Annotated in this window: 39 protein-coding genes; 13 read left to right on the top strand and 26 right to left on the bottom strand. The window is 59.9% G+C overall.

Features of this window, described 5'->3' with window-relative positions; genetic code table 11:
• The first annotated feature begins 262 nt into the window (after positions 1–262).
• Positions 263–1,726: a ribonuclease G gene (gene rng / locus ACIY1O_RS13900; protein ID WP_397475693.1), complete on the top strand. Its 1,464-nt coding sequence runs from the start codon at positions 263–265 to the stop codon at positions 1,724–1,726.
• Positions 1,727–1,772: 46 nt separating this feature from the next.
• Here the strand turns inward: rng and ACIY1O_RS13895 are convergent, their stop codons facing one another.
• Together ACIY1O_RS13895 and msbA are read right to left on the bottom strand one after the other, a co-directional pair.
• A complete protein-coding gene (locus ACIY1O_RS13895) occupies positions 1,773–2,273 on the bottom strand; it encodes a hypothetical protein (protein WP_397475692.1) in 501 nt (166 codons plus the stop codon).
• A gap of 71 nt (positions 2,274–2,344) precedes the next feature.
• Positions 2,345–4,069, bottom strand: coding sequence for a lipid A export permease/ATP-binding protein MsbA (gene msbA, locus ACIY1O_RS13890; RefSeq protein ID WP_397475695.1), 1,725 nt, complete (start codon positions 4,067–4,069; stop codon positions 2,345–2,347).
• A 159-nt stretch (positions 4,070–4,228) separates the two neighbouring features.
• Here msbA and ACIY1O_RS13885 point away from each other — a divergent pair, with 159 nt between their 5' ends.
• Together ACIY1O_RS13885 and ACIY1O_RS13880 are read left to right on the top strand one after the other, a co-directional pair.
• Positions 4,229–5,197, top strand: coding sequence for a glycosyltransferase family 9 protein (locus ACIY1O_RS13885; protein ID WP_397475691.1), 969 nt, complete (start codon positions 4,229–4,231; stop codon positions 5,195–5,197).
• 3 nt (positions 5,198–5,200) lie between these two features.
• Entirely contained in the window at positions 5,201–5,965 is a 765-nt protein-coding gene (locus ACIY1O_RS13880) for a YdcF family protein (protein ID WP_397475690.1), read from the top strand.
• Between the two features lie 17 nt (positions 5,966–5,982).
• Here the strand turns inward: ACIY1O_RS13880 and ACIY1O_RS13875 are convergent, their stop codons facing one another.
• The 8 genes from ACIY1O_RS13875 to hrpA all read right to left on the bottom strand — a co-directional run bounded on the left by ACIY1O_RS13875 (position 5,983) and on the right by hrpA (position 19,232).
• A complete protein-coding gene (locus tag ACIY1O_RS13875) occupies positions 5,983–7,119 on the bottom strand; it encodes a glycosyltransferase family 4 protein (protein WP_397475689.1) in 1,137 nt (378 codons plus the stop codon).
• A 130-nt stretch (positions 7,120–7,249) separates the two neighbouring features.
• Positions 7,250–8,398 (bottom strand): glycosyltransferase family 4 protein, encoded by a 1,149-nt coding sequence (locus ACIY1O_RS13870; protein WP_397475688.1) that lies wholly within the window; start codon positions 8,396–8,398, stop codon positions 7,250–7,252.
• Positions 8,391–9,128 (bottom strand): polysaccharide deacetylase family protein, encoded by a 738-nt coding sequence (locus ACIY1O_RS13865; RefSeq protein ID WP_397475687.1) that lies wholly within the window; start codon positions 9,126–9,128, stop codon positions 8,391–8,393. The genes ACIY1O_RS13870 and ACIY1O_RS13865 overlap by 8 nt, the downstream gene beginning before the upstream one ends.
• Complete coding sequence (locus ACIY1O_RS13860) at positions 9,125–9,871, bottom strand: glycosyltransferase family 2 protein (protein WP_397475686.1); 747 nt, start codon at positions 9,869–9,871, stop codon at positions 9,125–9,127. The genes ACIY1O_RS13865 and ACIY1O_RS13860 overlap by 4 nt, the downstream gene beginning before the upstream one ends.
• The gene (locus ACIY1O_RS13855) at positions 9,868–10,722 is read right to left on the bottom strand and encodes a polysaccharide deacetylase family protein (RefSeq protein ID WP_397475685.1); all 855 of its coding nucleotides are present in this window, start codon (positions 10,720–10,722) and stop codon (positions 9,868–9,870) included. The genes ACIY1O_RS13860 and ACIY1O_RS13855 overlap by 4 nt, the downstream gene beginning before the upstream one ends.
• Positions 10,719–11,816: a glycosyltransferase family 4 protein gene (locus ACIY1O_RS13850; protein WP_397475684.1), complete on the bottom strand. Its 1,098-nt coding sequence runs from the start codon at positions 11,814–11,816 to the stop codon at positions 10,719–10,721. The genes ACIY1O_RS13855 and ACIY1O_RS13850 overlap by 4 nt, the downstream gene beginning before the upstream one ends.
• On the bottom strand, positions 11,813–15,283 hold the full coding sequence (dnaE, locus tag ACIY1O_RS13845) for a DNA polymerase III subunit alpha (RefSeq protein ID WP_397475683.1): 3,471 nt from the start codon (positions 15,281–15,283) through the stop codon (positions 11,813–11,815). The genes ACIY1O_RS13850 and dnaE overlap by 4 nt, the downstream gene beginning before the upstream one ends.
• Positions 15,284–15,377: 94 nt before the next feature.
• Complete coding sequence (gene hrpA / locus ACIY1O_RS13840; protein WP_397475682.1) at positions 15,378–19,232, bottom strand: ATP-dependent RNA helicase HrpA; 3,855 nt, start codon at positions 19,230–19,232, stop codon at positions 15,378–15,380.
• Positions 19,233–19,287: 55 nt separating this feature from the next.
• Between hrpA and argA the strand changes: the two genes are divergently transcribed.
• The gene (gene argA / locus ACIY1O_RS13835) at positions 19,288–20,667 is read left to right on the top strand and encodes an amino-acid N-acetyltransferase (RefSeq protein ID WP_397475681.1); all 1,380 of its coding nucleotides are present in this window, start codon (positions 19,288–19,290) and stop codon (positions 20,665–20,667) included.
• 137 nt (positions 20,668–20,804) lie between these two features.
• The gene (locus ACIY1O_RS13830) at positions 20,805–21,077 is read left to right on the top strand and encodes an oxidative damage protection protein (RefSeq protein ID WP_397475680.1); all 273 of its coding nucleotides are present in this window, start codon (positions 20,805–20,807) and stop codon (positions 21,075–21,077) included.
• Between the two features lie 73 nt (positions 21,078–21,150).
• Here the strand turns inward: ACIY1O_RS13830 and phoU are convergent, their stop codons facing one another.
• From phoU to alr, 12 genes are all read right to left on the bottom strand, one after another.
• Positions 21,151–21,876 carry a phosphate signaling complex protein PhoU gene (gene phoU / locus ACIY1O_RS13825; protein WP_397475679.1) on the bottom strand — a complete coding sequence of 242 codons (726 nt, stop codon included), beginning with the start codon at positions 21,874–21,876 and terminating at the stop codon, positions 21,151–21,153.
• A 105-nt stretch (positions 21,877–21,981) separates the two neighbouring features.
• Positions 21,982–22,668, bottom strand: coding sequence for a ribose-5-phosphate isomerase RpiA (gene rpiA / locus ACIY1O_RS13820; RefSeq protein WP_397475678.1), 687 nt, complete (start codon positions 22,666–22,668; stop codon positions 21,982–21,984).
• A gap of 3 nt (positions 22,669–22,671) precedes the next feature.
• Positions 22,672–23,028: a Spx/MgsR family RNA polymerase-binding regulatory protein gene (locus ACIY1O_RS13815; RefSeq protein WP_397475677.1), complete on the bottom strand. Its 357-nt coding sequence runs from the start codon at positions 23,026–23,028 to the stop codon at positions 22,672–22,674.
• On the bottom strand, positions 23,025–23,828 hold the full coding sequence (locus tag ACIY1O_RS13810) for an ABC transporter permease subunit (RefSeq protein ID WP_397475676.1): 804 nt from the start codon (positions 23,826–23,828) through the stop codon (positions 23,025–23,027). The genes ACIY1O_RS13815 and ACIY1O_RS13810 overlap by 4 nt, the downstream gene beginning before the upstream one ends.
• The gene (locus tag ACIY1O_RS13805) at positions 23,815–24,738 is read right to left on the bottom strand and encodes an ABC transporter permease subunit (RefSeq protein ID WP_397475675.1); all 924 of its coding nucleotides are present in this window, start codon (positions 24,736–24,738) and stop codon (positions 23,815–23,817) included. The genes ACIY1O_RS13810 and ACIY1O_RS13805 overlap by 14 nt, the downstream gene beginning before the upstream one ends.
• The gene (locus tag ACIY1O_RS13800) at positions 24,735–25,862 is read right to left on the bottom strand and encodes an ABC transporter ATP-binding protein (protein ID WP_397475674.1); all 1,128 of its coding nucleotides are present in this window, start codon (positions 25,860–25,862) and stop codon (positions 24,735–24,737) included. The genes ACIY1O_RS13805 and ACIY1O_RS13800 overlap by 4 nt, the downstream gene beginning before the upstream one ends.
• 5 nt (positions 25,863–25,867) lie before the next feature.
• Entirely contained in the window at positions 25,868–26,929 is a 1,062-nt protein-coding gene (locus ACIY1O_RS13795) for a polyamine ABC transporter substrate-binding protein (RefSeq protein WP_397475694.1), read from the bottom strand.
• A gap of 114 nt (positions 26,930–27,043) precedes the next feature.
• The gene (locus ACIY1O_RS13790) at positions 27,044–27,754 is read right to left on the bottom strand and encodes a 3-deoxy-D-manno-octulosonic acid kinase (RefSeq protein WP_397475673.1); all 711 of its coding nucleotides are present in this window, start codon (positions 27,752–27,754) and stop codon (positions 27,044–27,046) included.
• The gene (locus ACIY1O_RS13785; protein ID WP_397475672.1) at positions 27,751–30,252 is read right to left on the bottom strand and encodes an ABC transporter permease; all 2,502 of its coding nucleotides are present in this window, start codon (positions 30,250–30,252) and stop codon (positions 27,751–27,753) included. The genes ACIY1O_RS13790 and ACIY1O_RS13785 overlap by 4 nt, the downstream gene beginning before the upstream one ends.
• A gap of 6 nt (positions 30,253–30,258) precedes the next feature.
• The gene (radA, locus tag ACIY1O_RS13780) at positions 30,259–31,614 is read right to left on the bottom strand and encodes a DNA repair protein RadA (protein ID WP_397475671.1); all 1,356 of its coding nucleotides are present in this window, start codon (positions 31,612–31,614) and stop codon (positions 30,259–30,261) included.
• Between the two features lies 1 nt (position 31,615).
• Positions 31,616–32,335, bottom strand: a complete 720-nt coding sequence (locus tag ACIY1O_RS13775) for an SDR family oxidoreductase (RefSeq protein WP_397475670.1) — start codon at positions 32,333–32,335, stop codon at positions 31,616–31,618.
• 22 nt (positions 32,336–32,357) lie between these two features.
• Positions 32,358–33,485: an alanine racemase gene (gene alr, locus ACIY1O_RS13770; RefSeq protein WP_397475669.1), complete on the bottom strand. Its 1,128-nt coding sequence runs from the start codon at positions 33,483–33,485 to the stop codon at positions 32,358–32,360.
• Positions 33,486–33,515: 30 nt separating this feature from the next.
• On the opposite strand from alr, the gene hpnC reads away from it, so the two are divergent.
• Genes hpnC through hpnE form a run of 3 tightly spaced genes read left to right on the top strand, consistent with a single transcriptional unit; the run spans position 33,516 to position 36,639 of the window.
• Positions 33,516–34,400 carry a squalene synthase HpnC gene (hpnC, locus tag ACIY1O_RS13765; RefSeq protein ID WP_397475668.1) on the top strand — a complete coding sequence of 295 codons (885 nt, stop codon included), beginning with the start codon at positions 33,516–33,518 and terminating at the stop codon, positions 34,398–34,400.
• Positions 34,397–35,260, top strand: a complete 864-nt coding sequence (gene hpnD / locus ACIY1O_RS13760) for a presqualene diphosphate synthase HpnD (protein ID WP_397475667.1) — start codon at positions 34,397–34,399, stop codon at positions 35,258–35,260. The genes hpnC and hpnD overlap by 4 nt, the downstream gene beginning before the upstream one ends.
• On the top strand, positions 35,257–36,639 hold the full coding sequence (gene hpnE / locus ACIY1O_RS13755; RefSeq protein WP_397475666.1) for a hydroxysqualene dehydroxylase HpnE: 1,383 nt from the start codon (positions 35,257–35,259) through the stop codon (positions 36,637–36,639). Before hpnD ends, hpnE begins: the two co-directional genes overlap by 4 nt.
• Positions 36,640–36,651: 12 nt before the next feature.
• On the opposite strand, the gene crcB is transcribed toward hpnE, so the two are convergent.
• Genes crcB through alaC form a run of 4 tightly spaced genes read right to left on the bottom strand, consistent with a single transcriptional unit; the run spans position 36,652 to position 40,973 of the window.
• Positions 36,652–37,035, bottom strand: a complete 384-nt coding sequence (gene crcB, locus ACIY1O_RS13750; RefSeq protein ID WP_397475665.1) for a fluoride efflux transporter CrcB — start codon at positions 37,033–37,035, stop codon at positions 36,652–36,654.
• Positions 37,036–37,078: 43 nt separating this feature from the next.
• Positions 37,079–38,488: a threonine synthase gene (gene thrC, locus ACIY1O_RS13745; protein ID WP_397475664.1), complete on the bottom strand. Its 1,410-nt coding sequence runs from the start codon at positions 38,486–38,488 to the stop codon at positions 37,079–37,081.
• Complete coding sequence (locus tag ACIY1O_RS13740) at positions 38,485–39,789, bottom strand: homoserine dehydrogenase (protein WP_397475663.1); 1,305 nt, start codon at positions 39,787–39,789, stop codon at positions 38,485–38,487. The genes thrC and ACIY1O_RS13740 overlap by 4 nt, the downstream gene beginning before the upstream one ends.
• Entirely contained in the window at positions 39,786–40,973 is a 1,188-nt protein-coding gene (gene alaC / locus ACIY1O_RS13735) for an alanine transaminase (RefSeq protein ID WP_397475662.1), read from the bottom strand. The genes ACIY1O_RS13740 and alaC overlap by 4 nt, the downstream gene beginning before the upstream one ends.
• Before the next feature lie 241 nt (positions 40,974–41,214).
• Here alaC and ACIY1O_RS13730 point away from each other — a divergent pair, with 241 nt between their 5' ends.
• Genes ACIY1O_RS13730 through ACIY1O_RS13710 form a run of 5 tightly spaced genes read left to right on the top strand, consistent with a single transcriptional unit; the run spans position 41,215 to position 45,897 of the window.
• On the top strand, positions 41,215–41,661 hold the full coding sequence (locus ACIY1O_RS13730) for an Mth938-like domain-containing protein (RefSeq protein ID WP_397475661.1): 447 nt from the start codon (positions 41,215–41,217) through the stop codon (positions 41,659–41,661).
• Positions 41,658–42,128, top strand: a complete 471-nt coding sequence (locus ACIY1O_RS13725) for a peroxiredoxin (RefSeq protein WP_397475660.1) — start codon at positions 41,658–41,660, stop codon at positions 42,126–42,128. Before ACIY1O_RS13730 ends, ACIY1O_RS13725 begins: the two co-directional genes overlap by 4 nt.
• A gap of 55 nt (positions 42,129–42,183) precedes the next feature.
• The gene (locus tag ACIY1O_RS13720) at positions 42,184–43,797 is read left to right on the top strand and encodes a PhoH family protein (RefSeq protein ID WP_397475659.1); all 1,614 of its coding nucleotides are present in this window, start codon (positions 42,184–42,186) and stop codon (positions 43,795–43,797) included.
• A gap of 48 nt (positions 43,798–43,845) precedes the next feature.
• Positions 43,846–44,865: a 4-hydroxythreonine-4-phosphate dehydrogenase PdxA gene (gene pdxA / locus ACIY1O_RS13715; RefSeq protein WP_397475658.1), complete on the top strand. Its 1,020-nt coding sequence runs from the start codon at positions 43,846–43,848 to the stop codon at positions 44,863–44,865.
• A 60-nt stretch (positions 44,866–44,925) separates the two neighbouring features.
• Positions 44,926–45,897: a bile acid:sodium symporter family protein gene (locus tag ACIY1O_RS13710; protein ID WP_397475657.1), complete on the top strand. Its 972-nt coding sequence runs from the start codon at positions 44,926–44,928 to the stop codon at positions 45,895–45,897.
• The last annotated feature ends 179 nt before the right edge of the window (positions 45,898–46,076 follow it).

The raw sequence follows: 46,076 nt of genomic DNA, 5'->3' as shown, positions 1-46,076 counted from the left end.
CTGCGAAAGAACGTAACTATAGCACAGCTTTTTTAACCCGCGCAAACCAAAAAACGGGAAATATGCCCGCCCACTCCCCCCAAAACACCCCCCTGGCCCTAAGCCATTGATCAACATCACGAAAAATTTTCTTAATGCCAAAGAAATTATTTTTTAACCTAAGGGAAAACCAGTTGCGAAGGAGAAAACGTCTATTTTTTACTGTATCTTGCTATTGAAGCCAAGCTCCAATGGCGAGGCCATCTGCAAGACGAGACGGTATATGACAGAAGACATTCTTATCAACGTAACTCCCTTTGAAACACGAGTGGCCATTGTCGAGCAAGGGGCGGTTCAAGAACTGCACGTCGAGCGCAGCATACAGCGCGGGCACGTGGGCAATCTTTATCTGGGCAAGGTGGTTCGCGTGCTGCCGGGCATGCAAAGCGCCTTTGTCGACATCGGGCTGGAAAGAGCCGCCTTCATCCACGTGGCCGACCTACGCCAGAACCGCAGCGAACGCGCTGCAGGCTTGGCCCATACGCCGATCGAAAAATTGCTGTTCGAAGGCCAGCCCTTGATGGTGCAGGTAATCAAGGACCCCCTGGGCACGAAAGGCGCGCGGCTATCCACACAGATCAGCATCGCGGGACGCATGCTGGTATACCTGCCTCACGATCCTCATATTGGCATTTCGCAAAAAATCGATACTGAAGAAGACCGAATCTCATTGCGTGAACGTGTGCAGCAATTGCGCCCGCCCGAGGAAAGCGGCGGTTTTATCGTGCGGACTCAGGCCGAAGGCGCATCAGACGAAGAGCTATCGACAGACATTTCTTATCTGCGCACCCTATGGGGCAGCATCCAGACCAAGGTCAAATCGCTACCCCCGCCCGCCTTACTGTATAGCGATCTGACACTCACACAGCGCGTGCTGCGCGATATGGTGGGCGCCGAAACCGGCACTATCTTTGTCGATTCACGCAGCACTGCGCAAAAGCTTGAAGAATGGGCCGGCGTATACACGCCCTCTGTGGTTGACCGCATCAAGCACTACAGCGGCGAAAGGCCTCTTTTCGATACGGCCAACGTCGACGAAGAAATCGCCCGGGCGCTATCGCGCAGGGTCGACCTGAAATCGGGCGGCTATCTCATTATCGATCAGACCGAGGCACTGACTACGGTCGACGTGAACACCGGCGGCTACGTGGGCGGACGCAACTTCGACGACACCATATTCAAAACCAACCTGGAAGCCGCGGTAGCGCTGGCACGCCAGCTTCGCTTGCGAAACCTGGGCGGCATCATCATCCTGGATTTCATTGACATGGACGACGCCGAACATCGCGAAGCTGTGCTCAACGAATTGAACAAGGCCCTGCGTAAAGATCGCACACGCATGACGGTAAGCGGCTTTAGCCAGTTGGGCCTGGTCGAAATGACACGCAAGCGTACGCGCGACTCGTTGGCGCACCAGCTGTGCGAAACCTGCCCCACCTGCGACTCGCGCGGCATCGTCAAAACGGCGCGTACCGTGTGCTATGAAATCTTGCGCGAAATCTTGCGCGAGTCTCGCCAGTTCAACCCGAAGGAGTTCCGGATTCTGGCCTCGCAAGCAATTATCGACCTCTTTCTTGAAGAAGAAAGCTCACACTTGGCGATGCTGGGCGATTTCGTAGGAAAACCTATTTCGCTTGGGCTGGAAAATTCTTACTCGCAAGAACAATACGACATCGTATTAATCTGAAAGCACGTCCGGCCCCGGCGGTTAATGTTCGCCATGGCCGTTCGCCCTAGCTTTTCTCGGAGGCATCGCCGCCGGTTTCCTGGGGCGGTGTTTCGCCGGGGCAAAGCTCGGGATTCAGGATGGCGTCGAAAACGGCACGAACCTGGCCCCTGCTTGGCGTGTAGTAGCTATAAAGCTGCGCCCGGGTTGCAGGGTCATCGCTTTCGCGCAATGTCACGCCCAATATCTTGGCCGCCTGCTGTTGCAGAAGCGTCAGGCCCAGCACCATGAATTTATCCCACTCGCCCGGCTGTGCGCCTTCGACCAATGGTTGGGTAATCCGCGCATAGCTGGGATGCATTTCATCTACTTTGAAATCAAGCGACGATCCGCATTGCGCCTGCTGTTTGAATACCGCCCGCTGGATCTGCACGAAATCCATCGGCAGCTTGCGCTCTTCCCGCATATATTGCGCGGTCTCGAGCTGATAAAGCCCTATGCCCCCGTCGGTACTGGCGCACCCGGCCAGCAGTGCTGCCGTGACAATCAATAGGGCGGCTTTATTCATGGCGGATTCCTTGTTGTCTACAAATGAGTATGAACGGAAAAATCAAATTGCGATTGTATCGGCGCAGCAACTTATTCGGCGTCCCGGAACTGCATCCGATACAACGAAGCATACAAGCCGCCCTGCTCAAGCAGTTCATCGTGGCGCCCCTGTTCAACGATGCGCCCGGCGTCCAGGACGAGGATCTTGTCCGCCTTTTGCACCGTAGACAGACGATGCGCAATCACAAGCGTGGTTCGCCCCGACATAAGAAGCTCTAGCGAGGACTGCACCTGGTGTTCGGATTCACTGTCAAGCGCCGATGTGGCCTCATCCAGAATAAGTATCGGCGCGTTCTTGATCAAGGCGCGCGCAATGGCCAGGCGTTGGCGCTGCCCACCGGACAAGGTATTGGCGTTCTCACCTACCTGCGTATTTATTCCCTGGGGCAGGCTGTCGACAAAATCAGTTAGATTCGCCGCCTGGATCGCCTGGCGGATTTCATCTTCGCTGGCCTCGTGCAACGCGCCGTAGCCCACATTCTCGGCTATGGTGCCGTCAAAGAGCACGACGTCCTGGCTGACCAGCGAAAGCTGGGCGCGCAAGCTGCGTAGCGTGCATTGCTCGACCGCAACGCCATCGACCAGCACCTGGCCGCTATTGGGCATGACGAAACGCGGCAGCATATTGACCAACGTCGTCTTGCCGCTGCCCGAGCGCCCTACCAGCGCCACGGTCTGGCCCGGTTCGGCCACAAAAGACACATCCGAGATCGTGTCGGCTTGCGCGTCCGGAAAACGGTGGACGACATTACGAAATTCGACCCTTCCCTGGACGGCATCGCTGAATTGGTGCCTGCCTTGGTCTTCTTCGGGTTCGTAGTCAATTAGGGCGAACACGCTCTCAGCCGAGACCAGCATGCGCTGCATGGCGCCGGCGATGTTGGTGAGCCGCTTGAGCGGATCGAAGATCTGGCCCAGGGCCGCCATGAAGGCGGCAAAACTGCCCACTGTCAGGCCTTCAGTATTGGCTTGATACAGGGCGACCGCGATCACGGCCGACACCGACAGGCCCACGAAAAACTGCGTTATCGGGGACATGGCGGCGTCTGACGAGACGGCTCGCATCGCGAACCGCCGCAAACGGCTGTTGACGTATTGGAAGCGGCCGGATTCGCGCTCGTAGCCATCGAACAGCTTGATGACCCGTTGTCCGTCGATGGCCTCGCCGACCACGCGAGTCAACTCGGCGTTCATATTGATGGTGTCGCGATTGATGCGCCGCAGCCGCTTGATGAAGATGCGCGATACATAAACGGACAACGGCAGCATGATCAGCACGATCAGGGTCAGTTGCCACGACATATACAGCAGCACCGCCAGCAAAGCCACCACGATCATGGTCTCGCGGATAATGACGGTGATCACCTCGGTAGCCAAGCCGGTGACGTTGCCGGCATCAATGGTGAAACGATTAAGCAAGCGGCCGGTGTCGCCACGCCTGAATTCCGAGTCGGGCAGGCCGAGCAGCCGCTCGAACATCTCGCGACGAATGCCCAGCAACATGTTGTTGGCAACCCACGCCAATACATAGTTGCTTGAGAAGGTGCACAGGCCCCGCACCAGCATCAGGCCGATGACGGCCAAGGGTATGGCCCAGATGTAGTAAGGCTTGTTTCCGCTGAAACCGTCATCCAGCAGGGGCTTCATGATGACCGCCAGGGCAGGCTGTGTGGCGGCGCTGATGCTCAACAGCAAGATCGCCACCGCCGCTGCCTTCCAGTAACGCCCCAGCCGGGAATAAATGCGTCGCCACATCTCGAAACGCACGGGCGCCGCATGCGACTGCGGAATGGAAGAGGCTGAACTCAAGGGTGGACTCGCTTCTGTGTCGGTGAATCAAGAGAATGTATCATTTTAACGTTCTTGAAAAACGGTTGATAATAGACGCCAAATCTCTTTGGACGGCCGACTCCCATGCCCAACTATTCCGCTCTCTATGTGCGCCTGCCAAATTGGATAGGTGATGTGTGCATGAGCCTGCCCTGCCTGAATGCGCTGCTTAACACAGGCGTGCCGGTCGTTGTGTGCGCACGACCCTGGGCGCGGGATCTGCTTTCAGCCTTTCAACTGGCGGGATTCGTCGAAATGAGCGGACGCGTGCGTGAAGACCGCGCACGTATTGCCAGCCACCGGAAAAAAGCTCGGCACGCGCATACGCGTGGTCTGATTCTGCCCGACTCGCTGTCCAGCGCCCTCGTTTTCAAGTTTGCGGGCATTCCAAGCGCGGGCTACCGCGACGACGGACGCAGCCTGCTATTGCGCTGGCCTGTGGCCAAGCCTCGTGCCGACGTCCATGCAGCGCAGTCGTGGTTCCATCTGACCACGCAGGCGCTAGCGCGCTGGAAGCTGCCCGTCATGCCCGCAGCCCTGCCGGCCACGCTGGGTCTTGAAACCACCCCGCAGCACGAAGAGCAAGCCCTGGAAGTCGTGCGCACTGCGGGAATGACACCCGGGGGCTTTGTACTGATCGCCCCAACCGCGACAGGACTGCATCGTGGAAAAGTGAAAGTATGGCCTCATTTTGACGCGCTGACACGCGAGCTTCAGCAACAAGGCCAGACCGTCGCCATGTGCCCGCCGGCGCCCGAGCGCGATGCGGCGCTTCAGGCCGCCCCCACAGCGCTTTGTTTACCATCGCTGGGCCTGGGGGCTTTTGCTACACTGACCAGGCTTTCGGCCCTGGTTGTTTGCAACGACTCAGGGGTTTCGCATCTGGCGGCCGCCGCCAACGCCCGCCAACTTACCTTGTTTGGGGTTACAGACCCTCAGCGCACAGGGCCTTGGTCGCCCAATGCCACTTGCCTGGGCACGCTTGGTCATTGGCCGACGCTTGCCGACGCGCTGGACCATACCTCTGAGCTCATCACAGAAACCGTCGTGTAACGCATGTCTCTATCGAGCTTTCTTGCCAACCTGGTCATTCCGCTTAACTTGTGTGTGACATTGCTGCTCATTGCGGTTGTGCTGCTGATGCTGCGTTGGCGGCGCACCGCGTTCACCTTGATCACCCTAAGTGTTGCCTGGGGTCTGTTCTGGTCATTGCCGGCCTCATCGCTGTGGGCGGGTGGCCGGCTTGAGCAGCTTTATCCGCATGCTCCGGCTGAAGCGCTGCCTGCAGCGCAAGCCATCGTCGTCCTGGGCGGCCACACGGCGGGGGGCCGCCAGAACTGGTTCCAGCCGTACCACAGGGACACCGCCTTTACGCGCACTGCGGCCGCCGCCCTGCTTTACCAGGCTGAACGTGCACCGTTAATCCTGTTATCCGGCGCCGCGCTCGAAGGGACGCAAAGCGAGGCCGAATACATGGCCGCCAACCTTCGCAAAAGCGGCGTGCCGCCAGAGGCCCTGATTGTCGAAAAAAACAGTTACAACACCTACGAGAACGCGCTTTACTCCGCTCGCATCCTGAAAGAGCGTGATATTTCCCGGGTATTGCTGGTGACATCCGCCCTGCATATGCCGCGAGCCATGGCCGTTTTCAACAAACAAGGGCTGACAGCCATCGCGGCGCCGCCCGCGCCTCAGATCGTGGTGCCCGATGACCCGGATTTTTCGTTCTGGCTGCCCGACGGACGCAGCTTCTTCGCCTCTCGATCCATTATCAAAGAGTACGTCGGAATGCTGATATATTGGCTGCGAGGCTGGATATAAGCGCGGCGTCAATCATTTTATCGGCCCGCCGAAGTGGCTGATGCAGCTCTACGATAGACATCGTTCGTATGTTTCAGGAAGGCCGATAGCGAAAAAACATCCTCGATTCTCGCTCTGGCATGGGATCCCATGCGCATCAACACGGCCGGGTCGGTTCCCAAGATGGTGTGCAGGCACTTTGTCAGAGCTTCCACATCACCTGCAGGCGTCACCCAACCAACCGAGTTTTCATGTACCCCTTCTGGTAATCCTCCAGCATCCGACACCAGCGCGGGCAAGCCTACCGACATTGCCTCATAAAGTGCATAAGACGCTGCCTCGTGGTACGACAAGACGAATCCTACGTCGCACGCCCCCAAAATGGGCCGCACGTCTTTTACAAGGCCCGGGAAGACGATCTGGTCGTCATCCAGACCAATGCCACGCAACCGTTCGATAATGCCCGGGGGAGGAAGGTCGCCCGCCACAACGATGCGGACACGTGTACGTAGGGCAACCGGCAAGGCCGTAACCGCCTCCGCCAAAAGCATCCACCCTTTGTCCAGATCAGTACCGCCTGTGCTTCCGAACACCAAGATGTCCTCCGGCAAGCCGCCGAACAATTGCGCTCGGTACGCTTTGCGCTGTTCAGCGGTCACTGGCAAGAAAAAATGAGGGTCGATTCCGTGATAAATAGAATGTACGTCGCATCGCTTGTAGCAGGAGTTCTCCAGTTGGCCGGTCACATACTTGCTGACACCAATGGCTGCGTCCGTACCGAAACGCGCTCGCAGGCGATGACCGAAACTATCAATACTTTTCGTGTTGTGCTTGGTCCAGACAATAGCGGGCTGCCGGCGCAATCCAAGCCGGGCCAGCATCATGTGACGATGGTCGGCGCTGCCATTGACGTGCACCACGTCAAAACTTTCACGCGCCAAAAAACGCCTCAAGCTTAGTACTTCATTCAATAAAGGCAAAGGACGGGATGTATACAAGCATGGAACCGTCCGGACACCCTGAATCTTCGATGCAAGATCAAACAGCCGTCCACTGGCAGGGGCCGCCAGGGTGAGGTTGCACTGATCTTTCAGGCCTCTGAGCAGATTCAATATGTAAGTAACATGGCCCCCGCCGTTGCCATGGTGTATGTCGGTGATCAATATTTTCATCATGGCGCAAACCGAAATCTCGCTTCGATAAAAAACGAGGTGCGTTGTGGATGGAAACACGCCTGGGAACCAGCACCATCATTCCAGAAACCGTTCTCAAACCAATTATTGGAACCGGATCGTCGGTCAAGTGTCATTTATATTGTTCGGCCAGAATGGAGCGATAGAGTACTTCAAATTGCTCCGCCACCCGAGGCCAGCTGTGTCGCGCCACCACCTGCGCCCCGCCCGCCTTCAAGCTTTGCCGCAGACCGGCGTCATCGAGCAAGCGTTGAATGCAGGCGGCCAGTTCAGCGGCGTCTTCAGGGTGGCCCAGAACAAGGGCTTCGCTGCCGGGGGCCACATATTGCGCAAAACCACACCAAGGCGACGGGCTTAGCACCACGGGCAAGCCAAAGGACATCGCTTCAAGAGGCGCCATGCCGAAACTGTCGTTCAAGGTGGGATGCACGTAAATGTCGGACGCCTGGTAGTAATGCGCAACATGCGGCGTTTCACCCACAACCCGGACGCGCGACACCAGATGATCGGGATCATGGCGAGCAATGTGCTCGCGCACCGAGGCATTTCCCCCCACGATCAGAAGCTTGATATTTTGCGGTAAATCGTCCAGCGCATTCAATACGGTCGGAAGACCCTTTCGAAGCGGGTTGCGCGCGACCAGAAGACAGACCAGGTCGTCATCTGAAAAACCCAGTGACTCGCGTGTGGCTTTGCGCTTGCTTTGCTCGCCCTGCACAGCAGCGGCCACACCGGGCGGGATGATGGGCGCATCGGCCACATCTGCATAAGCCTGACGCAACTGCTCGGCGATCAGGCCCGACACCGCGACAGTACGATGGCCGGCCCGAGGTTCTACCCGGCGGGCCTCCAGGGCAAGATAGGTTTGCACCCTGAGACTGATGTACGACATGATGCGCTTGACCCGCGGCAAGGGCCGAACGCGCCAATTGAAGCGCACGGGCGTAACATGCACCACCTCGACATCACCGCACCAGCCGTTCATATGAGAATGGACAATGTCGTAGCCGGTGCGAGTCAATCGGCGCGCACGGATGGCAAACAACAGAACCCGTACCCAGCTTGGCCAGTGCTTCCAGCTTCGCAGCGGCACAAACGGCAATTTCAAATCGCAAGCGTCATCGTACTCACGTGCGAAAACAGTAATATCATGCCGAGCCGACAGCTCGCGCATCAATTCAACGCCATAGGCTTCGGCGCCCCCAAAACGGCTGCCAAAACGGTCCACGACAAAAGCGATGGCAAGGCGGCGCTCAGGCATGGCGTCTTTTTTCCTCAAGCTGCGTCAGACATTTCTGTAAAAAACGCACAATGTGCGTGGAGCGGGCGACGGTCACGCGCGGCAGGCCGAAAATGTCGTCAGCCGGCCCCGCCAAGCCCCCGCTGGTAGTGGTGGCGCTGAAATAGCCCGCGTCGCGCACCATATTCCGCAAGTCGGGCGTTTCGTGGCCATAGGGATAGCAGAACGAGGTTACCTCGACATCCAATGCTTGCTCCAGGACACGACGCGATCGGTTGATTTGCTCGAAAGCTTCGGGCTGGGCCAGATCGGGCAGATTCGGATGGTCGAGGCTGTGCGAGCCGGCTTCCTGGCCGGCTGCCACCCAGGCTGCCGCTTGCTCGCGTGACATCAAGGCAGAAGGCGGCACACCGTTTTCGCGATCCCACTCGTTGCTGCCGCCGAAACGTTCGGCAACGAAGTAATTGGTCGACGTAAAGCCCAGCTCGCGCAGTATCGGCAAGGCGTTTTCAAGTACATTCACGTACCCGTCGTCAAAGGTAATGCCAAACACCTTGCCTTGTTTATGCCCTTGAAGATAGGGCAAGAGGTCGCGCATGGACAGGCCCGTATAACCCAGTCGCCGCATCCACGTCATTTGCCGGCGGAAGCTGGCCGGATGCACCGTCAGGCCCCGGTATGGCGTGCCACGCGGCGCAGGCCGGCCGACCTGGTGATACATGAGGATGGGAATCATATCAGCGCGCTTCATGGGTTGCGCCCCAGCAGGTACAGCTTGGCATAACGAAAGAAGCTGCCGGCCGACGCCGTGGCGGCCAGAATGAAGCCTTCGCGGCCATCGAGGAAGCCTCGACGCACCAGATAGATTCGAATGAAGGTCCACATGGCATGGCCCACCATGCCTGGTATCGAGGTGCGGCGCCCTTTGGCATGCATCATGTGCGCGGCGTCGCTGGAATAGCGGTTGACCTTGGCAATGAGAGACTGCATGTCGGCGTAGGGATAATGTAGAAAATGCCCCTCGAGCGTGCCCACCGCGCCCTGGGCCTGCACCCGTTCGTGCACCGCCGCGTCAGTGAATCGGGCCGTGCCTCGTTTGAACAGCCTTAGCACATGGTCGGGCCACCAGCCGCTGTGGCGAATCCAGCGCCCGCAAAAGTTCGAGAGGCGGGCGATCTGATAAGCGTCGGCCTGGGGCTGCCCGATAGCCTGTTTAATTGCTTGCGCCAACTCGGGTGTGACCCGCTCATCGGCGTCTATGGATAACACCCATTCCTGGGTTGCCTCGTCAAGCGCACGGTTTTTCTGAGGCCCAAAGCCTGGCCAATCCGGCGTCTCGATAACTCGCGCGCCTTTTTCCCGGGCGATCTCGCAAGTGCGGTCCTCGCTGCCTGAATCGACGACGATGATTTCATCGGCAAAGGCCACCGAATCGAGGCATGCTCCGATATGTGCTTCTTCGTTCTTTGTGATGATGATGACGGAAAGCGTCATGCCCTTGCTTGCGCACGCTGCCGGCGCGCACGCTTCCAGAGTTTGTACTGGTTGAACACCGGCGCGATGATCGGGTGCGCGGCAACCTTGATACGCCGCCCGACTGACATCCCGGTGGTGTTTCGGACGGCAAAGCGATGAATGTGGGCCGGGTTGCCGCCGGCGAGGTTCTGGCCGAAAGCATGAGTGGTGTACAGGTACTTGAAGCCCGCCTGTTGCGCCACGCGAATGTAGTCAGCGTCGAAATAGCCCTGCGGCCAGCAGAAATGTTCAGAAACACTGCCAAGATTTTCAAGCAAGGCTTGGCGCGACAGTTCCAGCTCTTGGGCCATCAATTGGTTTTTCTCGTGGGCCCGCTCGGATTTATCCCACCGGGTGTGGGTGTGCGTATGGCTATGGAATTCGACCAGCCCGCTTTCTTGCATGGCTTGCACCTCGCTCCAGCGAAGCATGACACTGTCGGCATCCCCTGCGGCGATGCGCCGCTCGCACTCGCCATGAGCCGGTGTTTCAGGCGACTGGGGTTGCCCCGCCAGGGGCCGTACCGGGCCTTCGCCTATCCACGAGGTAACCAGGAAAATGGCTGCCTTGTAGCCGTATTTTTTCAACAGCGGAAAGGCGTGCACCCAGTTATCGAGATAGCCGTCATCAAAAGTGATGAGAATGGATTTTTCGGAAACCGGCTCGCCCGCCAGATGGGCGGCAAACTCTTCGGTGGTAAGCGAACAATAACCATTGCGAGCCAACCAGGCCAGGTGATCTTCGAAGTTCTTGGGCGATGCGGTGATGGCGCCTTCAGAGGGCGACACGTGGTGGTACATCAGGACGGGAACCGAATGGGCTTTCTTCATTGTCGTTCGCTTAACCAGCGTAAATAGCAGGATTCGATGCTCTGTACCATGGCCTGTGGCGTGAAGCGACCCTCTTCGAGTACGCGACGCCGCCCTTCTCGACCCATCTTCGCGCGCAAGCCCGAATCGTTGATAAGAGTGCGCAATGCTTCGGTGAGGGCTGACTGGTCATGCAAAGGAACCAGCAGGCCGGTGACACCATTTTCCATCATTTCGGGCACACCGTCGACGTCGGTGCCCACCACGGCCAGCCCGGCCGCAGCGGCCTCAACGAATACCGTGCCCGCGGCCTCTTGCTCGGTGGCCAAAGCGAACAGGTCAAAACCTGCCAGTATATTGGGTACGTCGGCGCGGCGACCCAGCAGATGAACACGCCGATCCAGCTGTTTCCCAGCGACATGGGCTTGCACTTCCTCGAACACCGGAGAACCGTCGCCCACGAACACCAGGTGCAGATTGGGGCGGCTTCGAATCAAGGGTTCCATGGCGTCGACCAGTGCGCGATGGCCTTTCTTGGCGCGCATGACCGCCACGCAGCCGACGACAATGTCGTTCTGTGCTAGCTTGAGCTCCTCTCGCAGCGTCGACGGCGGGCTCCAGGAATCCAGCTTGACCACCGGATAGACAGCCGCCACATGAGAAGGCGGTACGCCTCGCTCGATCAAGTGGTTACGCACAAAGTTGCTGGTCGTCGTAACCCGATGCGGGATGATCGTGTAAGAAAGCAGCGACCCCACACGTTTAGCCAAATGGCGTGTACGCACAATAAGCGGCGTACCAGCCAGACGGCCGGCCACACCCGCCAGGATGGTGTCGCGACGGCTGTGCGAATTGAGCACGTCGAAACGGCCCTCGCGCAACACCTTGCGCAAACGCACGACTCCTTTGGCGAAATTGGCGGGGCCATCCATCAGCAAGGTATGCACGGTAAAGCCATCATCGCGCAGCCGTTGCGCCAGAACGGCATGTGGCTGGCAGATGGCTTCCATGTGGTGGCCGCGCTCGCGCATCGCGAGCATCATCTGGTGGATGTACTGTTCTTGCCCGCCAAAGCTGGTTGCGGCCTCGGAATGGATGATGCGCAAAGGTTTCATTGATACGCAATCTCCACGCTGTCGGCGGAAATCCAGCGGTGCAGTGTATCGAACATGTCGTCAGCCATGCGTACCCGCCATTCGTCGCCCAGCCGCAGCACACATTGATAGCTGTCGCGTTCAAGGCAGACCTCAACCCGCACGCCGGTTTCTTCGTCCCCCGAAGCGCGGAACGGATTGAGCACCTGTCGCAGACGCTGCATGTCGGCGTTGCCGTTCAGGGTTATTCGCAAGGCCCGCGCCCGCGCCTCGCGTGCAAGCTGCAAATCGTAGAGATCGTCGGCCGACACGCGCAAACCGCCGGAATAATCGTCATTGCTGACCTTGCCGTGCACGATAACCAGCTTATCTTCCTTGAGACGGTTTCGATGCAACTCGTAAAGCTCGTTGAACACGGCCACTTCGACCTGTGCCGAGCCGTCATCAAGCACGGCGTACAACATTCTGCCGCGCCGGGTCATGCGTGGGCGCACCGAAGCCAAAACGCCCGCGAACCACTGAAGGCCACGGGCCGGCTCGAGGCGTGCCAAGGGCTTGGGCGCGAAGCGGCGCACCTCATCGCGCCAGGCATCAAATAAATGTGCGCTGAAGAACAAGCCCAAGGCGGCTTTCTCTTGGGTGAGCTTGGCCTGGAGGTCCCATGGAGCCACCTTGGCCAATTCGCCTTCGACAATGTCGTTGCTGTCGTCGTCGAACAAGGACACCTGGTTGGCACTGCGCTCGGCCTGCTCCGCCGCCTCAATGGCATTGCCCAGGGTCGCCAGCAGCGCGGCGCGGTTCTCGTCGATGGAATCGAAAGCTCCGGCGCGTATCAAGGCCTCTACGCTGCGCCGGTTGACCGTATGGCGGTCGATCCGGCGGCAGAAGTCGAACAGGCTTGTAAACGGTCCGCCCTCTTTCCGGACCCGGATGATCTCCTCCACGGCCGACTGTCCTGTGCCCTTGATCGCACCCAGGCCATAACGAATGGTGCGCGGCGGTCGTCCCTGCTGCATGTGCGCATCCGACACCGGCTCAAAACGGTAGTTTGAATCGTTGACGTCGGGTGGCAGCACCTCGACGCCGTTAGCCAAAGCATCCTTCCAGAAAATCTGCACCTTGTCAGTGTCGTCCATGTCGGAAGACAGGGTGGCCGCCAGGAATTCGGCCGGATGATACGCCTTGAGCCACGCGGTCTGGTAGGCGATAAGCGCATAGGCCGCCGAATGGCTTTTGTTGAAGCCGTATCCTGCGAACTTTTCCATCAGGTCGAACAGCTTGACGGCAAGATCCGCCTCATAGCCTTTTTCGACCGCGCCCTTTTCAAAAATCTCGCGGTGCTTGGCCATCTCCTCGGGTTTTTTCTTGCCCATGGCGCGGCGCAACATGTCGGCGCCGCCCAGGGTATAGCCGCCAATAATCTGCGAGATCAGCATCACCTGTTCTTGGTAGACGATGACCCCATAAGTGCTGCGCAGCACGGGCTCGAGATCTTTGTGAAAATAGTCAACCTCGGCGCGGCCGTGCTTGCGGTTCACAAAATCGACCACCATGCCCGACTCGAGCGGCCCGGGACGATACAGCGCCAGCATGGCGATGACATCTTCGAAGGTATTGGGCCGCAAGTTTCGCAACAGTTCTTTCATGCCGCGCGATTCAAGCTGGAATACCGCTGTGGTATTGCCCTCGCTGAGCAATTGATACGTGGCCGCATCGTCAAGCGGCAAAGACATGATGTCGAAATCGCGCTTGTCCTCGTTGAATTGGCGCACGTAGCGCACCGCCCAATCGAGAATAGTAAGGTTGCGCAAGCCCAGGAAGTCAAACTTGACCAGCCCCGCGGCCTCGACATCGTCTTTGTCGAACTGCGAAACAGCATTTGCGTCGATGCCGGGCTGGCAATACAGCGGACAAAAATCTGTCAGTTTGCCCGGTGCGATCAACACGCCGCCAGCGTGCATGCCGATATTGCGCGTCAGGCCTTCAAGCGGCCTGGCCAAATCGATCAAGGCCCGAACCTCTTCGTCCTGGTCATAGCGCTCTTTGAATGCCGGCTCGTCCCTCAGGGTCCGCTCCAGACTCCAGGGGTCGGCTGGATTGAACGGAATCATCTTGGAGAGCCCGTCGCAAAGCATATAGGGCATTTCCAGCACACGACCCACGTCGCGCACCACTGCCTTGGCGCCGAGGGTACCGAATGTGGCGATCTGGCTTACCGCCGCCTTTCCGTATTTTTGCTTTACGTAGTCGATGACCCGCTCGCGGTTGTCTTGGCAAAAATCGATGTCGAAGTCGGGCATCGAAACGCGTTCGGGGTTAAGAAAGCGTTCGAAGAGCAAGTCGTAGCGGATGGGGTCCAGATCGGTGATGCCCAATGAGTAAGCCACCAGTGAACCGGCCCCGGAACCCCTGCCCGGCCCCACAGGCACGCCATTTTGCTTGCCCCAGTTGATAAAGTCGGCCACGATCAGGAAGTACCCGGGAAAGCCCATGCCGATGATGGTCTGGCATTCCCAATCAAGCCGCTCCAGATATTGCGGATAGCGTTCGGCGCGTTCGGATTCGTCGGGAAACAGCTGAAGCATCCGCGTTTCGAGCCCTTCGCGCGACAGTTGCACCAGATAGTCATCAAGAGTAACGCCGTCCGGAGTTGGGAAATCGGGCAGCTGCGGCTTGCCCAGCTGCAGCTTCAGAGTGCAGCGCTTGGCGATTTCAACCGTATTGGCCAACGCCGAGGGCACGTCTGCGAAGCGCCGCATCATTTCGTCGCTATCGAGCAGATATTGGTCGTTCGTGAATCGGCGCACTCGCTTGGGGTTGGCAAGCTGCTCGCCTTGGGCAATGCAGACCCGAGCTTCATGAGCGCGAAAGTCATCGGCTTGTAGAAACTGCACCGGATGCGTGGCCACCACCGGCAGCCCCAGGTCTGCAGCCAGGCGCATGGCCGCCTGCACATAGTTTTCATCGGCGTCTACGGCGCGTTGCAGCTCAATGTAGTATGCGCCCGGGTACGCCTTGGCCCATTGCTTTGCCAACTGACGCGCAAGATCGGGCTTGCCTGCCTCTAGTGCCTGGCCCACATCCCCCGCTCGGGCGCCGGACAAGACTATCAAGCCCTCCAGCCCCATCAGCCACTCGCGACACACCTCGGCCCGCCCTGCCCGCTGATTGTCCAGCCAAGCCCGCGTAAGCACGTCGCACAGGTTCAGGTAGCCGGCATGGTTGCGCACCAGTACCAACACACGATGCGGCTTGTCCTTGTCAAGCTCGTTCTCCATCCAGAGATCGCAGCCCGCGATTGGCTTGATACCCGTATTGCGGGCCGCCTTGTAGAACTTGATCAGACCGAAGAGATTGGCCAGATCGGTCAGGGCGACTGCCGGCTGCCCGAACCTTGCCACCTGCTTGACCAGCTCGGGTATACGGACGATGCCATCCACCACCGAAAATTCGGAGTGAACACGCAAATGGACAAAAGAAGAAGGCATGGCGGATTTCATGGAGGGGATTGTACTTAATGGAAGCCCGTGGCAAATGGGTGCGCGATGCATCCGCTTGCCCGGTCGAGGGCTCTGTATCTGTTCATCGCTGCGCCGCGGTCCAGGCTTTCTGCAACCGCTTGACCGAAACCGGCATGGGCGTGCGCAGTTCCTGGGCAAATAGCGCCACGCGCAATTCTTCGAGCAGCCAGCGGAATTCGTCCAATCCGGCATCGGGCGCCCCTTTCAAGGCACTGCGCGCACGCTGGTACTGGGTTATGAGAGGAGCCATCTCGGTCATCTGGCGTCGGTCGCGCGCCGGATCAGCCCGCAACTTGTCGATGCGCGCCTGCGCCGCCTTGAGGTAGCGCGGATAATGCGACAGTTGCACGTACGGCGTATCGCGGACGAACCACTTGCCCATCAGGGCAGACATCTGGGCCGAGAGGTCGGCGTGGGTCTCGAGATGCGGTTTGGCCTGCGGCATCTTTTTCTGCAGCGCCGACCATTCCGCCAGTATGGCGCCCACCAGGCGAGCCACCTCTTGCGCCAACAGCCCCAGCCGCCCCCGCCCTTCCGCCACACGCTTCTCGAAAGCTTCGCGGTCGTTCGGCCAGGGTTCAGCCAAGCAGGCACGCTCCACCGCAGTGTCGATGATCTGGTCCCGCAGATCTTCTTGGGTGCCCAGGCTCATGTACAGCATGCTCATGCGTGTCAGGCCGTCGAGGTTTTTTTCCAGAAACTTGACCTGGTCTCGCAGCGCCAGCCGGAACAGGCGCAAAAGCCCGGCCCGATGCCGCCTCTTGGCTTCGCCGGGGTCATCAAAAACGTCCAGGTCGCAATGCGTCTTGCGATCGATCAGGGCGGGGTACCCCACGAACGACTGCCCCTTGCGGCGAATCTCCATCAGTTCCGGCAGTTCGCCGAAAGACCAGTCGACCAGGTTCTCGTGAGCCAACACCTGGCCCACGTTTTCATCGTCTGCGGCCACCTTCTGAAATGATGCTTGCGCCTGGCTGCCGTGCTCGGCCTTAAGCTGGTCCAGATTGCGGCCGCCCGAAAGCATGCGTCCGTGCTCATCCACCACCTTGAAGTTCATGAACAGGTGCGCCGGCAAGGTTTCGATCTTGAAATCGCCCGGAGCCGGACGCACTTTGACCTGTTCCCACATGTCGCTGCGCAACGCCTCGAGCAAACCCATGGAAGGATCGGCGGCGCGTTCGAACCACCGCTGGTAGAAACCCGCCGCATAATCCGGTAGCGGCACGCAGTGGCGCCGCAACTTCTGAGGCAACGATTTAAGCAACAAATGGACCTTGTCCTTCAGCATGCCGGGGACCAGCCATTCACAGCGCATCGGATCGATCTTGTTCAGGGCGAACAGCGGTACGGTCAGCGTCACGCCATCCCGCACCGAGCCCGGCTCGAAATGGTAGTCCAGCGACATATCCACCCCCTGCCAGCGCACCTTTTTGGGAAAGACATCAGTGGTCACGCCTGCGGCCTCGTGGCGCATGAGGTTGTCGCGGGTCAGGCGCAAAGCCTCAAGAGCGGTTTTATCCAGTCCCGCCGCCCATTTTTCCAGCGTCGCCGTCTGGTAGACGTCGGCCGGAACCTGCTTGTCGTAAAAGGCGAAGATCAGTGCATCGTCAACGAGAATGTCTGGACGCCTGGCCTGGTGTTCGAGTTTTTCGATCTTGGCGATGAGCTGGCGGTTGTGGTTGATGAAAGGCAGGCGCGTATCGATATCGCCCGGCACCAGCGCATCGCGAATGAAAATCTCGCGCGCCTGAGCCGCATCAACCTTGCCGAAGCTGATGCGCCGCCCGGTATAGACCGGCAGGCCGTATAAAGTCGCACGCTCATTGGCCACCACCTGACCGCTCTTGCGGTCCCAGCGCAGATCGGACCAGGCTCTACGCAGCAAATGGGCGCCGGCTCGCTCGAGCCAAGGCGGCTCGATGCGGGCGACGCAGCGCGCGTATAAGCGAGTTGTCTCCACCAGTTCGGCAGCGACAATCCAGCGACCCGCCTTCTTCACCAGCGCCGATCCTGGATGGATCTGGAAACGGATTTCGCGTGCACCCAGGTAGCCGCCCCCTTCTTCATTCTTCAGCCCGATGTTGCCAAGCAAGCCGGACAGCAGGGCCATATGGGTCTGCTCGTAGGTAGCGGGCAAGGCATTGACTCGCCACCGTTGCTCTCCAACCAAGGCCGCCAATTGGCTATGAACATCCCGCCATTCGCGCAAGCGCGACGGCGACAGGAAGTTCTGGCGCAACAAAGCAACAAGCTTGCGTTGCGAGCCCTTATGGGCAACTTGCTCGTGATACCAGGCCCATAGCTTCAGATAGGACAGGAACTCGGATTTGTCGTCACGGAACTTGGCGTGGGCTGTCTCGGCCGCCTCGCGCAAAACCATGGGCCGGTCGCGCGGGTCTTGCACTGACAGGGCTGCCGCAATGATCAGCATTTCCGCCAGGCACTGCTGTGTGTTGGCTTCCAGTATCATGCGCGCCAAGCGCGGATCGACCGGCAGCTTGGCCAGCGAACGGCCTGTCGAAGTCAGGCGATTTGCGTCGTCGAGCGCCCCCAGCTCTTGCAACTGCTGGTAGCCGTCGGCAATGGCCCGGCCCGTCGGGGCCTCGACAAAAGGGAAGGTCTCGATATCTTCCAGCTTCAGCGACTTCATGCGCAAAATGACCGAGGCCAGGGAAGAACGCAATATCTCCGGATCGGTAAAGGCCGGCCGCGATTTGTAGTCGGCCTCATCGTAGAGGCGGATGCAGACGCCTGGGCCGATTCGCCCGCAGCGTCCGGCGCGCTGGTTGGCGGAGGCCTGACTGATCGGCTCGATGCGCAGTTGCTCTACCTTGTTGCGCCACGAGTAACGCTTGACACGGGCCAGGCCACTATCCACAACATAGCGAATGCCCGGCACAGTCAGAGAGGTCTCGGCCACGTTGGTCGCCAGAACCACCCGGCGCGCGTTGCCCTGAGGACGGAAAATTCGCTCTTGCTCGGCTTGGGACAGCCTGGCAAACAAGGCAAGCACCTCGGCGCCGGGCGGATGCTGCTTGCGCAGCGCCTCGGTGGCATCGCGTATTTCACGTTCACCGGGCAGAAACACCAGCACGTCTCCGGGCCCGTGCCGGGCGCACTCCGCCACGGCATCGACCACTGCGTCCACCAGGCCTCGCTCTTCGTCATGGGACGGAGCGGTGCGCGCGCCGCCGCGCCGTGCCGCGGCCTCGTCGGCTTCGTCTTCAGTCAGCACCGGGCGATACAACACTTCGACCGGATACAGACGCCCGGACACTTCAATGACGGGCGCGGGACAGCCGTCTATGGCGAAATGGCTGGAAAATCGAGCGGCATCTATTGTGGCCGAAGTGATGATCAGCTTCAGGTCGGGCCGCCTGGGCAGCAGTTGCTTCAGAAAACCCAATAAAAAATCAATGTTGAGGCTGCGCTCGTGCGCCTCGTCGATGATGATGGTGTCATAGCGGCGCAGCAAGGGATCACGCTGGGATTCCGCCAGAAGAATTCCGTCAGTCATCAGCTTGATGGCCGTGTCCGCCCCACTGCGATCACTGAAGCGTATTTGATAGCCCACCCAATCACCCAGCGCCGACCCGAGCTCTTCGGCGATGCGCCGTGCCACCGAGGTGGCTGCCAGGCGCCTAGGCTGCGTATGGCCGATAAGGCCTTCGCGCCCCCGACCAAGTTCAAGACAGATCTTAGGCAGTTGGGTGGTCTTGCCCGAACCCGTTTCGCCGCTTACGATGATGACTTGGTGCCGGCCGATGGCCGCCGCGATATCGTCGCGCCGGGCACTGACAGGCAAGTCTTCGGGGTAGCGTATCAACGGCAAAGCCCGCGTGCTTTTCACCCGCGGGCGATAGCGGCCGGCTTCTCTTGTGTGTTGGTTTACCGACAAATCGACGGACTCTTCCATGAAAATTCTAATAAAACGGGTACCTGTCATTATAATTTTGCATTGATGCAAAAAAATGGGAACCCTCGTGCATAACGATTTGGTCCTAAACGACCCGGAAACTCTCTCGGCCCATGACGCCCCAGAATTCGCTCCGGCGCAGTTCGTGCGCTGGTTCCGCGAGGTTGCGCCCTACGTCCACGACTTTCGCGGCAAGACCTTCGTCGTCGCCTTCGGCGGCGAACTGGTGTTGGACGGTGCGCTCAACACTCTAATACAAGATCTTTCCTTACTATCGGCCTTGGGCGTCAAGCTGGTGCTTGTGCACGGATCGCGCCCGCAAGTCAATGAACAGCTCCAGCTCAAAGGCTACACGACGCAATTCGGCCGAGGCACCGAGCCAACCTCGCCCGAAGCCCTAGAGTGCGCCAAAGAAGCTGCCGGAGAAATACGCCTCGACATTGAAGCAAGCTTCAGCCAAGGCCTTCCCAACACGCCCATGTCGCATGCCAAGATACGCGTCATCTCGGGCAATTTCGTTACCGCGCGCCCGGTCGGCGTCATCGACGGCGTCGATCATCAGCATACAGGGGCCGTCCGCAAGCTCGATATCGACGCCATCAGGTCGGTCATGAACCAGGGCGCCATTGTGCTGCTATCGCCGCTGGGTTTTTCGCCTACCGGCGACGCCTTCAACCTGGCGATGGAAGACCTGGCCACCAGCGTAGCCGTCGCCTTGCGGGCCGAAAAACTCATCTTCCTGACTCAAGATCATATTGTCCGGCTTGAAGACGGCACAGTCGACACTGAACTGGCTCGCGAAGAAGCTGACGCCCTTCTGGCCGCTGACACGCTCGACGAAGACACTTCCTCCTTTCTTACGCACGCATCCCGGGCAGTGAAGCGAGGCGTAGCACGTGCGCACTTGCTCCCCTACACCCTGGACGGCAGTGTACTGCTCGAAATCTTCACGCACGACGGCGTAGGCACCATGGTCGTCGAAGACAACCTGGACGATCTTCGGCCCGCCACCATGGACGACATCGGCGCGATCGTGCAGCTTATCGAGCCACTCGAGGCGGACGGCACCCTCGTACCGCGCGGCCGCGCCACAATCGAACGCGAGGTTGAGCTTTTTACAGTGCTGGAACATGACGGAGTCATCTACGGCTGTGTCGCCCTGAAGCCTTATCTGGAAGAAGGCATGGTCGAAATGGCATGCCTGATCGTCCATCCGGAATGGCAGGGCGAAGGCGAAGGCGAGATGCTGTTGCGCCACGCAGAAAGCAAGGCCCGCGCCCTGGGCGCGCGCAGGCTGTTCGTATTGACCACCCGCACCTCGCATTGGTTCATGAAACGGGGTTTCGCGCGCGGCGGCGTCTCCGATCTTCCCCAAGAGCGTCAGGCGCACTACAACCGCAATCGCAACAGTCATATCTTCATCAAGCGGCTTTAACTGCGCTCGCTTGGCGCGCTGAACCAGCCAGAACCGGCCAGCCAGAACCGGCCAGCCTCGACGCGGGCGTCGAGGCGCGCGCGAAGCTTGTACAATGAAGCGATTGATCAATCGTACTTTTACAAGGTAGCAACGTCATGGCACGCATGGTCCAATGTGTAAAACTCAAGCGCGAAGCCGAAGGGCTGGATGCACCGCCCTATCCCGGCGAACTCGGCGTGCGCATTTGGCAAAATATCTCCAAGCAGGCCTGGGCGCAATGGGTTGAAACCCAAACCCGCCTGGTGAACGAAAACCGCCTTAACCTGGCCGACATCCGAGCCCGCAAATACCTGGCGCAACAGATGGAAAGCTATCTGTTCGAAGACGCCGACGTCGAGGCCCAAGGCTACGTACCGCCACCCGCCTGACAGCAAAAACGGATGCCAGGTGCATCCGTTTTTGGTTCAGCCCAGCCGACAAGGCAGCCTGATCGTGGAATGATCAGGCGTCGTTGTCTTCTTCGTAGATTTGGCCGCGGGCGGTGCGTTCGGTCGCCTTGACGCCGGTGTGGCGCACGTCGTCGCCCATGACCATATAGATGACACGTTCAGACATGTTCTTGGCATGATCGCCGATACGCTCAAGGGAACGGGCGATGAATATGAGGTCGATGGCGCGGGTGATGACGCGGGGGTCTTCGATCATATAGGTGATCAGATGCCGCAGCGTGGCTTTCCATTCTTTGTCGACTTCTTTGTCGCGGCGCACTACTTCGGCCGCGTGGACAGGGTCTTCGCGGGCAAAGGCATCGAGTGACTGGCGCAGCATGGCCACCACAAAGTCGCGCATGTGGCGCAGCTCGACCGCCGGAATATAACGGCCTTCGGACTCGTGCAAACGCCTGGAAACCTTGGCGATCTTTTCGGCCTCGTCGCCGCAGCGCTCCATGTCGGTTAGCATCTTGGACACCGACAACAGCAGGCGAAGGTCGACAGCGGCAGGCTGGTTACGCGCAATGATCTGGCCGATACGCTCGTCGATTTCGACTTCGAGGCGATTGACCTCTTTTTCGCGTTCGCGTACTCGGTCGACCAATGTGAGATCGCCCGTGATCAGGGTTTCGACCCCATCGTAGACCATGGTCTCTACCAGGCCGCCCATTTGAAGAAATAAGGACTTGGTGGTTTCGAGATCAGTGGAAAACTGCCTGTTGGTATGTTCGGTCATAGGGGCCTTCGTCGCAAAAACATGGGTATCAGTGCCTGCAGGCTTGTTGCTGAAGACATAATAGTCCATTCAAAGTGAAAAGCTTACCCTTTGATTATGACATGATCATGACACCTGGCCGGGGCGCAGCTCGCAGACTCCTCGTTGGCCGGACACCAGCGCAATATCGGCGCCCGCAATGGCGAACAGACCGCATGTCACCACCCCGGGAATATCGTTGATGGTCGCCTCAAGTTGGGGCGGATCGACAATATCCAGGCCGGAAACATCAAGGATGCGGCAACCATTGTCGGTAATGAAACCCTCTCGCTCGCGAGAGCTGCCGCCCAAGGCAGCCAGGCGCCGGGCCACAGCCGCCCGCGCCATCGGGATGACTTCCACCGGCAGCGGAAAAGCGCCCAGTTTTTCTACCAGCTTGGACTCGTCCACAATGCAGATGAAGCTTTGCGCCACCGAGGCAACGATCTTTTCACGCGTCAAAGCGCCGCCCCCGCCCTTGATCATGTTCAGCCTTGCGTCGATTTCATCCGCGCCGTCCACATAGGCGGGCATGGTATCGATGTCGTTCAGGTCAAACACTTTTATTCCCGCCCCGGCAAGCCGAGCCGAACTGCGCTCGGAACTGGACGCTGCGCCACGAAACCGGTGTTTGTGCGAAGCCAGGGCATCGATGAAAAGATCAACGGTGGAGCCCGTGCCGACTCCCAAAATAGAATTGGCTTCGAGCATGGGCAAGACCCGCTCGACGGCCGCTTCCGCCGCATTGCGCTTGAGGGTGTTCTGGTCGAGCATGCCCTACCCCTTGAGCTCGTCGTATTTCTTGGTCGAAAAGCCGACGTTGACGCGGCCATCGGCATCGACACGCACGGGGCGACGCACCAGTGTGGGAAACTCTTCGATCAACGCCAGCCACTGGGCATCGTCCTGCGGCGTCTTGCGCTCGTCGGGCAGGTTGCGCCAGGTCATGGATGCGCGGTTGACCAGCTTTTCCCAGCCGCCCAGCTCGTCTTTCCACTTTGCCAGCACGGGCCCTGGAACCGGCTCGTCGCGGTAGTCTGTGAATTCATGGGCCTGGCCCTGTTCGTCGAGCCATTTCATGGCCTTGACGCAGGTGCTGCACCGCTTCAATCCGTAAAGCTGTATGGGTTTCATGTTTCCTCTTTGCGCCACTGCACCTTGCTTGCCACAATCACGCACAAGCCCACGATCAGTATGAACAAGGTCGCCAGGGCATTGATTTCAGGTTTGAGCCCAAGCCTTACCCGCGAGAACACTTCAAGCGGCAAGGTGGTGTAACCGGGCCCGGACAAAAACGATGCGATCACCACATCGTCAAGTGACAGTGTAAAGGCCAGCAGCCATGAGGCCAGGAGCGCAGGCGCGATCAGCGGCAGCGTAATGATGAAAAACACCTTCAGCGGCGATGCGCCCAGATCGAGCGCGGCCTCTTCGAGCGAACGATCCAGATCACGAATACGCGCCTGAACCACCACCGCCACGTATGCAAGGCATAAAGTAACGTGCCCCACCCAGATGGTAAACATGCCGTTGCCCGCGGGCCACCCTATCAGTCCGCCCAATTCGACGAACATCAACAACAGCGATATGCCCAAAACCACCTCGGGCATGGCCAGCGGGGCGCACAACATGCCCACGTACAAGCCCGACCCGCGAAACCGTCCCATGCGCACCAGCACGTACGCGGCCCAGGTACCCAGGGCAACCGCGGCAGTTGCCGTCAGCGCGGCGATTCGCAAGGAAAGCCAGGTAGCGGACAACAGCGCCTGATCGTTGAACAATTCCACATACCAGCGCAAGGAAAAACCGGTCCAGGAAGTCATCATGGCCGAATCGTTGAACGAAAACAGCATGAGACAGGCGATAGGCACATACAAAAAACCGTAGCCTATGGTAAGGACCACAGCCCGGAACAAGCCGTTAGTTTTTGCCATGGCGCCTCTCCAAGTCGAACTGGCGCGCCTGGTTGTATTGCAGCAAGGCCAGGGGCACGATAAGTATCAGCACCATCACGCAAGTTACCGCGGCGGCCATCGGCCAGTCAGTATTATTGAAGAACTCCGTCCACATGAGCCGGCCCATCATCAAGGTATCGGCTCCGCCGAGCATTTCCGGGATCACATATTCGCCCACCGTGGGAATGAATACCAGCAACGCGCCGGCCACCACCCCGGGCATGGACATCGGCAAGGTCACGTTCCAGAACGCCTGCCAGGGGCGCGCGCCCAGGTCATGGGCGGCTTCCAGCAAGCGAATGTCCAGCTTCACCAAGTTGGCATACAGCGGCAGAATGAAAAACGGCAGATAGGCATAGATCAGGCCGATGTAGACTGCGATGTCGGTGCGGTAAAGCTCCAACGGCGCGTCGATCACGCCCAACGCCAGCAAGGCGGTGTTCAGCAGGCCATCACTGCGCAAGATGCCCACCCAGGCATATACGCGCAACAGCAGTGACGTCCAAAACGGCAAGATCACCGCCAGCAGCATCAGGTTGCGCGCCTTGGGCGTGGCCCTGGCAATGTAATACGCCATCGGATAGCCGATAAGCCCGCAACATACCGTGGTAACCAGCGCCATCTTCACCGAGCTGATATATGTGGCGATGTAAAGACTGTCGGTCAACAACAGCTTGTAGCTGCTGAAATAGACACTTAGGCGCAAAGCCTCATTTTCCAGCGTCGCCAGAGGGGTATAGGGTGGAATGCCGAACCGCAGATCGGCGAAACTGATCTTCAGCACCAACAGGAAGGGAACCAGCAGGAACAGCGCCAGCCAGGCGAATGGCGGAACGATGGCAAGCTTGCGCAAGGCAGGTTGGCGGTCGCGCATGAAGAAGCGTTTCATGATGCCAGCACCGTCGCGCTATCGCTGGCCCAGCTGATATACACCTCGTCTTCCAGCCCTGGGGCGTCCGACTGGGCCAGAACCTGGCGAGGCACCTCGGCCTCGACCACCGCGCCCGAGTCGAGCCGCAACTGATAGCGGGCATGGCTGCCCATCCAGGCAACGTGGCCCACCACGCCTCGCGCCCAGTTGTACTCGTTCGACGGCTGCTCCCGAACCACTCGAATCTGCTCGGGCCGAATGGAGACGTGAACTTCCATGCCCAGGGGTTCATTAACGCCGTGGTTGACATACATGGGCCTTGCCAGCTCGTCGCTTTCGATCATCACGTGATCGGCCTCATCAACCGTGATGGTACCGGTGAACAGGTTGGTGCTGCCGATAAAGCCCGCCACGAAGCGCGAGTTGGGAAACTCATAGACTTCTTGCGGCGTGCCGCACTGCACGATCTGCCCCTCGGTCATCACGGCGAGCCTTCCGGCCATGGTCATGGCTTCGTCCTGATCATGGGTGACCATGATGCAAGTAACACCGACCTGGTCCAATATTCGCACCAGCTCGATCTGCGTCTTTTGCCGAATCTGCTTGTCGAGCGCCGACATGGGTTCGTCGAGCAGCAAGAGCTTGGGTCGCTTGACGAGGCTGCGTGCCAGAGCCACCCGCTGCTGCTGTCCGCCTGACAGCTGGTGCGGCTTGCGGCGTGAATAGCCGGCCATCTGCACCAGGTCGAGCGCCTCGAATACGCGCTCATGTATTTCGTTGCGCGGCACCCCCTCCTGCTTGAGGCCAAATGCAACATTGGCTTCCACCGTCATATGGGGGAACAAGGCGTAGGACTGGAACATCATGTTGACCGGGCGGCGATAAGGCGCCAGCGCCGTGATGTCTTCACCGTCAAGGTATATGCGGCCCGAAGTGGGCTCTTCAAAACCTGCCAGCATGCGAAGCAAGGTCGACTTTCCACAACCCGAGCTGCCAAGCAAGGCGAAGATTTCTCGCCGCCTGACTGAAAGATTCACAGACTGTACGGCCACGACGTCGCCATAGATTTTGACCACGTCGTCCACGCGTACGAAAGCATCCTCGTCCGCGGGCCAGACTGGGTTGGCATTGCGATTTTCCATCTCGGCTAGCGTCCTGAGCGAAGTTCGGCCCACAAGCGATTCTGCACGCGCAGAACATGAAGCGGCAGGGCCTTGATGACAAAAAGCTGCGCCGCGACCTCGTCGGGCGGGTAAATCATGACATTCTCAGCCACTTCCGGGTCGACGTATTGACGGGCGGTCTTGTTGGCATTGGGGTAGAACATGCTGTTGGTGATCGCCGCGTGCACTTGCGGGGTTTCGATGTAGTTAATGAAGGCGTGAGCCTCATCGACATGCGCCGCTCCTTTGGGTATGGCCATCGTGTCGAACCAAGCCGGCGCACCGCCCTGGGGCAGGTAGTAGTCTATCTCGTACGGCCTGCCCGCCTCTTCGGCGCGGTCGCGCGCGATAAGAACATCGCCCGAAAAGCCATAAACCATGCACAAGTCGCCCGAGGCCAGCTCGTCGATATAACCGGACGAGCTGAACTGGCGCACATAGGGCCGTATGCCCTTGAGCAGCTCTAACGCCGCTTGATAGTCATCCGGGTCGGTGCTGTTGGGGTCTTTGCCCAGATAATGCAGCGCCGCTGGAAACACCTGTGCCGCCTCGTCCAGCATTGCGATTCCGCAGCTTCTGAGCTTGCTTGCGTACTCGGGCTTGAAAAGCATGTCCCAACTTTCCAAGGGTGCATCTTCACCCAGAATTTCGCGCACGCGGGTCACGTTGTAGCCCAAGCCGTTGGTGCCATAGCCCCACGGCACGAGATATTGATTGCCCGGGTCAACGGCTGCGACCAGCTTCATGATCTCGGGGTCGAGATGCCTCCAGTTGGGTATCCGGCTTTTATCCAGCTTCTGGAACAGCCCCGCCTCGAGCTGGCGCGCAGCGTAGTGCGTGGATGGCACCACCACGTCATACCCTGATTTTCCTGTCAGGAGCTTGGCTTGAAGCGTGTCGTTGCTGTCGTACACGTCATAGCGCACCCGGATGCCGGTTTCTTTCTCGAAGCCGGAAAGCGTATCCGGGGCCGTATATTCGGCCCAGTTGTAGACGTTGACCACGCCGCCCTGCCCCCAGGCGACGGAAGTCGCCCACAGAAGCATCGTCAGCAAGAATGACGCGACCCTTTTCAAACCCACAGTGAAAGCCTCCGGAATCAATGCACCGAAAAGACGAGATGATAAAGCTTTTTTGGTTCTATCTGCGTTGCTTTGGTTTCAGCGGCAGCCGGCCGAGATTTGTTCATAGGCTTGCTGTATTCGCACCCAACAGTCCAGCCCTTGATCACCGGCTATTTTTTGCAACGAGCGGCGCAGCCGCAACAGATTTGATTGCCTGAGCCTCGCGCTCATGGAGCGGCGGCGGGCACGATCAAAATCAATCAGCCAGGCATCTGCGGCCTGGTCCAGCAAGATATTATAGGCATTCAGGTCAGCATGCCAGACCTCTGCCTCGTGCATGGCGAAAATGGCTTGGGCAACCGCCTCGGGCGCGTCCAGCGCCTCAGCCAAGGTTCGTACTCCTGAAATACGCTCGATGAGGATCGCCGCACGATAAAAAGGGCCCGTCCGCCAATACGCCGCCGCCAACGGAACCGGAACGCGTACTCCGCGCTGTAGAAGACGCTGCAATACACGGAACTCGGCAAACGACCGGGTGGCCGACTCTCCGGCCCAGAGATATTGGTCGCGGCTGACCCGAGCCACCATGCCGCCACGGCGATAATGACGCAGCACAGCCGGCCCGAATTCGCCCGAGACAAACCAAGCTGAGCGTCTGCCACCGACTTGCACAGCCGAGGCGCCAAGCAGCGGATTACCCGTGTCGAACAGACTTTCGGATGGCGCACTTACGCGTCCGGGATCGAAACACATGGCGCCCGAGGGGAAAGACAGCGTAGCCAATTCCGGCGAATGGAAGGAATTCATGTGGCTTCCCGCAGCATTCGAAGCGGAGGCGTATGCAGCACGCCCCGCAGCGCCAGCCCACCGCCCAGGCAGGAGATCAAGGCCCCGCCTGCCACCCCCGCCACCCATGGCCACCACGGCCAGCCGAGCGAAAACTCGAACACCCGCTCGGCCAGCAGACGCGCCAGCAGAATGGACCCGAAGGCTGCAAGCGCACCCGAAAGCCCGCCCAGCGCCAACAGCTCTATTGCCTGGGTGCGACGCAAACGAGTGGCGCCGGCGCCCAGCACGCGCAGCATCGCCACTTCGTGGATGCGTTCATCGCGCGTGGCGGCAAACGCCGCCGCCAGCACCTGGATGCCGGCCGCCACGGTAAACAGAAACAATATTTGGACCGCCAAAATAGCCCGCTCGACAATACGCCTGACATGACCCAGGATGGCGCCCACGTCGACCACGGTCAGATTGGGAAACTCATCCACCAAGCGCTGATTCAAGGCGGATTTTTCCGGCGGCAGGTGGAACGAAGTGATATAGGTAGCCGGCGCGTCGGCAAGCGCCGCCGGGGAAATCAGGGCGAAGAAGTTGACGTCGAACGAATCCCACTTCACTTCGCGCAAGCTGGTCACGGCGACGCGGACAAGCTGGCCGGCTACGTCAAAGCTCAACGTATCGCCAACCCCGATTTCCAGGGTATCGGCCAAACCCGTCTCAAGCGACACTTCATGGCCTTCCGCATCAAGCCACCGGCCCTGCACCAAAGTGTTGCTTGGGGGCAAGGCCGACATATACGATAAGTTGAATTCGCGTTCGACCATGCGCTGAGCCCGCTCGTCCTCGTAGCGGCGTGCATCGGCGGGCGCATCGTTGATCTCTACCAGGCGGCCCCTGATCATGGGAGCCGGCTCTTGAACAAGTATTTCTTCTTCGGCAAGCGCGGCGCTGACCGCGGCACGCTGGTTCGGCTGGATGTTGATAAGGAAGGTATTAGGCGCGTCCGGCGGCAAGGTGCCGCGCCATCCGTCCAGCAGGTCGATGCGGGTCAGGGTAAGCAGCAGCATCACCATCAATCCGACAGCCAGGGCGCATACCTGAGCAGTCGCCAGGCCGGGGCGCCTGACCATCCCCCGCAAGGCAAATCTTAACGAAGACGCATTGTGCAAGGTGCCGGCCAGGCCGCCCAGCGCCCGTATGGCGGCATAAGCAACCACATAGAAAACAAGAAGGCCCACCATGAATCCGCCGGACACGAAGGCGCTCATGCGCGCGTCGCCAGAAATCCACCACGCCAACAAATAGAAAGACAGCAGCCCCGCCCCATAGGCGACGGCGGTACGCGGCGCCCAATCGCCCTGCGTCTGGCGCAACACCCGCATCGGCGGAACACGATACAAGGAAGCCAGCGGCGGCAGCACGAAACCCGCGAGCATCAGCAGCGATGCCACATAGCCGTGCCACGCCGGTCTCCAGGAAGGCCGGGGCAGGTCGACGTCAAGCAGCGAGGCGACAAGCTGCGCCAGGCCCGCCTGGATCAAATAGGCCACAACCACTCCCAGCGACGCGGCGCACAGCGCAAGCAGCAGCAACTCGACACAGAACATGGCCGCCAATTGGCGCCGAGGCGCACCCATGCAGCGCATTACCGCCACCCCGTCACGGTGGCGGCGACTAAAGCGGCGTGCCGCCAGCGCCACGGCAACCGCCGCGATGACCACCGTCAGCAGGGCTACCAGGGTCAGAAATTGATACGCGCGATCCAGCGAGCGCTGTATCTCGGGCCGGGCTTCGCCCGGCTCGGTCAGCCTTTGCCCCGGCTTCAAGCGCGGCTCGAGCCAATTGCCAAATGCCCGCACCCCTGTCTCGGGCCCTGCGAACTTGGCCACATCACGCACGCGGCTGGCTGGCCCCAGCAGCCCCGTCGCAGGTAGCTCATCCAGACGCATCATGACTCGAGGCGCCACATTGATGAACTGCACACCCCTGTCCGGCTCATAAGAGATAACGCCGGCTATTCGCAGCGTTGACTCGCCAAGGGATATATCGTCACCCACGTCGATGCCCAGCAATCCGGTCAGTTGGGGGTCTATCCATACCGTTCCAGGCGACGGCCCACCCGCGGCGGCCACACCTTGAGCAGGGGCGTCGCCCCGCAGCATAAGCTCACCACGCAATGGATATGCGGTATCGACCGCTTTTAGCGATACCAGCCTCATGCCCCCTTCCGTGTTGGCCATGGAGGACAACACCCGGTATGAAGAGGCTTCAAGGCCTTGCGCTGCCGCCTGCTCCCACACCTCGCGGGCAATGGGCTCATCGGCAGCCAGGGCCAAGTCACCGCCCAGCATCTGGGCCGAGCTGCGATCCAGCGCCTTGGACACCCGATCTGAAAGAAAACCCACGCTGCTCACGGCGGCTGCGGCGATCAGCAGCGAAAGCGCCAGCAGCCCCAGTTCGCCCGACCGCCAGTCCCGCTTCAACGCTCGTAACCCGGGTACCAGATACCTGCTCCACAAGCGCATTGCGTCCTATCCTCGCAAACGGTCGATGGCCGCATCGATGCGGTCAACCGGCCATATTTCCAGGCCCTCTATGGCATGCTTGGGCGCATTGGCCTTGGGCACCAACGCAAGCCGGAACCCCAGCTTGGCTGCTTCCTTGAGGCGTTCCTGGCCGCGCGGAGCGGGCCTGATTTCGCCGGCCAGCCCCACTTCGCCAAATGCCACCAGACCTTCGGGCAACGGCTTGTTTCGCAGGGACGACATGATGGCCAGGAGTACGGGCAGGTCAGCCGCCGGCTCAGTGATCTTGACCCCGCCCACGGCGTTGACGAAAACGTCCTGGTCGAAAGTGGCCACGCCCGCATGCCGATGCAGGACCGCCAGCAACATGGCCAGCCGTGTGCTTTCCAAGCCCACCGAAAGCCGGCGCGGGTTGGGCACGTGGGCGCCGTCGACCAGCGCCTGGATCTCGACCAACAGCGGCCGCGTGCCTTCCTGCGTGGCCATGACACAAGAGCCGGCCACATTGCGGTCGTGCTGGGACAAAAACAGGGCGGACGGGTTGTTGACCCCGCGCAAGCCTCGGTCAGTCATGGCGAAGACGCCCAGCTCGTTGACGGCGCCAAAACGGTTCTTGATCGCCCTGATAAGACGAAAGGACGAATGCGTATCGCCCTCGAAGTACAGCACGGTGTCGACAATGTGCTCCAGCACACGCGGGCCCGCCAACGCTCCGTCTTTGGTGACGTGTCCGATGAGGACGATGGAAATGCCGGTCTGCTTGGCCAAGCGGGTGAGCTGAGCCGCGCACTCGCGCACCTGCGAAACCGAACCCGGCGCGGCACTGAGCTCCGACGAGTAAAGCGTCTGGATGGAATCGATTACCGCCACACGGGGCTTTTGCTCGGTAAGGGCGGTTACGATGGCATCGAGCCTGATCTCCGCCAACAGCTGGACCTCTTCAGTGCCCAGATCAAGACGCCGCGCGCGCAGGGCCACCTGTTCGGCCGATTCTTCACCGGTTACATACAGTACCGGCGTTACCCGCGACAAAGACACCAAGGCCTGCAATAGCAAAGTGGATTTGCCTATGCCGGGGTCGCCACCGATCAGGACCACGGCCCCTGTGACCAACCCGCCGCCCAATACCCGGTCGAACTCGGCCAGACCTGTGGGTTGGCGTGGTAATTCGCGCGCCTCTATCTCGGCCAGGTTGCGCACCGGGCTTGCCCCGGCCAACGGTGTAAAGCGGTGATTTTGCGCCGGCTCGGCAACGATCTCGGTCAGGGTGTTCCATTCACCGCAATGCGGACACTTGCCCTCCCATCTGAGGCAGGAGCCGCCGCATTCACTGCAAACGAAAGTGGTCTTCGCCTTGGCCATGCTAGCGGCGTCCCGCGAGGCTGCCGCCCCCATCAACGCCAAGCACCTGGCCGGTGATGAAGCCCGCTTCGGGCGACAGGAGGAAAGTAACAGCCGCTGCCACGTCGGCGGGCTGGCCCAGCCTGCCCATGGGAATCGATTCCAGGGCCGCCTTTTCAGAGTCGCTGCCGACCGGGCTGCCGGCCCTGAACAGTTCAGTCTCGACCGGCCCGGGCGACACCGCATTGACGGTAATTCCGTAAGGAGCGAGTTCAAGAGCCCAGGTACGGGTCGATGCAACGAGCGCGCCCTTGGCAGCGGCGTAGCTGGTGCGGTTGGGCGAACCATGCGTGGCGCGGCTGCAGATATTCACGATGCGCCCTTCGTGGCGCGCCTTCATGGAGGCGACGAATGCCTGGGTGACTTGCACAGCCACCCTCAGGTTCAGGTCGTAAACCTGATAGAGCGATGACAAATCGACTTCGCCCAAGGGCGCGGGCTTGACGACGCCCACATTGTTCACAATGCCGTCGACCGGATACTTTTCACGGATGACGCGCAGAATGTCCTCGGTTTCGCCGGCATTGGCCAAATCGCAGGAATACAAATAACCCGGAAAATCAATATCCTGTGTGTGACGGGCCAGGCCCACCACGTGGCAGCCCAGATCGGCCAGGCGCCTGCTGATGGCCCAGCCTATGCCCTTGGTTGCTCCGGTGACCAACACGCATTGATTCTTCATGTCTTCCTTCCGTAATGTGCGGCTAGCCCGCCTGTACCGGCACACGAGGCGCCAGCGCGCATAATAACTCGTAGCCGATGGTTCCGGCCGCATGGGCGACCTCATCCACTGACGGCCCCCCCCGGCCCCACAACACGACGGGCGAACCGACGCCCGCGTCCGGCAAGGTGCTCAGGTCGACAATGAGCATATCCATTGACACGCGACCAAGCAAACGAGTCGGTCGGCCATCGACCGTGATCGGCGTGCCGTTGGGCGCGTGGCGCGGATAGCCATCGGCATAGCCGCATGCCACAACGCCGACCCGCATGGCATGTGGCGCGACGAAAGCATGCCCATAGCCCACGCCTTGTCCGGGGCTGATCTCCTGGACGCCTATGATCTGCGAGCGCAGTGTCATGGCCGGCTCCAGACCCAGGTCTTGGGCCGACTGATGGGGAAACGGCGACGAGCCATACAGGCATATGCCCGGACGCACCCATTGCTCGAACTCGGACGGCGGCCACAGCCAGTAGCGGGGTGTGAGCGTGGCGGCCGAGTTGCACAGGCTGATCGGGCCCGGAAGACCGCGAGTGGTTTCCAGGAAAAGCTTGAATTGCGCTTCGGTTACTTCGGCGTCGTCGTCCGAACGCGCGAAATGGGTCATCTTGCCAACGACATCAAGTAAGCCGCGCTCCTTTTCGGCCAGGGCCTGGCGATAGGCGTCGGCGTAGCGTGCCGGCGCGAATCCGAGCCGACTCATGCCGGTGTTGAGCTTGACCAATACGTTCAGACGCGGGCCGGGTTGCGCGGCTTTCAGCATGTCGAGCTGTTCGTGACAATGCACCGTGGCCCATAAACTATAATCCCGGAACGCGCGGATATCGGCGGGTTCGAAAAAACCCTCCAGCATAAGGATGGGCTTGTTCCATCCCGCTTCGCGGCACCTGACGGCCTCGTCCAGATCAAGCATGGCAAGGCCCTGGGCACGCCCGAAGGCACGCACCGCATTGTCAATGCCATGGCCATAGGCATTAGCCTTGATAACCGCCCACATGTTGGGGACAACCCGGCGGTTTTGCTGACTGAAGCTGTTCAATTGTTGGGCGACTACCGCCAGATTGTGCTTTAAAGACGACAACGAAATCGAAGCCGAAATTGGACGTGGCATAAAACTCCCCTAATAGCGAAAGTCTAATCCATGTCGACATTCGATGTGCAACCGCGGGAGCACTATGAAAACTTCCCGGTTGCCTCCTTATTGCTGCCCCGGCGCCTGCGAGCGCCGGTCTCGCATATCTATCATTTCGCCCGCAGCGCCGACGACATCGCCGATGAGGGCGACGACGCTCCCGCACTGCGGCTTCATAAGCTGGCCGCCTACCGGGAGGCGTTGCTGTGCATGCATGAAGGTCAAGCCGGAATGGCCAAGAGCGACCCTCTGTACCATGTCTTCGCTCCCCTGGCGCAAACTGTGCATGCGCATGGCTTGCCGTTGCAACCCTTCCTCGACCTGCTATCGGCCTTCGAGCAGGACGTCACTATCCACCGCTATCCCGACGACGAGGCGCTACTGGACTACTGTACCCGCTCGGCCAATCCGGTCGGGCGTCTGATGTTGCATCTGTATGGCGCAACCCACCCCGAAAACCTGCGCCAGGCGGACGCTGTATGTACCGGGCTGCAACTGACCAATTTCTGGCAGGATGTTGCCATCGATTGGAACAAATCGCGCGTCTACCTGCCGCAAGACAAGCTTGTCCGTCACGGCGTGGATGAATCTCACATCGCCCAGGGCCGTTGCGACAGTTCCTGGCAATCGCTGATGCGGGAACAAGTGGGCCAGGCTCGCTGCCTGCTGCTTGAAGGCCTGCCGCTGGCGCGCAGGCTTCACGGCCGCATCGGCCTTGAACTGCGCATGGTGGCGCTGGGCGGCCTTCGTATCCTTGAGCGCATGGAACAATTACACTACGACGTGTTTCAACATCGGCCCACGCTGCGCAAGCGCGATTGGGTTGTGCTTTCATGGCGTACGCTTCGCGACGCCGCGCACCTTTATCATTATCCGGCTTCGACCACGCAATGAGTCCCGACGAATACTGCCAGAACAAGGCCGCGGCAAGCGGTTCAAGCTTCTATTACTCGTTTCTGTTCCTGCCGCCGGAGCAACGCAAGGCAATTACCGCCTTATACGCTTTTTGTCGTGAAGTCGATGACGTGGTTGACGAATGCAGCGACCCCTCGGTGGCCCGCAGCAAGCTGGCCTGGTGGCATGCCGAAGTGGACAAGATGTTCGCAGGCAAGCCCGAGCACCCTGTTACGCGGGCGCTGTTTCCCCACCTGGCCGAACGCCGCATCACCGCAGAGCGCATGCATGCGGTGATCGCTGGCATGGAAATGGACCTGGATCAATCCCGTTACCTGGATTGGCCAGGCTTGCGCACCTATTGCTGGCATGCGGCAGGTGTAGTGGGCGAGCTATCCGTGGGCATCTTCGGCTACACCGACGACAACACCCTTGAATATGCCGACAAACTGGGATTGGCGTTCCAACTGACCAACATCATTCGCGACGTTGGCGATGACGCCCGGCGCGGGCGCATCTACTTGCCCATCGACGAATTACAGAAATTCGACGTCAAGGCTTCGGAAATTCTCGCCAGCCAGCACTCCGAGCGGTTCGAAAATCTGATGCGTTTTCAGACCCAACGCGCGCGCCAATTTTATCGCGAGGCCATGCTGGCACTGCCGGAAGCAGATCGCCGCAAGCAGCGGCCCGGCCTGGCAATGGCCGCCATTTATCACGCTTTGCTCGACGAAATAGAGCGCGACGGCTGGCATGTATTGGAACAACGCGTTTCGCTGACGCCCATACGCAAATTCTGGCTGGCCTGGAAGACCTGGGTGGGCGGCGGACGCGGCCTGATCAAACGCCTGTCCCGATGAACGTCGCCGTCATTGGCGCCGGCTGGGCAGGCCTGAGCGCCGCCCTTGAACTGCATCATAACGGGCATGGCGTCACTGTGTTCGAAGCCGGCCACAGGCTGGGCGGCCGCGCTCGCGGCGTGCATTGGCCCAAACTGGACGCCACGCTGGACAACGGCCAGCACATCATGCTGGGCGCCTACACGGAAACTCTCGCGCTTATGCGCCGCTTGAAGCTGGATCCTGATGCCTTGCTGTACGGCATGCCCCTGGCCCTGCAATCGGCGGATCAGCGCTTTGCATTGCGAGTACCGGATATTGCCGGCCCCTTGGCCCTGCCCGTTGCATTGTTACGCGCCCAAGGCATAGGCTGGATGGAGAGGTTGCGGCTCGCCGCATTATTGAGCCGGCTGTCTTGGCGCGACTGGATCACCGACCTTGGCGCACGTTCAACTCAGCAGCAAAAACAGAAGAAGGCGGCCGCCGGCAAGCCAACTGTCGCCCAATGGCTTGCGCGTGGCCGACAATCGCCACGCCTGATCCAAAGCTTCTGGGAACCACTCTGCCTGGCAACGATGAACACACCCACCCACCGAGCCTGTGCGCAACTATTCGCCAATGTGCTGCGCGACAGCCTGGGCGCAGGCCCAAATGCTTGCCGGGTGCTTATCTCGCGCGTGGATCTATCCAGCTTGTGGCCGGAACAACTTCCCGCTGAAATCAGTATCAAGCGCGGGCATGCCGTTCGCCATCTGGAAGCGGATGGTTGCGGCGTGCTTATTGAGGGTCAAGCTTTCGACGCAGTGGTGATAGCCACCAACGTCCAACCCGCCCGTCGCCTGTTGGGCCAGTTACCCTGCACGCCCGGCTCGCAAGAGTATCTTGCCATGCTCAGCGCCTTCGAACCCCTGCCCATCGCCACACTGACGCTTGAACTTTCAGACCACTGGGATATGCCTCACGCGATGCTGATGCTTGCCGAGCATCCGAAGCGACGCCATTTCGGCCAGTGGCTGTTTCACTGCAATGTGTTTCTCGACGAGCCACTAGCCACAAGCCGCCTTAACGTGGTGATAAGCCACGCAGTCGATTTGCCAAATTGGTCGGTGGAGGAAATTGTGGATGGAGTGCTGGAACAGATTAATGAGCAAGCAACGCAGTTCGCCCCTGTGCCCGCAGTGCGCGCTTATGAGCTGATTAGCGAAAAACGCGCCACCTTCGCCGCGGTACCAGGCCTGAAACGCCCCTCGAACATCACTCCCTGGCCACAGGTATACGCGGCCGGCGACTGGACCGACACCGGCTATCCGGCCGTGCTGGAAGGCGCGGTACGCAGCGGCTTGGCGGCCGCACGTGCTGTAAACGCAGGCCACACCTGCGATCTGGGGGACGGCATTTGAACTGCATGAAGCTCAACGCACTGCGCTAACTGTCCACAACCCCAGCCCGGTGAACAGCAACGCCCCAAGCAAGCTCAGCCCCGAGTAAGCAATAGCCGACAGCACCTGGCCTCGCTCGATCAGGCCCACAGTTTCAGCCGAGTAGGTGGAAAATGTCGTCAACCCGCCCAGAAACCCGGTGGTCACCAGAAGCTTTAGCCATCCTGGCGTCTCGGGAAAAAGCAGGAAACACCCCAGTGCCAGACCGATGAGATAGGCGCCGACCAGGTTGGCGGCCAACGTGCCCCAGGGCAGCGTGGAAGCTGCCTGATTGAGCCAGATTCCCAACAGCCAGCGTGCGATTGCTCCAAAGGCCGCACCGACTCCCACTGCAAGAACGTTGCTCAGGATCGACACGGCACGCCCCCTAGATTACGCGTTGCACAATGCAGGCTTTGTTTTATATTTTGGCGTTCTGACGGATATAGTCTTTGACGTGCGCGGCTTTGCAATCCATGATCTGCACCCGCTGCGGCAGGCTGGAAAGATCTTGCAAGTGCTCGGGCACCGGAGCGACCTGTCCGGTCGCCTCGCGGATGGTTTCCGTAAACTTAACCGGCAGTGCGGTCTCAAGCACCAGCATGGGGATATCCGGGTCGGGATGCTCCGCGGCCACCTTGACCGCATCGGCCGTATGAGGGTCGATGAGTATTCCGGTGTCGTCGTACACCGAGCGTATGGTCTTCAGGCGGTCTTGATGCGTGCTGACGCCCGCCACGAAGCCGTAACGCGATTCGAACTGGGGCTTGAGTTCGCTTAGATCAAATCGGCCGTCACGCTCAAGCTGCTGCCAAAGCTGAGCCACCCTGCCCGCATCGCGCCCTACCAGATCGAATACAAAGCGCTCGAAGTTGGACGCCCGCGAGATGTCCATCGAAGGGCTGGAAGTGGCATGTGTTTGGGCCGCCGAGCGCGGTTGATAGATGCCCGTGCGGAAGAACTCTTCGAGCACGTTGTTTTCATTGGTGGCCAACACCAGCTTGGCGATGGGAAGTCCCATCTCGCGCGCCAGGTGTCCCGACAGAATATTGCCGAAGTTGCCGGTGGGCACAGAAAATGACACCTGCTGGCCGGGCCCCGAGGTGACGCGCAGCCAGCCCCAGAAGTAATAGACGATTTGCGCGGCGATTCGTGCCCAGTTGATCGAGTTGACCGCCCCCAATCGATAGGCCGACTTGAATTCGAGATCACTTGCCAGGGCTTTGACAATGTCCTGGCATTCGTCGAACACACCTTTTAGCGCAAGGTTGTGGATGTTGGAGTCTTGCAGAGAATACATCTGGGCGCGCTGGAAATCACTCATGCGCCCGTGCGGCGACAACATGAATACAGCCACCCCTTTCTTGCCCCGCAAGGCGTACTCGGCCGCCGAGCCGGTGTCGCCCGAGGTGGCGCCCAGGATGTTCAGGGTGGTACCGCGCTTGGCCAATACGTACTCAAATACCTGGCCCAGAAACTGCATGGCCATGTCTTTGAACGCCAGCGTGGGGCCTTGCGACAAACCCAGCAGGCTGACGTTGTCGCGCAGCGGCTTGAGCGGCACCACGTCGGGCGAATCAAACACACCCGGAGCATAGGCCGCCTGCACGAGCCGGCTCAGGTCTTCACGCGGGATATCATCGATGAACAGGCCCAAAACCTCGGTGGCCAGCCCGGCGTAATCAAGCGTGCGCCAGGCTTCAAGTTGCTCGGCAGTGACTTGTGGCAGGGTCTCTGGCAAGGCCAGCCCGCCGTCGGGGGCCAGGCCTTCGAGCAAAATGTCGGAAAACGGCAGCGGGTTCATCCCCCCGCGGGTCGAGCGGTATTTCATAGCAGGTGCTCCATGCGCAGACGGGTGATCTTGGATTTGACGAAAGGCAGGTACTGGATTTTTCGAAGTGCGTCTTCGACATTGCCTTCGCGCGCTTGATGCGACAGAAAGATGATATCGGCGTCGTTGTCGCCATGGGGTTCCTGAAACATCGAGCCGATTGAAATATCGGCGTCGGCCAGAATGCGCGCCAGATCGGCCAGCACACCGGGCCGGTCTTCGACACGCAAGCGCAGGTAATAGGAAGAGACCACGTCGTCCATCGAGAGCACAGGAATATCCACCACCGACACAGGCTGAAAGCCCAGGTGCGGAACCCGTTGCCCGGGCTTCACCTCGAGCGCTCGCGCAACGTCTATCAGATCGGCCACAACCGCCGAGGCAGTGGGCAGCCCGCCCGCCCCTGGGCCGTAATAAAGCGTGGGCCCGACGGCATCGCCGCTGACGAGCACGGCGTTCATCGCCCCTTCGACGTTGGCCAGCAAGCGCTCGGCCGGAATGAGGGTGGGATGCACGCGCAATTCGATGCCGCGCTCGCTGCGGCGGGTGATCGCCAGCAACTTGATTCTGTAGCCCAGGCGCTCGGCGTGGGCGATGTCCTCACGCGCAAGATGGGAGATGCCCTCGGTGTGCGTCTTGTTGAACTGCACCGGAATACCGAAGGCGATCGAGGCCAATAAAGTGAGCTTGTGGGCAGCGTCCACCCCTTCCACGTCGAAGGTGGGGTCGGCCTCGGCGTAGCCGAGCAACTGGGCTTCGGCCAACGCCTCGTGAAAAGACAAGCCGCGCGAACGCATTTCGGACAGCACGAAATTGCTCGTGCCGTTGATGATGCCCGCCAGCCACTGGATATTATTGGCCGCCAGGCCCTCGCGTATGGCCTTGATGACAGGAATGCCACCCGCTACGGCCGCCTCGTAGGCGATGGTTACGCCCTTGGCCTCGGCGGCTGCGAAGATCTCGTTTCCGTGGCGGGCCAACAGCGCCTTATTGGCGGTGACCACGTGCTTGCCATGCGCAATGGCTTCCATGATCCAGTCGCGCGCCACGGTTTCGCCGCCGATCATCTCGACCACAACGTCGATGTCGGGGTCACGCACGACGCGCATTCCGTCTTGCGTGATGTAGGCCGCATCGCCGATCAGGGCCTCTGCTTTCTGGATGTCGCGTACCGCAACGCCCGTAACCTCGATGCGCCGACCCGCGCGTCTCTGGATTTCACTGGCATTGTCCGCCAATACTTTCCAGGTGCCGCCGCCGACGACGCCCAGCCCCAACAAGCCAACTTTCACTGCTTTCATTTACTTAATCCGTCCTTTCGGAACATTTCCTTGATGCCTCGCACCGCCTGCCGGATGCGCTGCTCGTTTTCGATCAGGGCGAACCGAACGTAATCGTCGCCGTATTCGCCAAAGCCTACGCCGGGTGACACCGCAACTTTCGCTTCGGCCAACAGCTTTTTCGAGAATTCGAGCGAACCCAGCTCTTGGTAGAACTCGGGTATCTTTGCCCAAATGTACATGGACGCCTTCGGAATATCGACCATCCACCCCGCTTCATGCAAGCCCTTGGCCAGGACGTCGCGCCGGCTGCGATACAACTGGGCCACGCGCTGGACATCGTCTTGCGGGCCTTCCAGCGCCGCGATGGCCGCTACCTGTATGGGGGTGAACGTTCCGTAGTCATGATAGCTTTTGAGCCGGGCCAACGCGTTGACCAACTCACGGTTGCCCACCATGAAGCCGACGCGCCAGCCGGCCATGTTGTAGCTTTTGCTCATGGTGAAGAATTCGACCGCCACATCGCGGGCGCCTTCAACCTGCATGATGGACGGCGCCACGTAACCGTCGAAAGTGATGTCTGCGTAAGCCAGGTCGTGAACCACGAGAATGTTGTGTTCTTTTGCAAGCGATACCACGCGCTCGAAAAAAGACAGGTCGACGCACTGGGCCGTGGGGTTGCTGGGAAAGCCCAAAATCATCATTTTGGGCTTGGGTATGCTTTCGCGAACCGCCCGCTCGATTTCTTCAAAGAAGTCGACGCCCGGCACCATCGGCACCGAACGGATGCTGGCGCCGGCGATCACCGCCCCATAGATATGAATCGGGTAACTGGGATTGGGCACCAATACGGTGTCGCCGCGATCGAGCGTGGCAAGCATCAAGTGGGCCAGACCTTCTTTGGAGCCGATGGTAACGATAGCCTCAAGATCAGGGTCTATCGCAACGTTGTAGCGCCGCTGGTACCAGCCCGAAATTGCCCGTCGAAGACGAGGAATGCCCTTCGATACGGAATATCCGTGCGTATTGGGCCGACTGGCCACCTCGATGAGCTTATCCACAATGTGCTTGGGCGTTGGTCCGTCGGGGTTGCCCATCGACATGTCGATAATATCCTCTCCGCGGCGGCGCGCCGCCATCTTGAGCTCGCCCGTAATATTGAATACATAGGGAGGCAGGCGCTCGATGCGAGGAAAATTCGTCATGATGGGAATCCTTGGGGGCCAAAAGAGAAAGCCGCGAAACACAGGAATAGGCTGCGGCAACACTACGATGCGAAAGATAACCCGTTAGTTTAAACGATCACGATGGCGCCGTAAAAAAGACGGAGCCCAGCGCCCGCAAGTTGCGCCCAGCCTGCCCGTCAGGGGCGCAAACCCTGTTTTTGCCGTCGCCACATGCAAAACCATTTGCGCTATGATCAAGCTGCAGAAGGGAGCAAAACGAGTGCAATTACAGTCTGAGTCCAACCCCGCGCTAAACACCGTTACCGCCTACGGAGACGACTACATCGAGATCAATGCCATTACATATCGGCACGCCGTGTATTTCGGCCCCGAGGGCGACATCCACCACTGGCCGGCCAGCGCCCCGGAAGCCATCGGCCCGTCGCTCCTGCGGCAGGCTGCGGGCTTGACCGAAACTCGCGTCGACCCCATGGATTTTCTCGATGGCGCCGCACCCTCCCGCCCCGCCAATGCCCCCGAAGTACTACTGGTAGGCACCGGCAAGAAACAACACCTGCTGCCGGCACAAACCACCAGCGAGTTTCTTGCCATGGGCATAGGCGTGGAATCCATGAGCACCCAGGCGGCCGCTCGCACCTACAACATCTTGATGGCCGAAGGGCGGCGCGTGGTCGCCGCCCTGCTGCCTCTGGAGCCCACACAATGAGTCAGACCACAGTCGGCAAGCCAATTCCCGACTTCACCGCCGCCGGCACCCATGGCGACATCACCAAGGCCTCGCTAGCCGGCGCCTGGACCGTGCTGTATTTCTATCCCAAAGACCACACGCCCGGCTGCACCACCCAGGCGCAGGGCTTTCGCGATTTACACGCCGATTTTGAAAAAGCGGGCGCCCGCATCATCGGCGTCTCGCGCGACTCTCTCAAGACGCATGGCAATTTCACTGAAAAGCAAAACCTGCCCTTTCCCCTGGTCGCCGATACCGACGAAGCACTGTGCAATCTCTTCGGAGTCATGAAGATGAAAAACATGTACGGTAAACAGGTACGGGGAATCGAACGCAGTACCTTTTTAATTGATCCGCAAGGCGTGCTGGTTCGCGAATGGCGCGGCCTGCGCGTACCGGGACACGTCGAGGCGGTGCTCGAAGCCGTGCGCGAAGCCGCCGGCTGAACAGCCCGCAGCGCACCGCCCCGACGTCACGTTCACCACAAGGAGCCTACGCCTCATGCCGCTGCCCAAGTTGCCTACCCGTATGGGAACCATTTTGTCCCTGGCTGATGACGCCATCGAAGCCGATGCAGCGAGCGCCCCAGAACCAGCGCAGGCTCCCGTCGCACGCCAAGCCGCTGAAACCAAGGCAACACCTGTAGCCCCCTCTGCCAAGCAGCCGAACTTGGCCGTCGTCAAATCCAGGGCAGCCAAGAAAACACGCTTGCCGGTTGCCAAGCGCAAACTGTTCGTGCTGGACACCAATGTGCTCCTGCACGATTCGAATTCTTTGTTCAAGTTCGAAGAGCACGACATCTTCCTGCCCATGATCGTGCTCGAAGAGCTCGACCATCAAAAAAAGGGCATGTCCGAAGTGTCGCGCAACGCCCGGCAAGTCAGCCGCTTCCTCGACGGCCTTGTCGGCGCCGGCGACGATCTATCCAAGGGCATGGCGCTTGACGCGCTGGGCAATCAAGAGGCGCTGGGTTCGCTGCACTTCCAGACCAGCGCCCTGTCTTCCGAGCTGCCTATCGAGCTTCCGTTGGGCAAGGCCGACAACGTCATCCTGCACGTCGTGCATGCGCTGCAAGCCGCATACTCCAAGCGTCAGGTCATTCTGGTGTCCAAGGACATCAACATGAGGCTCAAGGCGCTGGCGCTGGGCCTGGATGCCGAAGACTATTACAACGACCACGTCCTTGACGATTCCGACCTGCTTTACGACGGCGTCATGCCGCTGCCCGAAAACTTCTGGACCAAACACGGCAAAGACGTCGAATCCTGGCAGCAAGGCGGCACCACCTATTACCGCGTCAAAGGCCCCATGTGCGCCGAATTCATTGTCAATGAATTCGTTTATTTCGAAGGCGATCTGCCGCTGTACGCCCAAGTCAAGGAAGTCAGCGGCAAAAGCGCCGTGCTGGCCACCTTGCGCGACTACAGCCACGGCAAGAACAATGTCTGGGGCATCACGGCACGTAACCGCGAACAGAATTTCGCGCTCAATTTATTGATGAACCCTGATTGCGATTTCGTCTCGCTGCTGGGCCAGGCCGGAACCGGCAAGACCCTGCTGGCTTTGGCGGCGGGCTTGACCCAAACACTTGAAGCAAAACGTTACTCAGAAATCATTATCACCCGGGCTACCGTTCCTGTCGGTGACGACATCGGCTTTCTGCCGGGCACCGAAGAAGAAAAAATGCTGCCCTGGATGGGCGCCCTCGAAGACAACCTTGAAGTGCTGCATCTGGGCGCGGGCAATGATTTGGCTTCAGGTGCAGGCCAAGAGTGGGCCAAAAACCCCACCATGGAGATCATCCGTTCCCGCATCAAGGTGAAGTCCCTTAGTTTCATGCGGGGCCGCACCTTCCTGAACAAGTTCCTCATCATCGACGAAGCCCAAAACCTTACACCCAAGCAAATGAAGACGTTGGTCACACGCGCCGGTCCGGGTACGAAGATCATTTGTCTGGGCAATATCGCGCAGATCGATACGCCTTATCTCACCGAGGGCAGCTCGGGCCTTACATATGTGGTCGACCGCTTCAAGGGCTGGCCGCACGCCGGCCACATCACGCTGCAACGAGGCGAACGCTCACGCCTTGCCGACTATGCCAGTGAAGCCCTATAGCCTCGCGTCGGCGCTCCAACTCGCGCCCGCCAGCCGGCGGGCCTTTTCATGAGCGCGGCCTCTTCCAGCCTTCGGCCCATAGGCATCACCCTGGGCGACGCCGCAGGCATTGGGCCAGAGATCATCCTGAAGCTCTTTGCACAGGGGCTGGGCGAACCCGCAATCGTGTACGGCGATGCCGGCGTGCTGCGTGAAACAGCCGGGGCGCTGCGGCTCCAAACACCGCCCATCGTCGCAATCGACAAGTTCGAAGATCTGCCTGCGACAGGCCCGGAAGCCAACACCCTTACAATCGTCAATCGTTGGTCGGCGCTACCCCCTGGCCTGGTACCTGGCCGGCTGAACGCCGCCGCCGGTCGGGGCGCCTATGAATACCTCAGCCAAGCCATAGACGACGCGCGCGCAGGCCGCTTGCGCGCCATCGTAACCGCCCCCCTTCACAAGGAAGCCATGCGCCTTGGCGGGGTGGATTTCCCGGGTCACACAGAAATTCTGGCTGAACGTACCGGCACTTCCCGCTATGCCATGATGCTGGCCAACCCCGAGCTACGCGTCATCCTGGTCACCATCCACCTGCCGCTGTCCAAAGTGTTCGAGCACATCACCGTGCGAAACGAGCTCGACACCATCAGGCTGGCCCACCAGGCGTGCCGCGACGCCGGCATAACCCAGCCCCGCATCGCCGTGGCCGGCCTGAACCCCCATGCAGGGGAAAGCGGTCGTTTCGGCGCCGAAGAGATCGACATCATCGGGCCTGCCATTGAACTGGCGCGCAAAGAGGGCCTGGACGCCAGCGGACCATGGCCCGGCGACACGATCTTCATGCGCGCGCGACGCGGTGAATTCGACATCGTCGTTGCCCAGTACCACGACCAGGGCCTGATTCCGGTGAAATACCTGGGCGTGGAGCAAGGAGTGAATGTCACTGTGGGGCTGCCTTTCGTGCGCACCAGCGTAGATCACGGCACAGCCTTCGACATTGCCGGCAAGGGCATTGCCGACCCGGCTTCGTTGCGCGCTGCGTATGACATGGCCCTGGCGATGAGTAGTCCAAGCACCGAACCCTAAGGCCGCATCCCGGCCAAAGCATCCTCGCACCGCTTCAGAAAAACCAACCTCATTCAGATCATGTTTCGCATCGACCCTTTCCTGATCAAGCTGCTGGTCGCTGTGCTGATCGCCAGCCTGCTGCCGGCCCGCGGCGTTACGGCGGAACTACTCGGCTGGCTTACCACCTTTGCCATCGCCCTGCTGTTCTTCATGCACGGGGCTCGACTGTCACGCGATGCCGTCGTATCGGGCATGAAGCATTGGCGGCTTCATGCCGTGATCTTCGCCATGACATTCGTGCTCTTCCCCGTGCTTGGCCTGATCGGCGCTCCCCTGACCCGTATTTACCTCACGCCCGAACTACAGTCGGGCCTGCTGTTTCTTTGCTGCCTCCCCGCCACGGTACAGTCAGCCATCGCCTTCACTTCAATGGCTCGCGGCAACGTCCCCGCAGCAGTATGCAGCGCGTCAGCCTCCAGCATGCTGGGCGTCTTCATCACTCCTGTGCTGGTGGGGCTGCTTTTACTCGATACAGGCTCAGGGTCGATGGGATTGCAATACGGCATCATCGGGAAGATTATGCTCCAGCTTCTGCTGCCCTTCGTGGCGGGTCATTTGTCGCGGCCCTTGATAGGCGCTTGGGTAGCGCGGCGCAACGCCATGCTGAAGCAGCTTGATCAAGGCGCCATCTTGCTGGTGGTGTATACGGCTTTTTCAGCAGCGGTGAACGACGGTCTTTGGGCGCGCACTTCGGCCGGCTCCATGGTTGCCGTGGTGTTGACCAGTGTCATTCTGCTGTCGCTGGTGATGTTGATCAGCCTTGGCCTGGCGCGCTTGATGGGGCTTAGCGTAGAGGATCGAATTGTGCTGTTGTTCTGCGGGTCGAAAAAAAGCCTCGCAACGGGTATCCCGATGGCGAACATTCTGTTCGCCTCGCACGTGGCAGGGTCAATTGTGCTGCCGTTGATGGTGTTTCATCAGATCCAGCTTATCGCCAGCGCGATCATCGCGGGCAGGTACGCGCGGCGGCCGCAACTTAAGGACACATGACGTGTGCCGGGCGCTTGAAATATCATTGTGTTGATCTTGTGTTCTGCCGAGAATGATGTCTTGCCTTGTTTAAACGTCAAGTTGAGTTCTTGAACGCTGCCGTACTTGCCCACCTGTAAGCCGGCGGAGGCCAGGGAGCCAAAAACGGGCGTTGGAGGGCGCTGCCGCAAACCGCCCGA

The sequence above is a fragment of the Pusillimonas sp. genome, assembly GCF_044464525.1.
Lineage (GTDB): Bacteria > Pseudomonadota > Gammaproteobacteria > Burkholderiales > Burkholderiaceae_B > Pusillimonas.
The sequence above is the reverse complement of the archived record's forward strand: the minus strand, read 5'-3'. Positions and strand labels throughout refer to the sequence as shown.

Coding starts and splice junctions, on each gene's coding strand:
- rng (WP_397475693.1), top strand. CDS start 263: ATGACAGAAGACATTCTTATCAACGTAACTCCCTTTGAAACACGAGTG.
- ACIY1O_RS13895 (WP_397475692.1), bottom strand. CDS start 2,273: ATGAATAAAGCCGCCCTATTGATTGTCACGGCAGCACTGCTGGCCGGG.
- msbA (WP_397475695.1), bottom strand. CDS start 4,069: ATGTGGCGACGCATTTATTCCCGGCTGGGGCGTTACTGGAAGGCAGCG.
- ACIY1O_RS13885 (WP_397475691.1), top strand. CDS start 4,229: ATGCCCAACTATTCCGCTCTCTATGTGCGCCTGCCAAATTGGATAGGT.
- ACIY1O_RS13880 (WP_397475690.1), top strand. CDS start 5,201: ATGTCTCTATCGAGCTTTCTTGCCAACCTGGTCATTCCGCTTAACTTG.
- ACIY1O_RS13875 (WP_397475689.1), bottom strand. CDS start 7,119: ATGATGAAAATATTGATCACCGACATACACCATGGCAACGGCGGGGGC.
- ACIY1O_RS13870 (WP_397475688.1), bottom strand. CDS start 8,398: ATGCCTGAGCGCCGCCTTGCCATCGCTTTTGTCGTGGACCGTTTTGGC.
- ACIY1O_RS13865 (WP_397475687.1), bottom strand. CDS start 9,128: ATGAAGCGCGCTGATATGATTCCCATCCTCATGTATCACCAGGTCGGC.
- ACIY1O_RS13860 (WP_397475686.1), bottom strand. CDS start 9,871: ATGACGCTTTCCGTCATCATCATCACAAAGAACGAAGAAGCACATATC.
- ACIY1O_RS13855 (WP_397475685.1), bottom strand. CDS start 10,722: ATGAAGAAAGCCCATTCGGTTCCCGTCCTGATGTACCACCACGTGTCG.
- ACIY1O_RS13850 (WP_397475684.1), bottom strand. CDS start 11,816: ATGAAACCTTTGCGCATCATCCATTCCGAGGCCGCAACCAGCTTTGGC.
- dnaE (WP_397475683.1), bottom strand. CDS start 15,283: ATGCCTTCTTCTTTTGTCCATTTGCGTGTTCACTCCGAATTTTCGGTG.
- hrpA (WP_397475682.1), bottom strand. CDS start 19,232: ATGGAAGAGTCCGTCGATTTGTCGGTAAACCAACACACAAGAGAAGCC.
- argA (WP_397475681.1), top strand. CDS start 19,288: ATGGGAACCCTCGTGCATAACGATTTGGTCCTAAACGACCCGGAAACT.
- ACIY1O_RS13830 (WP_397475680.1), top strand. CDS start 20,805: ATGGCACGCATGGTCCAATGTGTAAAACTCAAGCGCGAAGCCGAAGGG.
- phoU (WP_397475679.1), bottom strand. CDS start 21,876: ATGACCGAACATACCAACAGGCAGTTTTCCACTGATCTCGAAACCACC.
- rpiA (WP_397475678.1), bottom strand. CDS start 22,668: ATGCTCGACCAGAACACCCTCAAGCGCAATGCGGCGGAAGCGGCCGTC.
- ACIY1O_RS13815 (WP_397475677.1), bottom strand. CDS start 23,028: ATGAAACCCATACAGCTTTACGGATTGAAGCGGTGCAGCACCTGCGTC.
- ACIY1O_RS13810 (WP_397475676.1), bottom strand. CDS start 23,828: ATGGCAAAAACTAACGGCTTGTTCCGGGCTGTGGTCCTTACCATAGGC.
- ACIY1O_RS13805 (WP_397475675.1), bottom strand. CDS start 24,738: ATGAAACGCTTCTTCATGCGCGACCGCCAACCTGCCTTGCGCAAGCTT.
- ACIY1O_RS13800 (WP_397475674.1), bottom strand. CDS start 25,862: ATGGAAAATCGCAATGCCAACCCAGTCTGGCCCGCGGACGAGGATGCT.
- ACIY1O_RS13795 (WP_397475694.1), bottom strand. CDS start 26,929: ATGCTTCTGTGGGCGACTTCCGTCGCCTGGGGGCAGGGCGGCGTGGTC.
- ACIY1O_RS13790 (WP_397475673.1), bottom strand. CDS start 27,754: ATGAATTCCTTCCATTCGCCGGAATTGGCTACGCTGTCTTTCCCCTCG.
- ACIY1O_RS13785 (WP_397475672.1), bottom strand. CDS start 30,252: ATGCGCTTGTGGAGCAGGTATCTGGTACCCGGGTTACGAGCGTTGAAG.
- radA (WP_397475671.1), bottom strand. CDS start 31,614: ATGGCCAAGGCGAAGACCACTTTCGTTTGCAGTGAATGCGGCGGCTCC.
- ACIY1O_RS13775 (WP_397475670.1), bottom strand. CDS start 32,335: ATGAAGAATCAATGCGTGTTGGTCACCGGAGCAACCAAGGGCATAGGC.
- alr (WP_397475669.1), bottom strand. CDS start 33,485: ATGCCACGTCCAATTTCGGCTTCGATTTCGTTGTCGTCTTTAAAGCAC.
- hpnC (WP_397475668.1), top strand. CDS start 33,516: ATGTCGACATTCGATGTGCAACCGCGGGAGCACTATGAAAACTTCCCG.
- hpnD (WP_397475667.1), top strand. CDS start 34,397: ATGAGTCCCGACGAATACTGCCAGAACAAGGCCGCGGCAAGCGGTTCA.
- hpnE (WP_397475666.1), top strand. CDS start 35,257: ATGAACGTCGCCGTCATTGGCGCCGGCTGGGCAGGCCTGAGCGCCGCC.
- thrC (WP_397475664.1), bottom strand. CDS start 38,488: ATGAAATACCGCTCGACCCGCGGGGGGATGAACCCGCTGCCGTTTTCC.
- ACIY1O_RS13740 (WP_397475663.1), bottom strand. CDS start 39,789: ATGAAAGCAGTGAAAGTTGGCTTGTTGGGGCTGGGCGTCGTCGGCGGC.
- alaC (WP_397475662.1), bottom strand. CDS start 40,973: ATGACGAATTTTCCTCGCATCGAGCGCCTGCCTCCCTATGTATTCAAT.
- ACIY1O_RS13725 (WP_397475660.1), top strand. CDS start 41,658: ATGAGTCAGACCACAGTCGGCAAGCCAATTCCCGACTTCACCGCCGCC.
- ACIY1O_RS13720 (WP_397475659.1), top strand. CDS start 42,184: ATGCCGCTGCCCAAGTTGCCTACCCGTATGGGAACCATTTTGTCCCTG.
- pdxA (WP_397475658.1), top strand. CDS start 43,846: ATGAGCGCGGCCTCTTCCAGCCTTCGGCCCATAGGCATCACCCTGGGC.
- ACIY1O_RS13710 (WP_397475657.1), top strand. CDS start 44,926: ATGTTTCGCATCGACCCTTTCCTGATCAAGCTGCTGGTCGCTGTGCTG.